Below are 45,796 nucleotides of genomic sequence, written 5' to 3'. Positions count from 1 at the left end.
CCTGCATCGGCCTCGCGCTCCGCGCGCCGCGCCTTGGAAACCTGCACCAAGACGCGGACCGGCCGATCTCCGCTGACGAGCTGGGCAATATCAGGCGCCAACCGGCAGGCGTCAACAGCCTCCCCCGAAAAAAAGTCGTGCGCCTATAGCTAATCCTTCGAGGGGATCAGAGACTTTTTTTCGCTCCGACTATTGACCCCTGCCGGCGCCTGATGGACGTGACACGTCGCCCCCAGGTGGGCGAGCAGCAGCCAGCCCGCCAGCGGAGGCATGCGCGAGCAGGGGAGAGGAGCAGAGATGCGGCTCCTGGTACGCGGCTCACGGACCTGGACAGCCACCGATCGGCTCCGCAGCGTCATCGACCAGGTTGCCGGGCACGCCGAGGACTTTGCCCTCATCGAGGGAGGTGCCTACTTCTCCTTGCGAGGCCCATACGGGGACTGGTTCGTCGGCTTCAGGGACACGCCTGTCTCAGAGGCGTGAGAGCGGACTGCATCCTCACTGCGCCCCAACTCATGGGCAATCAGCCCCGCTGGCGTGTTGTGCTCTGCGAGGTCACGCAGCTTCTTCTCGTCGGCCGGGGTCCACGGCTTTCCGGCGTTTTCCTTAGGCTTGGGGGCCATCCTGTTGCCTTCCGGGCTAGTTACAGCATTGTAATTACCCTGATCATCTCACACGCGACGACTGTCGCGCAAACCAAGGCCAATTCGCAGCAAACAGAGGCTACCGCATGCAATCAGCGTGGTAGTTGAGGTCTGCTATCCTCGCCCGCGCTCGGTCCGCAGCCGGCTCCGTTCGTTCCGCCCCCGTGATCGACAGCAGGCCAGATCATGCGGCCTGAGCTGGCCAATCGGCCTGCTCCCTGTTCCGGCTGTGTTCCGTCATCCTTCGGCGGCCAGGCCCTCACGGCACGAGGGAGCGCAGCATTCGCCCTGTTCAGGGCAGTCTTCACCCTTGTCCGAACGCGCGTTCGCTCTCTCTTAAGGCAACGGTCCTGGTCCGCAGTTGGTCCGCGCCAGCCTAGAACCCAGCGGTCACGAGCGGGCAATCTCGGTCAACCCACAACCGCCTTCACCTGCACGATCACGCTGCTATCGGGTAGTTCCTGTTGGCAGGACGTGACCCCAGACCGCCCACGTCGAGGCGGTCACCGCCCTGCACCGGCGCGAGCCAACCCGCAGGTCGGAGCATTGACCGGCCGGTACCGACGCTCGCAAACCGGTCCCCACCCACTCCCGCTCCGCGCCGCAGCGTGCAGGCGCCCTGACCAGCAGGTCTTCCACGGCGTGCCTGATGGACTTCGCTGGCAACGCAGCAACCCGCTAGACCGCGTCGGCCACAGGCGGGGGCTCCTGCAGGAGCCACTCGGCCGCCACCTCGATCTCGTGCCGGAGCTGCCCGCCGAGCAGCTTCGCCGAGTCGAAGCGGATGCGGGCGACGCTCTCGCCGGCGGACACCACGGTCGCGCGCACGCCCTGGAGCCGGGCCAGGTCGCCGGATGCGCCGTCGAGGATCACCCGGTCGCCAGCCTTCCAGCGGCGCGGTGTCGTCATGCCGGCTCCCTTCTGGACGCCCGGACGTCCAGACGCGAACGGCCGCCGGGACCGGGGATCCTCGACGGCCATCGATGGCAAAGTCACAGGCTGGCGAGGCGGAGCATGCGCCTTGTCCAGTACGGCGTCAACAGGCCCCAGGGAAACGCTCCCGGGCCCGCGAGGCGGCCACCCCGCCCGGCCGCTGGAACCGGGTCCGGCCGGGTGGCGGCGGCTCAGCCCGGCCCGCGCCGGTCGCGCTGCACCGGGGCGCCACGGGCGGCCCGGAAGGCGGCCGCCACCCGGCCGGCCGCGGCCTCGTCGCCGAGCGGCATGACGTGCAGGGCGTCGACTCCGGCCACCCCGGCCAGTTCCACGGCCGTCTCGATGGCGAGGTCGACCCCGCCTCCGCCCGAGATCCGCCGGTACGCGTGCTCAGGCAGGGAGAAGCCAGGGAGCGTCTGGTTGACGTAGTCGGCCATGCGCCTGCTGCGCAGCACGGCGACGCTTGCGTACACCCGGCGGTCCTCGAGCTTGCCACTCTCCCGTGCCTGCCGGAGGAACACGGCCAGCCGGTTGGCGTCGAAGACCATCTGGGTCTGGACGAAGTCGGCCCCGGCCGCCACCTTCCGGCCGAGCAGGGCCAGCTCGCCCTCGGTGTCGGCCCCGAACGGGTCGGTCACGCAGCCGACGGCCAGGTCGTGGGGGGCGGCCCACGCCTTGGCGTCGGTGAGCAGCCTGGTGGTGGTGTAGTCCTTGACCCGGGGCACGCCGGCCACCGGGTCACCGTACAGGCACAGCACGCCCTCGGAGCCGAGGGCGGCGGCGCCGACGACCTGCGACTGCAGGGCGAGGCGGTTGCGGTCCCGGCAGGACACGTGCACGACGGTGGCCACGCCCTGCTCGCGGGCGAGCGCGACCGCGGCCAGCGGCGACATCCGGGGCTGTCCGGCGTGGTTGTCGGTGAGCCCGACCAGGTCGACGTTGGCGGCCAGGACGGCGATGCGGTCACGCACGCGGGCCGCGTCGGGCCGGGTCGGGAGCGAGATCTCGGCTGAGGTGAGGGCGTCGATGGACATGGCGCAACGCTACCACCCGAGAACCCGGCGGCGGGCCTCGCGCACTTCAGCCGACGTGGCCTCGTGTGGCGCCGTGGCCTCGTGAGCCGCCGGGGCCTCGCGAGCCGCCGGGGCCTCGCGCACGTCAGCCACCACGGCCTGGCGCACTTCAGGCAGGCCGGACCAGCCGGTCAGCGCCGCTGGGCGAGGGCGACCACGGCCCGGGCGACCTCCGCGATGGGGCGGCGCTCGTCCCTGGCCTGCCCGCGGAGGCGCTCGAAGGCCTGCCTCGGGGCGATCCCGTGCCGGCCGACCAGCACCCCCTTGGCCTGCTCGATGACCACGCGGGAGTCGAGGGCGCCTTGCAGCTCGCCGGCCAGGCGGCCCCGCTCCCGGGCCTGCATGGCGTTCAGGACCAGCAGGGCGGCGAGGTCGGTGAAGGCGGCGATCGCCTCGAGGTCGGACCGCTCCCAGGGGTGGCGCGCCGAGGACAGCGCGGCCAGCACCCCGACCGCCTGCTCCGAGTACGGGATGGGGCTGGCGAGCACGGCGACCAGCCCGCGCCGGACGGCGGCGGGGGCGAACGACGGCCAGCGGCGCTCGGCGGCCAGGTCGTCGGCCGGGACGACCTGCTGGTCCTCGAACGCCTCCACCCCGGGGCCCTCGCCGTGCTCGATCTGCAGCTCCTCGAGTGTGCGGGCCAGGTGGTCGGACACGGCCACGTTGCGCAGCAGCTGGTCACGGTCGGCCAGCATGAGCGCGGTCGCGTCGACCCCGAACAGCACCGCGGTCGAGTCGACGATGCGCTGCATCGCCTCCTCCAGGGTGGCCTCGGACTCGTGCAGCTCGGCGAGCTGGTCGAGTGCCTGCCTGAGACCGGAGGATGAGATCGTCATGATGGGCGGTAGCATGCGCTCCTCGGGCACCGAGGACCAGTCACTCGTCGACCGGCACGCCCTCGTCGGACCTGCGCCGGATGACCCCCGGGTCGTGGGGGTTGCGGGCGGCCGGGTCCTCCAGGCGCTCCTCCGACTCCTCCAGCAGGGCCCGGGCCTGCGCCCCGGTGTCGTCGGCCCCGTTGCCCGGCTCGGCCGCGAGCGAGCCGGCTCGCGACTCGACCTGCTCCTCGGTGGGCTGTGGCTCCGCGTCACGCATCGCGCTTCGGCCTTTCGTCGCGTCGGTCGGCAGCTCGGACGCTGGCAAGCCTACCGGCCCCGGACCGGGCGTGTCGGGGGGCGGGCGCCGCCACGGCCAGCGGAAGCCCGCCCGGCCCGCCGTCCGGTCTTTGACCTCGGCCCGCTCGGCCGGGGTGCCGAAGCGGAGCAGCGAGCCCCCGAAGGCGACCGAGCAGACCGCGAACCAGCCAAGCCCGAGGCTGACCCCGGCGACGACGTCGGAGAGCCAGTGCACCCCGAGCAGCACCCGGGAGGCGGCCACGGCGGCAGTCACCGCGGCGGCCGCCGTGCCCAGCCACACCTTCACCGACCAGCGTCGGCCGCTGCCGAGCAGGAGTGCGAGGGCGGCGTAGGTGGCCGCGGCAGCGGCCGAGTGGCCGGACGGGAACGAGTACCCGGAGGCGCCGGTCAGGTGGGGCACGGGCGGGCGCTCGCGCTGCACCAGCAGCTTGACCCCGTTGGCGATGAGGTTCTGGCCGACGACCACGGTCGCCAGGAAGGCAACGCCCGACCAGCGCTGGCGGCGCATCACGTCGAAGGCGCCGAACAGCACCACGATGGCGAGCACCACAGGGGTGCTGCCGAGCAGGGTGAGCTGGTGGAAGAGGCGAACGGTCTCGGGCGTGGCGTGGCGGACACCCCAGGCGGCCGCCGACGCGTCGGCCTGGGCCGGCCCGCTGCGGGACGCGAACGCGTCGGCGACCAGCCCGAAGACGAGCGCCGCCACGAAGATGACCGCGAGCGCGATGGTCAGGGCGAGGCCGGTGGCCTGGGCCGGGTCGAGCCTCCGGTGCAAGAGGCGGCGCAGCTGCAGCCAGCGGGTGACTTTCTCGGCCACCTGCTCGCCGCGCCCGGTGGCCGGGGGCAGGTGCGGGGCGCGGACCAGGGCGGCACCGGCCGCCGCCAGCACCGCGGCGATCACGAAGCCGAGCAGCACGATGCTGGTGGCCGGGCCGAGGTCCACGAGGTCGCCGGGCACTACAGCTCCCGGCGGACGAGCGCGCTGCCCAGCTCCTTGGCCCTGGCCGACAGGGGCCGGGCCCGCCAGCGGGCGAGGTCGAAGCCGGGGATGTCGGGCAGGTGCTCGCGGCCGGTGAGGATGCACTGGGTCGCCTCGGCCCAGTTGTCGAGGAAGCCACCGAGCAGGTCGCGCGTTGCCGGGCCCTCGACCCGGACGTGGGTGTCGCGCCAGTGGTCGGCGTCCTCGGCGTTGCCGGTCCACTCCTCGGCGATCCCCACACCGCCGGTGAAGCCGAGCTGGCCGTCCACGACCAGGATCTTGCGGTGGGTGCGGTTGTTCAGCTTGTGCAGCGTCCACCAGCGCACCGGGCGGAACCAGGCGACCCTGGCGCCGGCCGTCTCGAGCTGCTCGACCAGCTCGCGCTCCATCTTGGCCGCGCCGACCGCGTCGAGCAGCACGTTGACCTCCACCCCCGCCCTGGCCCGCTCGGCCAGGGCGTTGGCGAACTTCGGGGCGATGCTGCCCGTCCAGTAGACGTAGGTGGCGAAGTCGACCGTCTGCTTGGCCGCCTTGATGGCGTCGAGCATGGCCGGGAAGATCTCGTCGCCGTTGCGGAGCACGGTCACGCGGTTGCCCTGGCGCAGGGGCGCGGCCGTGAGCGCCGCCACCAGCCGGGCGAAGTCAGGGCTGCCGGGCGCGGGCGGGTCCTCCAGCTCGAACCCCTTGGCGCCGCCGCGGTGGTGCTGGGCCGCTTCGAAGGCGTAGACGCCGGCCAGGCCGAGCCCTCCCACGACGGCGGTGTTGCGTACGCTGCGTGCTGACGGCACTGCGACTCCTTCGTCATCCGGCCTGAGTCGGTTCACTGTACGTCCACCCGGCCGCAGGCCTATGAATGGCCTGAATGGCCACTGCATGGCCACCCGGCCACGGACCCAGGACGGTCACCGGGCCGCAGGCCCGGGAACGTGTCCACCGAGCCGCAGACCCGGGAACGCAGCCACCGGGCCGCGGGCCCGGGATCTCGCACCCACCGAAGGGTCCGAGCATGGCAATGCTCGCACCCTCAAGTGGTTTGCTCGCCTTCTTGGGTACATAGGCGAGTGGTACCCGGACCGACTTGGCCGGCCCATCCCGAGAGGCAACCGACCCGAGAGAGGCAACCGAGATGAAGGCAGCACGAGGGCACGGACCGCTCGACCCGTCGTGGCGGGACCCGGAGGCGACCCTGGCCGAGCGCTGGCGACACCTTCGCGACGGCGTCCCCTCGGCCCTGTTCCTGGTCGGCGGTGCGGTCGTCCTGCTCGGCGTGCTGGTGTTGCTCGGCTTCCTGCTCACCAACGTGGCCAACGACGACGCCCTGGGCAACGCCGACTCGAGCCTGTCCCGCTGGTTCGCGGCCCACCGGTCCGAGGACATGAACGAGGTCACCCGCTGGACCACCACCCTGGGCGGGACGCTGCCGGTCGCGACCATGGCCGTGCTGGTCGTGGCGGGCGCGGCGCTGGCCTGGCGCCGCTGGCGCGAGCCGATGCTGGTGGCGGTCGCGGTCGCCGGCGAGGTGGTCATCTTCCTCGGCGTCACCATGCTGGTGGACCGCGCCCGCCCGCCGGTCAAGCACCTCGACGAGGCGCCGCCCACCTCGAGCTTCCCGTCCGGGCACACCGCGGCGGCGATCGCCCTGTACGGGGCGGTCGCCATCCTCGCCTCGGAGCGAGCCCGCTCGGCCGCCCTGCGCTGGCTGTTCGTGGCTCTGGCGCTGGCGATCCCGCTGGTGGTCGCCGTGAGCCGCGTCTACCGTGGCATGCACTACCTGTCCGACGTCGTCGGCGGCATCCTGCTCGGCGCCATCTGGCTGTTCCTGACGGTCAAGGCCGTCCGCCTCGGCGTCCTGCACCACCAGCTCCGGAAACGGTCCCCGGACAGGCCTCAGGGCGCCCCGGCCCGCGGCGGGAGCGCGCGATGACCGTCGAGAAGGTGGAGCGCGAGGCCGGCGAGAAGCTCCGGCGCGAGGCCCGCGAGAAGCTCCAGCGTGAGGCCCGCCGGGGCGGGACGGCCCCGCGGCGCGTCGCGGTGATCTTCAACCCCGCCACCGGCGGGGAGGACGCCCCCAGCCGCGCCGACGAGACCCGAGCCGCCCTGGCCGCCGCGGGCCTCGACGTGCTCTGGCTCGAGACGACCAGAGAGGACCCGGGCCAGGGGCTGACCCGCCGGGCCGTCGAGGAGGGCGTGGACCTGGTCATGGCCTCTGGCGGCGACGGGACCGTGATGGCCTGCGTCACGGGCCTGGCCGGGACCGAGGTGCCGTTCGCGGTGCTGCCCGGTGGCACAGGCAACCTGCTCGCCAACAACTTCGACATCCCCAGCGACGTCGAGGGCGCGCTCGAGGTCGCCCTGCGGGGCGACCGGCGCCGGATCGACGTGGGCGCCATCGGCGACGACCGGTTCGTGGTCATGAGCGGGATCGGGTTCGACGCGGCCATGCTCAGGGACGCCGACCCCGGGCTGAAGAAGCGCATCGGCGCACTCGCCTATGTGATCAGCGGGCTCAAGCACCTGCGGCGCCGCCCGACCACGTTCCACATCCGCGCCGACGACCAGCAGCCGATCGTCCGCACCGGTCAGTGCGTGCTCGTCGCCAACCTCGGCCGGCTCCAGGGCCGCCTGCCGGTCCTGCCCGACGCCCAGCCCGACGACGGCCTGCTCGACGTGGCCGTGCTGCTCACGCGGACGGTCGGCGACTGGCTCAAGGTGGCGGCCCGGGTCCTGGCCCGGCGGCGGCGCGACGACCGCCAGATGGAGACCTTCCGGGTCCGGCGGGTGGAGGTGCGCTGCGACCGCCCCCAGCCGATGGAGCGCGACGGCGACCCGGCCGGCCCGACCGACCGGCTCGTGGTCGAGGTCGTCCCGTCCGCCCTGACGCTGTGCGTGCCCGCCACCAAGGCCGAGGCGGGCCCAGAGAGGAGCATGCGATGAGCACGGCAACATCGGTCCCCGAAACCTACGACCTGGAGGGTGACGACGCCCTGGAGACGCTGCGCCGGACCGGCATCGGGCGGCTCGTGAAGGACTCGTTCCAGCGCTTCCGGGCCGCCGACGGCTTCAGCCACGCCCGGGCCCTGGCCTTCCAGGTGACCCTGACCCTGCTCCCCGCCCTGATCGCCACGGTGGGGCTCGCCAGCGTCCTGAACGCCAAGAAGTTCTCCACGCTCATCCTGCAGACCGCCGACCGCTTCGCGCCCGGGCCGGCCGGCGACATCGTCAGGGACGCCTTCCGGCAGGGCCAGCGGGCCAGCGGCGGCGGGGCCAGGGCGGCGCTGGTGTTCGGGCTGCTCACCGCGGTGGTCTCGGCCGCCTTGGCCTTCGCCCAGATCGAGCGGGGCGCCAACCGCATCTACGGCGTCGAGCAGGACCGCCCCACCCAGCAGAAGTACCTGACCGGCCTGGTGCTGGCCTGCACGGCCGGCCTGCTCGCGGTGCTCGCCTTCGTGCTCATCGTGATCGGCTCCGACATCGGCCGGGCGACCGGGCTGTCCGGCGCGATAAGCGAGATCTGGGCCTTCCTGCGCTGGCCGGTCGCGATCGGCCTGATCGTGGGCGCGATGGCGCTGCTGTTCCGGGAGTCGCCCCGCCGCAGGCAGCCGGCCGCCTCCTGGCTCGCGTTCGGGTCGGGGGTGTCGGTGCTGCTCTGGTTCCTGTTCACCGGGCTGCTCTCGCTGTACCTGACGCAGAGCACCTCGTTCGGCGAGACCTACGGGCCGCTGGCCGGCATGATCGGCCTGCTGCTGTGGACGTTCCTGACCTCGCTCGCGATCTACCTCGGAATCGCCTTCGCGGCCCAGCTCGAGGCCGTCCGGGCTGGCACCCCCGGGCCGGTCACCGGCGAGCGGGAGAACCCGAGGGGCGGGACGGGCACCATGCGCCCTGGAAGCCGTCCCGCGCTGCGCTGACCGCCCGGCCTGCCTCGCTGCTCCCCGCCTCGGCCGAGGCGGGGAGCAGCGTCAGGTCCGGGGGCGAGAGGGAGCGGTATCAGGTCCGGGCGCGCCAGGGGGAGCGGCGTCAGGTCCGGGCGCCAGGGGGAGCGGCGTCAGGTCCGGGCGCAGGCGCACCGGTCGTGCCCGCCGGGAGGGAAGTGCTGTAGCCGTGGCCCCCGGCAGCCGATGAGAGCAGCGAGCGCGCTCTGCACAAACCCCTCGCCCACCGGGCACCTTGCCACGCCGGCTTCCGCCGACCGCCGCGATCCGGATGCGCAGGGGTTGAACGCCTACCGTGTGGTGTTTAACACTGGCTTGACCCAGCGCACACTTGCAAGGGGAGCACCGCTTCAGGGAGCTTCACCTGTCCACGCGGGCGTACGCTGCCGGAGTCGAGGAGCTGCAACGGATGCGAGAAGATCCCCTCTGGTACAAGACTGCCGTCTTCTACGAGCTGCACGTCCGTGGCTTCCAGGACGGCAACGGCGACGGCAACGGTGACTTCCGCGGGCTGACCGAGCGGCTGGACTACCTCCAGTGGCTCGGCGTCGACTGCGTCTGGCTCCTCCCGATGTACCCGTCGCCGCTCCGCGACGGCGGCTACGACGTCTCCGACCACTTCTCGATCCTCCCCGACTACGGGACGCTGGGCGACTTCTACGACTTCCTCGAGGCCGCCCACGCCCGGGGCATCCGGGTGATCGCCGACATGGTGATGAACCACACGAGTGACCAGCACCCGTGGTTCCAGGAGGCGCGCAAGCCGGGCTCGCCCAAGCGCGACTGGTACGTGTGGAGCAACACCGACAAGCGGTACCAGGACGCCCGCATCATCTTCGTGGACACCGAGGCGTCCAACTGGACCTGGGACCACGAGGCCCAGGCGTTCTACTGGCACCGGTTCTTCTCCCACCAGCCCGACCTCAACTACGACAACCCCGAGGTCCAGGACGCGATGCTCGAGGCCATCCGCTTCTGGCTCGACATGGGGCTGGACGGGTTCCGGCTCGACGCCGTGCCCTACCTGTTCGAGCGGGAGGGCAGCAACTGCGAGAACCTTCCCGAGACCCACGAGTTCCTCAAGCGGGTGCGCAAGGAGGTCGACGACAAGTACCCCGACCGGCTCCTGCTCGCCGAGGCCAACCAGTGGCCGCCCGACGTCGTCCCCTACTTCGGCGACGGCGACGAGTGCCACATGGCGTTCAACTTCCCGGTCATGCCGCGGATGTTCATGGCCCTGCGGCGCGAGGACCGCACCCCGATCGTGGAGATCATGAACCGCACGCCGAAGATCCCCGACACCGCGCAATGGGGGCTGTTCCTGCGCAACCACGACGAGCTGACCCTCGAGATGGTCACCGACGAGGAACGCGACTACATGTACGCGGAGTACGCCAAGGACCCGCGCATGCGGCGCAACATCGGCATCGCCCGCCGCCTGTCCCCGCTGCTCGACAACGGCAGGCGCCAGATCGAGCTGCTCTACAGCCTGCTGCTCAGCCTGCCCGGCAGCCCGGTCATCTACTACGGCGACGAGATCGGCATGGGCGACAACATCTACCTCGGCGACCGCGACGGCGTCCGCACGCCCATGCAGTGGACCGGGGACCGCAACGCCGGCTTCTCCCGGGCCGACCCGGCAGCGCTGTACCTGCCCTTCCTGATGGACCCGGTCTACGGCTACCAGGCCCAGAACGTCGAGGCGCAGGAGCGGGTGTCGACCTCGCTGCTGCAGTGGGTGCGGCGCATGCTGCAGGTCCGCAAGCAGCACCCGGTCTTCGGGACGGGCGACTACGAGCCCCTCTACCCCGACAACCGCCGGGTGCTCGCCTTCGTCCGCCAGCTCGGCGCCGACGTGGTCATCGTGATCGCCAACCTGTCGCGCTTCGCCCAGCCGGTCGAGCTCGACCTGTCACGCTTCATCGGCCTGGTCCCCGAGGAGATGTTCGGACGGACCCCGTTCCCGGTCATCGACGGCGAGCCCTACCGCCTCGCCGTCGGGCCGCACGGCTTCTACTGGTTCCACCTGGTGGAGCCGCCCGCCGAGCCCAAGGACACCGCCATGTTCCGCGCCGTCCAGGGACCGCTGACCGGCCGCCACTGACCGGCCGCCATGACCCGGCCGCCACTGACCACTGACTGACCACTGAAGGAGGAGCCGTTCAGCATTCCGAGGCTACGGCTCTGGTCAGCCGCCACCGTCGGACCCGGTGAACACGCACAGGACCTGCAGGGTTGGCATGCGTGCTCCCTCCTGGCCGCGCGCTGGGCTCATGCGTCCCAGAACGCGACCTCGTGGTCCAGGCTCTCGGTGAAGCACCGCTCGAGCTGTGCGAGCCGCCACGCGGGCAGCCCCTCGGCGGCCCGGTCGAGCATGCGCGCGCACCAGGCGGCCAGCTCGGCGAACCCGGGGTCGGCATAGGCCTCGACCCACCGCCGGTAGCGGGGCTCGGCCGGCATCCCGGCCGCCGCCATCGCCCGGCCCAGCTCCGAGTAACCCCACATGCAGGGCAGCAGCGCTGCCAGGACGTCGGCGAAGTCGCCGGTGGCCGCGGTCCGCAAGAGGAAGTCGGTGTAGGCGGCACAGGTCCGTGACTTGGGCTGGCCGTCCAGGTCGGCGTCGGTCAGGCCGAACTCGGCGGCGTAGGCACGGTGCAGCGACAGCTCGTCGTGCCAGGTGGCGTGGGCGAGGTCGACCAGGCGGCCGAGGGTTGCCGCGTCGGGTGCCCGGGCGGCGGCGAGGGCGAACAGGCGGACGTAGTCGTGCAGGAACAACCAGTCCTGCACGAGCCAGCGCCGGAACACCGCCTCGTCGAGGGTGCCGGCGGCGATGCCGCGCACGGTGGGGTGCGCGAGCTGGGCGTCGAGGCCGGCGCGGCCGAGCGCGAACACGCGCTCGCTGAGGCGGGCCGGGGTGGTCATCAGCCGATCGTAGCCGAGGCGCGGCCGGCGGCGCAGGCAACCCCATGGGGGACCCGGGCCAGCCCCCGAAAGCCCGCCAGCGGGCGCAGGCAACCCCACGGGGGATCTGGGCCAGCCCCAGGCCCGCCGGCGGCGCGGGTCTCCACCAGACTCGCGCCGGTGGCAAGATGGCCGACCGTACGCTCGTGGCACCCGGGAGGTGCCCTGCCCGTGGAGGAGGCGCCCGTGCCCGACCCGTACCTGGCCGACCTGGTGGAGGCGGCCGACCCTGCGGCGCTGCTGCGCGCCGTCGACGGCCTGTGCGCGACCCGCGACTGGCAGGGCATGGTCGAGCTGCGCGAGCGGCTGGTCGAGGCGGTCGAGCGGGGCAAGCCGCTCTGGCCGGTCACCACCTACGTCGAGTACCGCACGGCGCTGGAGGCGCCGGGCCCGGAGGCGGCCGGGGTGCTCCGCCCCGGCGTCGGGCGCTTCGCGCTCGGCCCGCTCACCGAGGTGGCCGGGGCCACTCACGCCTGGGAGGAGCTGGCCCCCCACCTCGGCGAGCCCGGCGTCGCTGGCGCGGTCGCCCAGGAGCGCGTGCTGCGCGGCGAGGACCTGCGGGGCGACCAGCGCGCCCACCCCGAGGTGCTCGAGCTGCCGCTCGCCCTGGCCTCCTGGGAGCCGGCCTACGCGCTGGCCGCCTACTCGGCCGACAAGCTGGAGGTGCCCGACCCGGGTGCCGAGCCGGTCGCGATGGAACCCGGGAGCGACCTGCCCAGCCGGGTGCTCGACCGGCCCGAGGTCGCGCGTGCCTTGACCGACCTGGTCGAGGTGTGGACGAGCGAGTCGGGCGGGACCGCGCGGGCGGTGGTGGTCGAGGGAGGGCCGTCGAGCGCGGTGTCCGCGCTGGGCGTGCCCCGGCACCGGCTGGGCAGGATCGCCGGGGCGGAAGCGATGGCGCGGATGGCGTGGGCGGCTGCGAGCGGCGGGGCGCACGGGGTGCGCCGGGGGGCGGCGCTCGGGCGCTTCGACGCCTGGTGGGCGGCTGCGGCCTTGGCCGGCCTGGACTGGCCCCCGGACCCGGCCGAGCTCGGGGCGGCGGTCGGGCGGCTGTCGTGGTGGTGCTGGGACGTCGGGATGCCCGGGACCGGCTGGACCCTCCGGCTGGCGGTCGCCGACCCCGAGGCCGGCTGGTCGACGGCACTCGACGCCACCGACGCCGCGTAGCGGCCGGGGCGGCCGCCGTCCTGGTCGCCTCGCCGGTGGCAGACTGGCACCGACCCGCACCGCAAGACAGGCACCGACCCGCACCGCAAGACAGGCACCGACCCGCACCTCAGGAGAGACCTTCAGGAGAGACCTTCAGGAGAGACCTTCAGGAGAGACCTTCAGTGCCGAGCCGATCCCGAATCTTCACGGCCGCGCTCGTGATCTTGTTCACGATATTGGCCGCCGCCTGCCAGCCCAACCACCCCGAGAACCGCGCCGCCCAGGCCGAGCCCGTCGTCGGCGCTCAGCGCGTGGTCGCCAAGGACACGGTGTTCACCCCGCTCGCCGTCCAGGTGCCGGCCGGGACCACGGTCACCTGGTCCTTCGAGGACGGCAACGTCCCCCACAACGTCAAGGGGGACGGCTTCGAGTCCAAGACCGTGCGCAACGGGACCTTCCAGCACCGGTTCGACCGGCCGGGCACCTTCGAGTACCGCTGCACGCTGCACGCCGGCATGGCCGGGCGCGTGGTGGTCGTCCCCAAGTGACCCAGGCCCGCGTAGGATGGGGCCATGTCCCAGACGCTCAGCTCAGCCGTTCAGGAGTACCTGGAGGCGCTCTACTGGCTGCACGAGGCCGGGATCGAGCGCAGCCCGACCAACCTCGCCCGCGCCCTGGGATACGCGCCCCCGAGCGTGACCGAGATGGTGCGCAAGCTCGAGGCCGAGGAGCTCGTGACCCGCGGTCCCGGCAAGCGCATCTCGCTCACCGAGTCGGGCGAGACGGTGGCCAAGCACGTGGTCAGCCGCCACCGGCTGGTCGAGGCGTTCCTCGTCAAGGTCATGGGCGTCCCCTGGGACGAGGTGCACGAGGAGGCGGAGACCTTCGAGATGGGGGTCACCGAGGGCCTCGAGAAGCGCATGCTCGAGATGATCGGCAGGATCAGGACCTGCCCGCACGGCCACCCCATCGGCGACTACCCGCGCGAGCCGGGCGTGCCCCTGACCAGCGTCCCGACCGGCAGCGTGGTGCGGGTGCTCCGCTTCGAGAACGAAGACCACGACCTGCTCCGGGCCTTCAAGCGGGCGGGGGTGGAGCCCAGGTCGACGTGGACGGTGGTCGACTTCGTGGACGGCCGCACGCTGCTCGACCGCGACGGCGAGCGCACCACCCTGGAGCTGCACCAGGCCCGCACCATCTCGGTCGCCGTCGAGCATGCAGGGACGGGTGAGCCGGCCGAGCGCGACCCGGAGAGCCTCGCCACCGCCTACCTGCTCGGCGAGAGCCACTGGAGCCGTTGAGCGAATGACCCCAGGTCTCGCTCGGACCGGCCGGTTGCCGTAGCCTCGAAGACCGCACCCCAGGCCGGAGTGCTGGAATCGGCAGACAGCCACGCCTTAAAAGCGTTGGGCCCATCAGGGCATGAGGGTTCGAGCCCCTCCTCCGGCACGAGGGCGAGAGGACTGCTGAGCGTCGCCGAGGTCGCCGACTACCTCGGCGTCCCCGCCAAGACGGTCTACCGGTGCCGGCTCGCCGGCGGCGGTCCCCCGGCGTCGGCGACGAAGCGTTGGAGGCCGTGGTCAGCGCCCGACCCGCCAGCGGCAACGTCATCGTGTTCGAGACCTACCAGGGCGCGGCCGGCGAGGATGAGGACGACGAGCTTGCCGGCCAGCCCGGCGCCGGCTCAGCGGCCGACACATAAGAGGGAGCCGCCATGACCGCCGAGTCCGTGTTCGACGACACCGCCTCTCACGGTGGTCGCCGGCTCACCCGTCGAGGCACTGAACCGGCCAGAGCGGGTTCGGTGAAGTCCGCGTACTCCTGGTTCCGCTTCCGGCCGCTGCGAAGGACCGTGATGCTGAGGACGTACAGCACCGGCATGCCCCCGTAGATCACCAGGCTCACCGCAGGCGCGACCGATGCGACCAGCATGGCGAGCAGGTAGACCAGCCCCGGGAACACGGCCAAGCCCAGCCCGGCGCGGCGCTGGCGATCATCAAGCCGCTGCCACAGTAGGTGCGGGCGGCTGGTGGCGTACAACCAGATGGCCACCCGCATGCCCGCGATCGCGACCAGCACCAGGCCGTAGATCCGCACTGCCACCGGCTCCCGGTCGAAGCGGCCCAGCAGCGAGGCGCCGAACGGCAGCAGGCACACCGGCAGCAGGTACAGGATGTTCAGCCAGACCAAGCCGCGATCGGTCCGGCGGATCAGCCCGAACAGGTCACGATGGCCCACCCAGTACATCCCGGCCACGATGAAGCTGATCACAAACGCGGCAAACGACGGCCGGATCTCCCGCAGCGCCGCAGCCAGCGACTGGCCCTCGGTGAGCTCCGGAACATGAACATCCAGCACCAGCAGCGTGATGATGATCGCGAAGACACCGTCGGACAGGGCCAGGACGCGCGAGGGGTCGTGCTTGCGCTCCAACAAGGCCGTGGCCGGTGCATCGCCCTCCTGCGCCCGCCCGACGGCGACCTCCCTCTCGTCAGCCACCTCAACCTCCCCCTCCCCACCCAAAGCCCTCAGCGCGTTTGCCGTGACCGCTCATCGCTTGGGCGCCGCACCGCGCCGTCTCGACGCTCCATCGTGGAGCGCAACGAGTCAGGTGTCACCACCCTGGCTGCCGCGGGCCGGCAGCCCTTGCCAACGAGGCAGGTGGTCACCGACGACGGGCTCTGCCTGCGCCCAAGCCGGTGCCATCGCCGCCAGGCTCCGAGCGGCGTCGTCATCGCCGGCCTGCTCCCCCGACGGGTCCTAAGCATCGGTCCGCACGCGCCTGCAGGCAGCTCAACCCGGACCCGAAAGGCGGGATCCGTGGCAGCTGAGGCGTCTTCCTCCCGCCGGCGGGTCCGCGCCGGGATGCTGGCCGCCACCTGGTCGAGCAGCTCGCCAGGAGTTCGGCCAGCCGCTGGCACTCGTCGTCGGTGAGCGATGGCCGCACCCGTGGTCCTCCCTGGCGCTGGGGCGTGCGCGCCGGTGCTCAGCAGCATGCGGCGTGGCATGCTGCGCTCGTCGGACGAGGCCATCCCGAGCAGGGACGGGTGCCTCTCAAATGGCCGACGGGCTCTACCATGTCTATCCGGTTTTTCTAGACATTCTGTTTGATTGGTCCATGCGGATCCGAGCACGCGGGAGGGATGCCGGTGACCGGCGGGCGCGCGGGACCCGAGGGGCCGCCCACGGAGGTGCTGGCACGGTTCGTGGCCGGCCGGGTGGCCCGGCTGGCCACCGCCCCGCCTGGCGGCCCCCGGCTCGTCCCGGTGACGTTCGCCTGGCACGAGGGCGTGGCGGTGTGGGCGGTGGACGCCGTGAAGCCCAAGCGGGGCCGGCGGCTCCGCCGCCTGGCCGACCTGGAGGCCGAGCCGCGGGTCGCCCTGCTGGTGGACCACTACAGCGACGACTGGGCCGAGCTGTGGTGGGTGGAGCTGCAGGGCACGGCCTCGGTGGTCCAGGGCCGGGCGGCCGACGCCGCCCTGGACGCGCTGGCCGGCCGCTACCCCGCCTACCGGTCCCAGCGCCCGCCCGGCCCGGTCGTCGCGGTCACCCCGCGCGCCTGGGCCTGGTGGTCGGCCCGGTGAGTGAACCCCGAGCAGCAGGATACAACCCTGGTGGCAGGCCGGATTTGGTAGGAAAGTTCTGTGTCGGCGCAGGTTTACCCGCGTGGGTCCAGGACAATGAGAAGCCAGACCGAAGAGCTCGAGTCCCGCCTTGTCCCTGCGGGCCGGCAGCACCTCACGGAGGTTCTGATGGCGTCCGCAGTCCTCGAAACTGAGCTTGAGCGACTCCCTGCTCCGGTTCCCCACGACGAGCCCCCCCTGGAGGTCCGCCCCGACGACGAGGCCGCGGTGCAGCGGGTCGAGGGCTGGTTCCAGGTGTACGCGCAGACCAGGGACCCCGCGCTGCGAGAGCGGATCATCCTGGCCTACCTCGGCCTGGCTGACCGGCTGGCCGACCGCTACAGGGGCAACCGCTCCATCCCGCTCGACGACCTCCGCCAGGTCGCCCGGCTCGGCCTGGTGAAGGCGGTCGACCGCTACGAGCCGGACCGGGCCAACCCGTTCATCCCCTACGCCGTCGCCACCGTGATCGGCGAGATCAAGCGCCACCTGCGGGACGCCAGCTGGCGCATCCGCGTGCCGCGGGGCGCCAAGGACCTGGCCCTGCGCCTGTGCCGGGCCATCGACGAGCTGCCCCAGCAGCTGGGGCACTCCCCCACCGTGGCCGAGCTGGCCGAGCACCTGAAGGCGACCGAGGACGAAGTGCTCGAGGCGATCGAGGTGGCCCAGACCCGTTCGGCGCCCTCGCTCGACCAGCCGGCCGGCGAGGACGGCGACGCCGTGCTCGGCGACTTCGTCGTCGAGACCGGCTTCCGCGAGGAGAGGGAGGACCTGCTCGTCCTGCCCCACCTGGTCAGCCGGCTGCCCGAGCGGGAGCGCGAGATCGTGCTCCTCCGCTACGTCGAGGAGCTGACCCAGGACGAGATCGCAGTCCGCATGCGGATCTCCCAGATGCATGTGTCGCGCCTGCTCAGGCGCGCGATCGAGCGCATGCGGGCGCAGCTGGTGGATGCCTGACCGGCGGTTCCGCCACGCCGGGTCAACCGCCGCCCGTTTGGAACACCGGCGCGGCGGCAAGGCCCGGTGCGAGGGCCGAGACCCCGCCCTCGCCGCCTCGACGTGCTCGAGGCCGCGTCGGGCCCCCAGCAAGTGGGGGCCCGACGCGCGCCGGGTTTCCCTCAACCGGTTCCGCCCGTCGCTGACCAGGTTCCGCAACCTGCGAGCGGGGCCTGATGCGCGCCAGCTTCCCCGGTACGCGCCAGGTTCCCCGGCGGCGGACTCGAGCACCCCAGCGCGGCTCAGTCGCGGTCTGGGCCGGGGCGGCTGCGGGTGCCGGGCCGGGTCGAGCGCACCCAGCGGCGCTGCCTGCCGATGGCGGCGTCGGGATGGATCAGGTGGGAGACGGCCGGCGGCCCGTCGCCGACGTGGAACGACTGGACGCGCTCGCGCACGAGCATGTCCTCGACGGTGAACCGCTCGTGCTGGCGCAGGTGCTCCGCCCAGGAGCGGACCACGAACGTCTCGACGTAGCGGGCTGGGTCGACCACGTCGCTCCACAGCCCCCAGCGGTAGGCGCCGTCGCGCCGACGCACCTGGCGCAGGGCCCGCATGGCGACCACGAAGTCCTCGGCCCGGGACGGCTCGATGCGGTACTCGACCAGGACCAGCACGGGACCGTCGTCGGGCTCGGGCTCGTCCACCACCTCCGGCTCGGGGCGGACCGAGGGTGTCAGGTCGATCGACGCGATGCCGTGCAGGCGCCAGCGGAGCGCGCCGGCCAGGCCGGCCACGAGCAGGAGCGCCGCGGCCAGGATCGCGCGGGTGACCCCGAGCCTGGCCGCGACCACCCCCCAGGCGAGGCTGCCGAGCGCGAGGCTGCCCTGGAACACCAGCAGGTAGACGGCAAGGGCCCTGGCCTGCACCCACCTGGGCACCACGCTGCGGGTGGCGACGTTGAAGCTGGTGAGCACCGACACCCAGGCGACGCCGGCGGCCAGCATGGCGACGAGCACCACCGGCAACGACCGGACCAGCGCGAGCACCAGCAGCGAGGCGGCCATCAGGAGCGTGCCCGCGACGAGCCGCGGGTCGATCGGCAGGCGGCTGCGGATCCTGGGCAGCAAGGTCGCGCCGACGATGGAGCCGGCGCCGAGGCCGCCGAGGAGCAGGCCGTAGCCGGTCGCGCTGAGGTGGAGCTCGCGCGTGGCCACCAGCGGCAGCAGCGCCCACAGAGCGCTCGCGGGCAGCACGAACAGGCTGGTGCGGTAGAGCACGGCCCGTAGCGCGGGCGCGTGGCGCACGTAGCGCAGGCCGGCGCCGATCGCCCCGACCACCCGCTCGCCGGCGCCCAGGACGTCCCGCTCGGGGCGGCGCCAGCGCCACAGCACCACGATCACGCCGAGGAACGACAGTGCGTTGAGGCCGAACACGGCGGCTGGGCCGGCCGTGGCCACGACCAGGCCCCCGAGGGCCGGCCCGAGCGCCCGGCCGATGTTGAACTGCACGCTGTTCAGGGCCACCGCAGCCGGCGTCTGGTCGGCCCCCACCAGCTCCGGGATGACCGCCTGCCAGGCCGGGCCGTTGACCGCGTTGCCGAGCCCGAGCGCGAACGTCAGCGCCAGCACCAGCCAGGGCGTGGCCACCCCGGCGGACGTGAGCAGCGCCAGCGCCGCGGCCGAGGCGAGCATCCACGACTGGGTGGCGAGCAGCAGCCGGCGCCGGTCGAACACGTCGGCCATGGCCCCGGCGGGCAGCCCGACCAGCATGACGGGCAGGCTGGTGGCGGTCTGCACCAAGGCGATGAGCACCGCGGAGCGCGACAGCTCGGTCATGAGCCACACCGCGCCGACGTTCTGCATCCACAAGCCGATGTTGGAGGCGAGCGCGGCGATCCACAGGGCGCGGAACGCGGGCTCGGCGAGCGGGGCCCAGGCCGACGCCTGGGGGGTCGGGGTCGGGCGGTCTGCGGCCACGGCTCGTCCTTGCGGGCAGGGGAGGCTCCGCCAGTGTACCCACGGGTAGCGGGCCGCCCCGCTCGGGCGGCACCCACAGGTCGCGGGGAGCCCCACTCGGGCGGCACGACGTTTGCCATACTGCGAACCAGATCAGCCAATGCCGGGACGTGGCCGCACGCACGAGGGACGAGCGATGCCAGCGCCGATCGAGGACTACGCGATCATCGGGGACACCCACACCGCGGCCCTGGTGAGCCGCGGCGGCTCGGTCGACTGGCTCTGCCTGCCCCGGTTCGACTCCCGGGCCTGCTTCGCGGCCCTGCTCGGCGACGAGCGCCACGGGCGCTGGCTCATCGCCCCAGCCGCGGAGGTCACCGGGGTCCGGCGCCGCTACCGGGGCGACACCCTGGTGCTCGAGACCGAGTTCCACACCCGGGACGGGGTCGTCCGGGTGGTCGACTGCATGCCGCCCCGCCAGCACGACCCCGACGTCGCCCGCGTGGTGGAGGGGGTGCGCGGCCGGGTGCCCATGCGGATGGAGCTGATCGTCCGCTTCGACTATGGCTCGATCATCCCCTGGGTGCGCCACGTCGACGGCGGGCTGCACGCCATCGGCGGGCCCGACTCGGTATGGCTGCGCACCCCGGTCAAGGTGCGGGGGCACAACCTCACCAGCGTGGCCGAGTTCACCGTGGCCGAGGGTGAGCAGGTGCCGTTCATGCTCACCTGGCACTGGTCGCACAAGTCCGCGCCCCGCGCCATCGACCCGGTGCAGGCGGTGCAGCAGACCGAGTCCTGGTGGCGGCAGTGGGCCGGCCAGCTCGTCTGGGACGGCCCCTGGCGGGACGCCGTGTACCGCTCCCTGCTCACCCTCAAGGCGCTCACCTACATACCGACCGGCGGCATCGTGGCCGCCCCGACCACCTCGCTGCCCGAGGCGCTCGGCGGGGTGCGCAACTGGGACTACCGCTACTGCTGGCTCCGGGACGCAACCTTCACCCTGTACGCGCTCATGATGGCCGGGGCCAAGAAGGAAGCCAGGGCCTGGCGCGAGTGGCTGCTGCGGGCCGTGGCCGGTGCGCCCGAGCAGATACAGATCCTCTACGGGGTCGCCGGCGAGCGGCGCATCGACGAGCTGACGCTGGACTGGCTGCCCGGCTACGAGGGGTCGGCGCCGGTCCGGACCGGCAACGCGGCCGTCAAGCAGTTCCAGCTCGACGTGTACGGCGAGGTCATGGACTCGCTCTACCTGGCTCGCGCCCTCGGCGTCCCGGCGGCCATTTCGTCGTGGGACCTCGAGCGGGCCCTGATGGACTTCCTCGAGTCCAACTGGCGCCAGCCCGACGAGGGGATCTGGGAGGTCCGAGGCCCGCGCCGGCACTTCACCTACTCCAAGGTGATGGCCTGGGTGGCGGTGGACCGGGCGGTCAAGGCGGTCGAGTTCTACGGCGAGCACGGCCCGCTCGGCCGCTGGCGCGCGCTCCGCCGCGAGATCCACGAGGAGGTCCTGCGCGAGGGCTACGACGCCGAGCTAGGGTCGTTCGTGCAGTACTACGGGTCGAAGCAGCTCGACGCCAGCCTGCTCATGATCCCGCTGGTCGGCTTCTTGCCCGCGACCGACCCGCGGATGCGGGGCACGATCGCCGCCATCGAGCGGGAGCTGATGCTGGACGGCTTCGTGCTCCGCTACCCCCCGGACGCGGCCGAGGCCGTCGACGGCCTGCCCGCCGGCGAGGGCGCCTTCCTCGCGTGCAGCTTCTGGCTGGCCGACAACCTCGCCCTGACCGGCAGGCACGACGAGGCCCTCGAGCTGTTCGAGCGCCTGCTCGACCTCCGCAACGACGTCGGCCTGCTCGCCGAGGAGTACGACCCCAAGTCCGGCCGGCTGCTGGGCAACTTCCCCCAGGCGTTCTCCCACGTCCCCCTGGTCAACACCGCCCGCCACCTGGTGGCGGGCCGGTCGGTCCGGGCTCCGGACGGCGGCCGTGGCTGAGACGGTCCGGGTCACCGACCGGGTGGCGATCCCGGTCGAGGAGCTCGAGTTCAGGGCGAGCCGCTCCTCCGGGCCGGGCGGCCAGGGGGTCAACACCACCGACTCGCGGGTCGAGCTCCGGTTCGACCTGGCCGGTTCCCAGTCGCTGACCGCCGAGGAGAAGGAGCGGGCCGCGCGCCGGCTGCGCGGACGGCTCAGCCAGGACGGGACCTTGCGGGTGGTGGCCCAGACCCAGCGCAGCCAGCTGGCCAACCGCCGCGCGGCCGTGGAGCGGTTCGCCGAGCTGCTCGCCACCGCTCTGGCCGTGCCCCGCACCCGCCGCCCCACCCAACCCAGCCGCGCGGCCGCTGCTCGCCGGCTCGCGGCCAAGCAGCGCCGAGCCGCCACCAAGCGGCTGCGCCAGCCACCTCACCCCGAGGAGTGAGCCGACTCGACGTCCTCTCCGCTCCTTCGCATCGGGTCCCCACCGGTCCCACGTAGCCCGCGGGCGTTGCAGGCAAACCAGGTGGGCGGCTGGGCGGCCCGGGTCAGCGGGCCTCGGGGGAGCCGGGCTCGGGAAGCAGCAGACCCATGACCACGGCGTCCCACAGCTCGCCGCTGCGCCGGCGGTAGTGCCGCCGCAGGTAGCCCTCGCGCTCGAAGCCGAACTTCTCGTACAGGGCGATGCCGGCCTGGTTGTGCGGCCACACCTGCAGGGCGATCTTGTGGGCGCCGGCGTCGCGGGCCCAGCCGATGGCGGCCTCCATGAGGGCGCTGCCCACGCCGCGGCCACGCCAGCCCTCGGCCACCAGCATCCCCAGGTCGGCCACGCCGTAACGGGCCAGTTCGATGCCGAGCTGGCCGACCGCCCGGCCGCCGGCCTCGGCCACGAACATGGCCACGTCGGCCCGCTCCAGCATCGCCGCCATGCGCGCCCGGCGCTGGTCGCGGTCCACGGGCGCCTCCCCGGCGATCCAGCGCCCCTCGGCGGCGACGGCGGCGTACAGCTCGACCAGGGTGTCGACGTCGGCCTGGGTGGCGGTCCGGACCACCAGACCGGGGTCCCCGCGGGCCAGGCCGGGGTCCCCGTGCGCCATAGGGTCCAAGGCGTCGCCGGGGTCAGCCGGCGGCGTCCGCGGCGGCGACGGCCTGCCGGAGGTCGGCGACCAGGTCGTCGGGGTGCTCGATGCCGACTGAGAGGCGGACCAGGTCGGCGGGCACCTCCGCGTCGGTGCCGGCCACGCTCGCGTGGGTCATCTCGCCGGGCAGCTCGATCAGGCTCTCGACCCCCCCGAGGCTCTCGGCCAGGGTGAACACGCGGGTGGCGGCCACCAGCCGCTTGGCCGCGGCCACGCCGCCGGCCGGCCGGAACGACACCATCCCCCCGAACCCGGTCATCTGGCGGGCGGCCAGCTCGTGCCCGGGGTCGCCGGGCAGGCCCGGGTAGCGGACCTCGACCACCTCGGGCCGCGACGCCAGGAACGCGGCCACCCGCATCGCGTTGTGGCAGTGGGCCCGCATGCGCAGCGGGAGCGTCTTGACCCCCCGCTGCACCAGCCAGCAGTCCATCGGCCCGGGCACCGCCCCGGCCGCGTTCTGCAGGAACTTGCAGCGGTCATACAGCTCGGGCAGGTTGGTCACGAGCGCGCCGGAGACCGTGTCGGAGTGGCCCCCGAGGTACTTGGTGGCCGAGTGGACCACCACGTCGGCGCCGAGCTCGAGGGGCTGCTGCAGGTAGGGGGTGGCGAAGGTGTTGTCGACCGCGCAGAGGGCGCCGGCCCCGTGGGCGAGCTGGGCCGTTGCCGCGACGTCGACCACGCCGAGCAGCGGGTTGGTCGGCGTCTCGACCCAGACCAGCCGGGTCTCGGAGCGGACCGCCTGCTTGACCGCGTCCAGGCTGGTCATGTCGACGGCGGTGACGGCAAGGCCCCACTCGGCGAACAGCCGGGCCGCGACCCGGTAGGTCCCCCCGTACACGTCGCTGGACAGCACGAGGTGGTCGCCGGGGCGCAGGGTCTGCAGCACGGTGGTGGTGGCGGCCATGCCCGAGGCGAAGCAGAGGCCGCCACCCGGCCCGCCCGCCGGCACGCCCTCCAGGGAGGCGAGCAGCGCCTCCAGGTTGGCCCGGGTCGGGTTGCCGGTGCGGGCGTACTCGTAGCCCTTGTGGCCACCGACCCCCTCCTGGGCGAAGGTCGAGGTCTGGTAGATGGGCGGGATGACCGCCCCGGTCTGCGGGTCGGGCGCCGAGCCGACGTGCACGGCCCTGGTCTCGAACTCGAGGTGGCGGTTGGCGGACATGTCGCTCTGCTCCGTTCTGGTCGCGAGCCTCTCTCGCGAGGCGACCGCCATTGAACACCACCCGGTGGCGACCCCGGCGAGGTTTCCCCGGTCGGCGCCGGGCTCAGCGGGAGCGGCTGCTGGCGGCCAGGTAGTCGAGGATGTCGGAGCGGGTCATGACCCCCACCGCCCGGCCGTGCTCGGTGACCAGCACGGCGGTCGAGCGGCCCTTGGAGAGCAGCTCGAAGGCGTCCTCGACGGCCTCGTGCTGCTCCACGGTGGGCAGGGGCGCGTCCATCACGTCGACGACCTGCGCGTCGAGCACCTCGGGCTTGCGGAACAGGCGCTCGAGCAGCGACCCCTCCTGGACCGAGCCGACCACGCTGGACACGTCGGACGGGTCGTCGCCCGACACCACCGGGAGCTGGCTCACCGACCAGGTGTGGAGCAGGTCGATCGCCTCCTTGACCTGCTGGTGGGAGGCCACGGTGAGCAGCGGCGGGGTGTTGTGGTGGAGCTTGCCGGCGAGCACGTCGGACAGGGAGCCTCTCCGCTGCCGGGGCAGGAAGCCATGCTCGCGCATGTAGTCGTCGTTGTAGATCTTGGAGAGGTAGCCGCGGCCGGAGTCGGGCAGGAGCACCACGATCGTGGCGTCCGGACCGTGCTCGCGGGCCACCTCCAGCGCCGCGTGCACGGCCAGCCCTCCCGAGCCGCCGACCAGCAGCCCCTCCTCGCGGGCCAGGCGGCGGGTCGTCTGGAAGGAGTCCCGGTCCGACACGGTGACGTAGCGGTCGACCACCGACTTGTCGAAGGTCGCCGGCCAGAAGTCCTCGCCGACGCCCTCGACCAGGTAGGTGTGCACGTCGTCGGGCTGGGAGTAGACCGAGCCCTCCGGGTCGGCGCCCACCACCAGCGTGCCCGGCTTGCGCTCCTTGAGGTAGCGGCCCACCCCGGTGATCGTGCCGCCGGTGCCGACGCCGGCGACGAACACGTCCACCGCCCCGCCGGTCTGCTCCCAGATCTCCGGCCCGGTGGTCTGGTAGTGGGCCTCCGGGTTGGCCTGGTTGGCGTACTGGTTGGGCTGGAACGCCCCTGGGATCTCGGCGGCGAGCCGGTCGGCCACCGCGTAGTAGGACTCGGGCGACTCCGGGGCCACCGCCGTCGGGGTGACCACGACCTCGGCCCCGTAGCCGCGCAGGAGGGCGATCTTCTCCTGGCTGACCTTGTCGGGCATGGTGAAGATGCAGCGGTAGCCCTTGAGGGCGGCCACGATGGCCAGCCCCGCGCCGGTGTTGCCGCTGGTCGGCTCGACGATCGTGCCGCCCGGCCCGAGCAGCCCGGCCTGCTCGGCCCGCTCCACCATGGCAAGCCCGATGCGGTCCTTCACCGACCCGCCCGGGTTGAGGTACTCGACCTTGGCCAGGACCGTCGGGGCCAGCCCGCGGCCGACCCGCGACAGGCGTACGAGCGGCGTCCCTCCCATGGTGTCCAGGATCGAGTCGTGCACCTGCATGGGAGCGGTCCTCCTTCGTCGGGGCCCGGCCGCGACCGGCTGCCGCCGCAGACCCTGGCACCGGTCGGTCCCGGAATTGTAGTCCCCGCGGACGCCGTCCCCGCCCTACCCCACCAGGGGCTCGCCGTCGGGGCCGATGCCCGCGAACAGGTCGGTCTCAGGGTCGCCGGTGGGGACCAGCGAGCGGACCAGGGTGTAGTCCTCCCACGGGTAGACCTCGGCCACCACCTCGTCGGGGATGGCGAACCCGCGGCTGTTCGGGTCGATCTGGGTGGCGTGGGCGATCAGGGCGTCCCGGCGTTGCGCCAGCCACCGGGACACGTCGATCTGGCTGGTGACGACCGGCTCGGGCCACGCGTCGTCGCTCCAGTGCTCGAGCCACTCCCCGTACGGGCTCTCGACCCCCCGGGCGATGGCGCCGGTGTGGATGGTCTCCAGCCGCCGCTTGGTGGAGGTCGCGTGGTAGTACAGCTTCAGCGGCTGGAAGGGCGGCCCGGCGTCCGGGTAGCGGGCCGGGTCGGCGGCTGCCTCGAAGGCCGGGACGGAGATCTCGTGGGTGCGGACGTGGTCGGGGTGGGGGTATCCGCCGCGCTCGTCGTAGGTGACGATCACCTGAGGCCGCTCGGCGCGGATGATCCGTACCAGGCGCCCGACCGCGTCGCCCAGGTCGGCGTTGGCGAAGGCGTCCGAGTGGGCGTTGGGCTCGGTGTCGGCCATGCCGGAGTCCCGGTAGCCGAGCCAGTAGTGGGCGTCCACGCGCAGGATCTCGAGCGCCTTGGCCAGCTCCTGCCTGCGCAGCTCGGGCATGCGCTCGAGGTTGCCCGGCTGGTCCATGGCCGGGTTGAGGATCTCCCCAGCCTCCCCGCCGGTGCAGGTCACCACCACGGTGTGCACGCCCTCGTCGGCGTAACGGGCGAAGGTGCCCGCGCCCTTGGACGACTCGTCGTCGGGGTGGGCGTGCACGGCGAGCAGGGTACGAGGCACCGTTGGACAGCTCCTTCAGCCAGGACAGCTCCTTCAGCCAGGACAGGGTCGCCCGCAAGGGTAGCGAAGCCCGCCCCGGTGCGCCGCCCGCAACCAGGCCCGTTCAGGGGCTGGGCGAAGCCCCCCGGCGCATCCCCAACCCAGGCCCGCTCAGGGACCGTCGGGCGCCGACGGCGGCCGGGGCCGGCGGAACCGGGGCGGGGAGGCCAGGCGGGAGCCGCAGACCCGGTGCACTCCCCAGACGGCACCCAGCCCGAGGAGCACGTCGCCGACGCTGAACACGTTGGAGAACGGCCAGGAGGCCGGGATGGCGAACACGTCGCCGAGGAAGGCGAGCCGCGGGTCGGCGACCGCGGCGGAGTTCCGGTAGCCGGAGGCGTCCACGGGCAGCCCGGCCGTTGCCAGCGCCGACAGCGAGGCCGGCATGACCCCGCCGTTGGCGAGGATCGCAAGCAGGTTCAGCGCGGCCCCGAGCGCGGCCAGCGGCACGCCGGGCAGGTGCCGGTTGGCCGCCACGAACACGCCCGCGACCGGGTAGGAGACGACCCCGAGAGCGACCCGCGCCCCCCTCGGCAGCCCGGGCAGGTAGAGGCTCACCACCTGGAGCGCGAGCGCCGCGAACAGCACCCAGCCAAGCCGCACCTCCACGTCGGCCAGGGCGGAGAGCCGGCCCCCGAGCAGCGGCACCGCGAGGGCACCTGTCAGGACCAGCACGACCAGGAACATCTCGCTCCGATCCGGAGTTTCGATAGATAGGTGAGGCTTATTTGGAATAGACGTTTGATCCTATTTAGGTATACTGAGCTACGAACCGACTCGGGGGGGTGAAGGGTCTGAACTGGTTCGCCGACGATGTGCGCACAGCGGGACGTTCCGGTCAAGCCGACCTGCTCGCCATCGTCTCCCACGAGCTGCGCACGCCCCTCACCGCCATCCTGGGCACTCTCACCGCCCTCGCCGGTCGCGACCGACACCTGACCCCGGCCGAGCGGGACGAGCTCCTCAGCATCGCCAACCGGCAGGGCGAACGCCTCAAGCGCCTGATCGACCAGCTCCTGCTCGCCTCCCGGCTGGAGGAGGAGGCCGCGGACCCGGTCGAGGCCCGCCCCCTGGTCGAGGCAGGCGAGCTGGTCCGCCAGACCGGGCGGGCCGTCCAGCTCTGCCACCCCGACCGCGACATCGTCATCGCCGTGCGGGCGAGCCCCCTGCCCGTCCGCGCCGCGCCCGAGGCGGTCTCTCAGGTGGTCACCAACCTGCTCGACAACGCCGCCAAGTACTCGCCCGAGGGCACCCCGATCCGGCTCGAGGCGGCCAGTACCGGCGGCCTGGTGGTGATCTCTGTCACCGACGCCGGCGCGGGCGTGCCGCCAGGCGACCGGGACCGGATCTTCGAGCGCTTCGCCCAGCTGGACGCCGGCGCGACCAGGCGCGCCGGCGGGATCGGGCTGGGGCTGTGGATCGCCCGCCAGCTCGCCCGCGCCCACGAGGGCGAGCTGCTCGTGGCCGAGGAAGCGGCCGGGGGCGGCGCCCGGTTCGAGCTCCGCCTCCCCCGGGCCGAGGGAGTCCAGGCGCCTGCCGAGGCCCACGCGCGCGGGTATCCTCGTACCGGCTCAAGCCCGGTCGCCGCGAGCCGATGACAAGACCCTGGCACCGGGCACCTTTCTCAAGGTAGCGTTTGCGTTCGCGGGCGTCATGCCCGCCTCTGCGCTTTCCGGGCCTTCGGCCACTTGTGTGGAGGTGGGGTGGGGGGCGGTGCCCGGCCGCCGGCTCGCGGGAACGCGACCCTGCAGCCGACGGAGGAGCCCAGGCAGTCCCGTAGCACGTCATCGACGGCCGGCATGGGGCACGTGCGAGCGCCCCTGCACCCGAGGTCCGGCCGGCCAAGGAGGTTCATTACCGTGTCCCAGCCAACCAGCGAACGCGCCACCTACCTGACCCAGGAGGCGTACGACCGCCTTGCGGCCGAGCTCGAGACGCTGAAGACCGAGGGGCGGGAGCGCATCGCCCAGGTCATCGGCGTGGCGCGGGAACACGGTGACATCCGGGAGAACGCCGACTACGACGCCGCAAAGAACGAGCAGGGGATGATGGAGGCGCGCATCCGCCAGCTCGAGGCAATCCTGCGCTCGGCGGTGGTCGGCGAGGCCCCCGAGTCCGACACGGTGGCGCCGGGCATGGTCGTCCACCTCGAGATCGCCGGTGACGAGGAGACCTACTTCCTCGGCAGCCGCGAGGAGGCGATCGAGGGCATGGACGTGCTCAGCCTGCAGTCGCCGCTCGGCCAGGCAGTCGTCGGCCGCCGCCCCGGCGAGGAGTTCAGCTACCTGACCCCGACCGGCCGCGAGCTCCCGGTGAAGCTCCTGGAGGCCGAGCCCCGCCGCTGACCCGCTTCGTGATCTCCAAACACCCTCGGGTCGGCGGTCGCGGTCGGGCCCTGGAGGCCGAGCCCGCCGCTGACCGCTTCGTGAGCCAGCTCCCCGGCACGGCGAGGCAGACTCAGCGGCGCCGGGTGGTGGACACGGCGTTGGAGATCGTGGCGGCACCGTCGATGGCCGGCTCGACCAGGACGTCGTCGGGCAGGCGGCTGGCGAGGTCGGGCGCCTGGGTGACGGCTGGGCCGCCCCACCAGTAGCGGGGGCCGCCGCCCGCGGGCCGGCCCCCGCCGGCCCGCGTCCAGGCCACCGCCTGCTCGAGCGACTCGGGCATGGTGATGCTGATCGCGACGCCGCAGGGCTCGAGGGCGGCCACGGCGCGCTGGACTGCCGAACCGGGCAGGCGGGCGCCCAGGTAGACCACCCGGTGCCCGCGGATGCGCAGGAGCAGTGTCAGCAGCAGCGCGCCCAGCTCGTGCTGCTCGTCGGGACCGCAGCCGACCAGCAGGGGGCAGCCGCGGGCTGCCGGGAGCCCGTCGAGCAGGCGGAGCGCCTGCCTGCGCAGGAAGTTGGAGGCGAAGTGCTCGGCGGCGATCGGCGGGCCGGCGCCGCTGGCGGTGGTCGCGATCGCCCGGGGGACGAGCTCCCGGACGGCGCCCTCCAGGCCGAGCAGGCGCTCACCGGCGAAGAACGCCGTCTCCGCGGCGGCCTCCTCGAAGGCGCGCAAGGCGTCGACCAGGTCGGCGAGGATGCGGTCGGGGTCGCGCTCCTCGACCGCGGAGGTCGTGCCGAGCAGGCCAGTGGCCTGGGCGATGGACATGCCCTCGGTCCTCCGCTGGACCAGGAAGTGGATGACGGCCACGTCGTGGTCGGAGTAGAGCCGCTGGTCGGACCGGGTGCGGGCCGGGCGGGGCCAGCCGTAGCGCCGCTCCCAGGAGCGCAGGGTGCTCGCGGGGATGCCTGTCATGGCCTCCACGGCCGTCACGCGGTAGCGAGGCTGGAGCTCCGTCTCCGCCCGTTCCCGGACTGGCTCCGTCGCCGAGCGCTCGGTGCGCACGTCCACCTCCTGGTCCAGGTCAGCATCCTGCTAACCCGAGGAGCACGCCGTCCAGGATATCCGTTTCGCTCGGCATGATTTGCATGAATCCGAACAATTTACAGGCCTCGGCGAGCAGCAGCGCACCGGCGGCGATGACGTCCTCGCGCCCGGCGGCCATGACCGGCAGCGCCGCCCGCTCGGCTACCGTCATCGCGCAGAGCATGTCGGCGGTGGCGGCGACCTGGGCTGTGTCCACGGTGGCCAGGTGGATCCGAGCCGGGTCGTAGCGGTCCAGGCCGAGCGCGATGGCGGCGACCGTGGTGACCGTGCCGGCGACCCCGACCACCCGGTCGGCGGACGCCGGGTCGAGCACGGCAGGCACCCGGTCGAGGTGGACGCGCGCGTCAGCGCGCAGGCAGGCCAGCTCCTCGGGGGTGGGCGGGTCGGTGTGGAGGTGGCGCTCGGTGAGGCGGACGCAGCCGATGTCGAGCGAGATCATCGCGTCGGGGACTCCGGGCGCCCCGGACGAGGCCGGGACCGCAGGTGGCGGGGAGAGCACCAGGCCGGGTGACGCTGGGGTCGTGGTGACCGGGCCCGGCGCCGGCCGGCCCCCGATGATGAACTCGGTCGAGCCGCCGCCGATGTCGACCACGAGGGTACGGCCGGCGCCGGGCCCGGCCAGTGCTCCGGTGACGCCGGCGAACGTGGCCACCGCCTCCTGGTCGCCGGTGAGGACCTCGGGCGCCACGCCGAGGCGCTGGCGCACCCCGGCGGCGAGCTCCTCCCGGTTGCGGGCGTCGCGGGTGGCGCTGGTGGCGACCACGCGGACCGCCTCGACGCCGAGCCGGTCGCAGGTGGCGGCGTAGCCGCCGAGCACCTCCAGGGTCCTGGCCAGCGCGCCCGGGTCGAAGCGGCGGGTACGGTCGACGCCCCGGCCGAGCCGGGTGATGACCATCTCGCGGGCGGGCTCGGCCACGATGCGGCCACCGGCGACGTCGGCGACGAGCAGGCGGGTGGAGTTGGTCCCGACGTCGACGGCGGCCAGACGCACGGCGACCTCAGCCCGCCCGGGGGCCAGGCGGCCGGCGCCGGCGTGGCGGCGCGGCAGGGTCCGCGAGCTCGGCGGCCGGCATGGCGGCGCGGGAAGGATACGACGGCTCGGCGGCCGGGGTGGCGGCGCGGGACGGGTCCACGCACGGGCCGGGGCAGTCGACGGGGTCGACGGCCCGCCGCACGATGCGGCCGACCGGGTCGGACCCGGTGGCCACCTCGTGGGCGTACAGGACGTGAAGGCACTTGACCCGGCCGGGAAGGCCGCCGACCCCCGGGTCGCCGGGCAGCCGGCCGAGGGCGTCGCGCTGGGCGAGGTAGCCCGCGTGCGCGTCGGCATGGGCCCGGGCCAGGTCGGGCTCGTCCGCGACCCGCTCGGAGAGAAGGGCGTTCCAGCCCGCCGCCTCCAGCCGGCCCACCGCGACCCTGGCGGCCGGGCAGGTCAGCCAGTACAGGGTGGGGAACGGCGTGCCGTCGGGGAGGCGAGGGGCGGTGCGCACGACCGCTGGGAGCCCGTAGCGGCAGCGGGCCGCGACCGCCAGCGAGCCGCGCGCCTCGCGGCCGAGCTGGGCTTCGACCAGCCCGCGCTCGGCAGGCGAGGCCTCAGGGAGCGACGCCGCCCAGCCCGGCTCGGCGCGGGTGTCCGCACCCGGCTGGGCGGCCCGGGACGGTATCCAGGTGGCGTGCAGGGGGTCGGGCGGCGCCGCCGGATCGGGCCGGCGCGGCGACCGGTTCGGCGTGCGGGGCAACGGCCGGCTAGCCGCGCCGGCCCTCGCGCTGCCGCTTGACGTCGACCAGCCGCTCCTCGCTCGAGCGCATGAACCGCTTGAGCTTCTGCTCGAACTCGGGGTCCTTGGCCGCCCGCCGGGGCCGGGAGACCTCGGGCTGCCAGTCGGGGGCGGCCTGCTTGATCGACAGGTCGATCTTGCCGTCGTCCTTCATCCCGACGACCTTGACGACCACCGGGTCGTCGATGCGCAGGTGCTCTTCGACCGAGCGGACGTAGTTGCGGTCGATCTCGGAGATGTGGACGAGACCCGTCTCGCCCGTCTCGAGCTTGATGAATGCACCGTAGGGGGCGAGGCGAACGACCGTGCCCGGGACGATGGCCCCGATCTCGGCAGGCATGCTGGCGACCGACACTCCTTCTGCTGTGGGGAACTCCACGGAGCCAAGCGGTGCTGGGCTCGGGTCCATCGTAGGGACGGCAATTCAGGCCGTCAACAAACGCACTTGCGGAATCAGGGCCCGCCCAGGGTCACTTCACCCAGCCGGTGAGGCGTTCCCAGACGCGCTGGGCCCACGACCGGTGGCGCTCCGTCGTCTGCCTGGCCACCGGCCGGTCCGGCGGCGGGGTGCCGTTCAGCTGCCAGGTCTCCTCGCCCGGACGGGCCATGTGGAAGTCGCGCTTGGCGAGCTGCTCGATGTGGGCGGGGTCGTTGAGGCGGGCCTGCTCACGGGCCAGACGGTCGTTCTCGGCTTGCAGCGCCTGGTGCTTGGCCTCGAGCGTGAGGATGCGGTTGCGCTGGGCCACGTAGGCGCGCAACGGGTAGACGGCGGTGGCGGCGAGCGCGAACAGGACGAGGAACAGGAGCACGCCCCGCGGGGTGAGGCGGAGCGGGGCTCGGGCCCCGGACCGCGGCCACCCCTGGGCCTCGGCGCCCGGGTCCGCCGCCGAGCCGGCGGACCCGGGCGCCGAGCCGGCGGACCCGGAGTGGCTCATCGGTCGCCGGCCGGGTAGGAGCGGGGGAAGGCGAGCCGCCCCGGGTAGCGGCCGTTCTCCCCAAGCAGCTCCTCGATGCGGAGGAGCTGGTTGTACTTGGCGACGCGGTCGGTGCGGCACGGCGCGCCGGTCTTGATCTGCCCCGAGCCGGCCGCTACGGCCAGGTCGGCGATGGTGGTGTCCTCGGTCTCGCCTGAGCGGTGGCTCATCACTGTGGTATAGCTGCCGCGGTGGGCCAGCTCGACGGCGTCGAAGGTCTCGGTCAGGGTGCCGATCTGGTTGACCTTGATGAGCACGGAGTTGGCCGCCCCGTCGTCGAGGCCCCGCTGGATGCGCTCGACGTTGGTGACGAACAGGTCGTCTCCCACGAGCTGCACCCGGTCACCGAGCGCCTCGGTGAGCGCGACCCAGCCCTCCCAGTCCTCCTCGGCCAGCCCGTCCTCGATCGAGACGATCGGGTAGCGGTCGCAGAGCGTCCGCCACAGCTCGACCATGCCGTCGGAGGCCAGGCTGCGGCCCTCCCCGGCCAGCTCGTAGCGGCCGTCCCGGTAGAACTCGCTGGCGGCCGGGTCCATGGCCAGGGCGACCTCCTCCCCGGGCTCGAAGCCGGCCTTGCCGATCGCCCGGACGAGCAGCTCCAGGGCGGCCTCGTTGCCGGGCAGGTTGGGCGCGAAGCCGCCCTCGTCACCGACGGCGGTGGACAGGCCCTGCTCCTTCAGCACGCCCTTGAGGGCGTGGTAGACCTCAGTGCCCATGCGCAGGCCCTCCGCGAACGAGGGCGCGCCCACCGGCACCACCATGAACTCCTGGAAGTCGACGTCGTTGTCGGCATGGGCGCCGCCGTTGACCACGTTCATGAGCGGCACGGGCAGCAGGTAGGTCGAGACCCCGCCGAGGTAGCGGAAGAGCGGCACGCCGAGGTAGTCGGCGGCGGCCCGAGCCACCGCCATCGACACCCCGAGGATGGCGTTGGCCCCGAGCTTCTGCTTGTTGTCGGTGCCGTCGAGGTCGAGCATCAGCCGGTCGACCGCCCGCTGGTCGAGCGCGTCCTCCTCTTCGAGCAGCTTCGGCGCGATGACCTCGTTGACGTTGCGGACGGCGTTGCGCACGCCCTTGCCACCGTAGCGGGAGCCGCCGTCGCGCAGCTCGACGGCCTCGAACCGGCCCGTGCTGGCCCCTGACGGGACGATGGCGCGCCCGGTCGCGCCGTCCTCGAGTTGGACCTCGCACTCGAGGGTGGGGTTGCCGCGGGAGTCCAGGACCTCGCGGGCGACGATGAGCTCGATGGCAGCGATGGAAGCCATAGTGGGAAAGCCCTCCCTGCGTTCGCGGCGGTCCGGGCGCGCGCGAGCATACCATCGCCGGTCGGCGGGATCGGGGATCTTTTCCACAGTGGCCACCACCCTCTCGCCGGCGCCGAATTCGACGCGGGCGCACGCGGTATCCTCGGCTCCTACTGGATTCTCGCCAAGGAGCCGTCCGATGTCGATGAGGGAGCGGGGTTGGCCGCGGGCCGGACGGTGGCTCTGCCTGGTGGCCGTGGTCACGGTCCTGGTGGCCGGCTGCAGCTTTGCCAGCGGCATGATCAGGACCCTGAGCGCCCTGAGCGACGCCGGTATCCACAACCCTGACATCAGCGGCGGCAGCAACCGGGTGACCCTGACCTATGACAGCAACGCGGGTGCGTCGGGGGTGCGCCACGAGCAGGACAGGGCGGCCGAGGTCATCTGGGACAACTTCCCGCTGCGGTTCTCCGAGCTGACCGTGATCGCGCGGACTCCGACAACGGGATCCGCGGACGAGCAGACCTACAGCCGCTCCGACCTCGAGGAGGAGTTCGGCCCCCGCCCGCCCGGGCTGGACAACACCACCGGGGACGTCGAAGAGGCCGCCCGGAGCACGGTCAGGAACGTGGTGATCGGGCTGATCATCGGCGGGACCGTGCTGCTCGCCCTGGTCGTGCTGGTCATCGTCCTCGTGGTCCGGGCCGCCCGCCGCCGCCCGGCCGCGCCGGCACCACCCCTGGCCCCCGGCTGGGGCCAGGCCAGGCCCGGCGCCCAGCAGGGCTGGGGACAGTCGCAGCAGGGCTGGGGCCAGCAGTGGTCCCAGCAGCCAGGCTACGGCCAGCCCGGCGGCCAGCCCGGCGGCCAGCCGGGCTACGGGCAGCCAGGCGGCCAGCCGGGCTACGGGCAGCCGGCGGAGGCGCCGCCGGCGGCGCCGCGTGAGGCGTCCGACGAGACGGTGCCCCTCGACGGGGGCGCCGGGGAGCCCCCGGCCTGGGAGCGGCCGGCGGACCAGGGACCCACGCCGCCGCGCTGACCGGCGCCCGGGCTCACGCCTCCGGTTGGGTGGCGAGGGAGCGCTTGGCCGCCTTCCAGTACCGTAGCCACGTGTCGAGGTCGAGGGTGGCCGGGTCCTTGCCTTCGGCCTCGGCCGCGGCCCGGGCGGCGGCGTAGCGGGCCCGGAACCGGCGGGCCGTGCGGCGCAGGGCCGCCTCCGGGTCCACGTCCACGGACCGGGCCAGGGCCACCACCGCGAACAGCAGGTCGCCCACCTCCCACTCGAGGTCGGCTGGCGTGGACGCCCCGCGTACCTCCTCGAGCTCCTCGGCCACCTTGTCGGCCGGGCCGTGCCGGCTGGGCCAGGCGAAGCCGCCCTCGGCCGCGCGCCGCTGCAGCTTGGCCGCGAGCTGCAGGGACGGCAGGGCCGACGGGATGCCGGCCAGCGGGTCGGTCCGGCCCTCCTCTTCCCGCTTGATCGCCTCCCAGTTGCGGACGACCTCCCCGGCCGACCCGACCCGCACGTCGCCGAAGACGTGCGGGTGGCGGCGGACCAGCTTCTCGGTGATGGTCCTGGCCACCCCGTCGACGTCGAACGTGCCGGCGTCCTCGGCCATCTGGGCGTGGAACACGACCTGCAGGAGCAGGTCGCCGAGCTCCTCGCGGAGGTGGTCGGGGTCGCCCTCGTCGATCGCGTCGAGCAGCTCGTAGGACTCCTCGACCAGGTGCCTGGCCAGGGAGGCGTGGGTCTGCTCGCGGTCCCACGGGCAGCCGCCCGGGCCGCGCAGCCGGGTCTCGGTCTCGACCAGGTCGAGCAGGGCGGAGCCTTTCGGCTCGCCCAGCGGGTACACCGCCTCCACCTCGACGTGCTGGCGCGCGGCCCGGTCGGAGACCATCTGGACCAGCGGCCCGTCGTTCACCGGCGGGAGCAGCAGCGTGGCCGTGCCGCGCTCGCTGGCCAGGTCGAGCAGGGCGTCGGCCCGCCGCCTGGCCGCGGCCACGCCCTCGAGGTCGAGGCCCTGGCCGACCAGCAGCAGGTCCCGGCCGGCCGGGCCGGTGTCCTCGGCCTCGGGCAGCACCTCCCAGGGGATCTCGGCGACGTCCAGGGCCGGGAGCGACGGGTGGCCGGCGTCGAGCACGTAGACCGGGTGCCCGGCGTCCAGCGCCCGCCAGGTCTGGGGCGGGAACAGCAGCGGGAAGCGCGGGCTGGACGCGACGAGGACGACTCTGGCCATGGCCGTGCGGCCCTACGGCCGGGACGTGGTGGTGGCCGGGCCCTCGGAGGGCTGCCTGGTGGGGGGCGCCGTGCTCTGCGGGGCCGTCTCCCGGTCGACCACCTTGCCCGCGGCAGCGTCCCAGCGGCCGAAGCGCGGGTTGACGGTCACGCTGGCCGCCTTGAGCCGCTTGGAGAACCAGTCCTGGACCGCGGTCTGCCTGCGCTGCTGCAGGCCGGGGTCGAGCTGGCCGCGGAGCTGGTCGTCGAGCTTCGGGAGCTGCACCCCGGTGACCTGGATCACGTGCCACCCGAACTGGGTCTTGACCGGCTCGGAGATCGGCGAGGCGCACGGCCCTTCGGTCTTGCCCTTGCAGTCGCCCTTGCCGGCGAGCTCGAAGCTCTTGTTGTCGAACTCGGCCACGGTCTGGCCCTTGCTCTGGAAGCCGAGGTCGCCACCCTTGTCCTTGCTTCCGGGGTCGGTCGAGTACTGCCTGGCCACCCCGGCCCAGTCGCCCTTGCCCTCGAGCAGCTGGCGGACCTTGTCCGCGGTGGCCTCGTCCTTGACCAGCACGTGGCGGATGTGGAGCTGCATGAACTCGGCCTTGCGCTTGCCGAGGGTCTCGGTCAGCGCCGCGTCGCTCGGGCCGGGCACCAGCTTGGCCGCGACCCGCTCGGCGGCGAGCTGGACGCGGAGCTGGTTGCGCAGGATCGGCACGGTCAGGTTGCGCTGGCGCAGCAGCTCTTCGAAGGCGCCGCCCTGAGCCTCCACCTGCTCCCTGAGCTGGGAGAGGCGGGCGTCGACGTCGGCGTCGGCGACCGTCACGCCCTCGCCCTTGGCCCCGCCGAGCACGATCTGGGACTGGATCAGTCCTTCGAGGGCCTGGCGGGTGGTGTCGTTGGCCGGCCGCGACTGCTGCTGGCTGCTGCCCACCTCGACCAGCGCGGTGAGCTCCTTGACCGGGATGGCGGTGCCGTCGACCGTGGCGGCTTGGTCGCTCGCGACCGTGTTCGTACCGGAACCGCAGCCGGCGGCCACCAGGGCGACCAGGATGACGAGGGCAGGCAGGAGACGGCGCACGACGAACCTCACGTTCTTGGATCCAGCGGTTGGCGACGGTCAAGGATAGCCGTCCCTGTCACTCGGCGTGGCCCGCCTGCCGGCTCGGGCGCCTCCGCCCGGCCGCGCCGGGACGGCGAGGACGACGGCGCCACGGACCCGGGAGCGACCGCGCCGGGACGGCGAGGACGACCGCTCAGGAGGCGGCCCGGTGGGGCTCGTGGCGGTGGTCGGCCGCGGGGAGCTCGGGGGCCTTCTCGGCGTCGAGGACGCCCTCCAGCAGCTCGGACAGCCAGGCGGGCAGGTCGACGGCTCCCGCTCCCCCGGCAGTTCCCAGCTTGGGCGTGCCCGGGTCGGCGGGCAGGGGCACGACCAGGGTCTGCTCGGCCGCCTTCCAGACCGCGCCCCGGTAGAGCCGGTCGAGGCGGACCTGCTTGGACTCGGGGAGCGCCGGCACCGGCGCGAGCCGGACCCGGCCGCCGAAGCAGACCACCTCGGTGAGCCCCAGGGCGGTCGCCTGGGCGCGGACGCCCGCGAGGGCCAGGAGGTTGCGGACCGGGGGCGGCGGGGGTCCGTAGCGGTCGGCCAGCTCGGCCCCGAGGGCCGCCACCTCGTCGACCGCCCTGGCCCCGCCCAGGCGCCGGTAGGCCTCCAGGCGGAGCCGCTCGCGCTGGATGTAGGTGGCGGGCAGGTGCGCGTCGACCGGGACCTCGAGCTTGAGGTCCTTGGGCTGCTCCACGGGCCGGCCGCGCATCTCGGCCACGGCCTCGGCCAGCATCTGCATGTACAGGTCGTAGCCGACCAGGGCCACATGGCCGGACTGGTCAGCGCCGAGGAGGTTGCCGGCGCCGCGGATCTCCAGGTCCTTCATGGCGATCGCCCGGCCGGAGCCCAGGTCCTGGTGGGTGGCGACGGTCGCCAGCCGCTGGTGGGAGGTCTCGGTGATCGACCGCTCCGCCGGGTAGAACAGGTAGGCGTAGGCGCGGTCGCGGGAGCGTCCGACCCGTCCCCTGAGCTGGTAGAGCTGGGCGAGGCCGAGGGCGTCGGCGCGGTCGACGATCAGCGTGTTGGCGGTCGGGATGTCGATCCCGGACTCGATGATGGTGGTGCAGACCAGCACGTCGTAGGCCTTGTCCCAGAAGTCGAGCATGACCCGCTCGAGATGCTCCTCGGTCATCTGCCCGTGGGCGATGCCGACCCGTGCTTCCGGCACCAGCTGGCGCACCCGCAGGGCCACCCGGTCGATCGAGTCGACCCGGTTGTGGACCAGGAACGTCTGCCCCTCGCGGAGCATCTCCCGCCGGATGGCGTTGGCCACGGTCGCCTCGTCGTAGGCGCCGACGAAGGTGAGCACCGGGTGGCGCTCCTCCGGCGGGGTCTCCATCACCGACATGTCGCGGATGCCGGAGATCGCCATCTCCATGGTCCGCGGGATCGGGGTGGCGGTCAGGGTGAGCACGTCGACCTCGGTGCGCAGCTGCTTCAGGTGCTCCTTGTGCCCGACCCCGAAGCGGTGCTCCTCGTCGACCACCACCAGGCCGAGGTCGGCCCACTTGGCGTCGGCCGACAGCAGCCGGTGGGTGCCGATGACCACGTCGACGGTGCCGGCGGCCATGGCGGCGACCACCTCGTCCTGCTCCCGCCTGGACTGGAAGCGGCTGAGCGTGGCGACCTTGACCGGGAAGGGGGCGAACCGCTCGGAGAAGGTGGCGAAATGCTGCTGGGCCAGCAGGGTGGTGGGGACCAGCACGCCGACCTGCTTGCCGTCGAGCACGGCCTTGAAGGCGGCCCGCACGGCGACCTCGGTCTTGCCGTAGCCGACGTCGCCGCACAGCAGCCGGTCCATCGGCACCGGCTGCTCCATGTCGGCCTTGATCTCCTCGATGGCGGTGAGCTGGTCGGGCGTCTCGGTGTAGGGGAAGGCGTCCTCCAGCTCGCGCTGCCATGGGGCGTCCGGCCCGAAGGCGTGTCCGGGCGAGGCCATCCTGGCGGAGTAGAGCCGGACCAGCTCGGCGGCCATCTCGCGGACCTTGCGCCGCACCCTTGCCTTCTGCCGGTCCCACTCGCGGCTGCCGAGGCGCGACAGCTTGGGCGCCTCCCCGCCGACGTAGCGGTTGATCAGCTCGACCTGCTCGCTCGGCAGGTACAGCCGGTCGCCCTGGTCGTAGGCGAGCACCAGGTAGTCGCGCTCGGCCCCGCCGATGGTGCGCTGCTCCATGCCGATGTAGCGGCCGATGCCGTGCACGGCGTGGACCACGACGTCGCCCGGCTGCAGCTCCTCGAGGGCGAGCTGGCCGCCCGCGTGCCGTGCGCGGTGGCGGCTGGAGGGCATGCGGGCCTGCTCGCGCGTCTGGCGCCTGGTCCCGTACAGGTCGCCCTCGGCCAGCAGCGCCAGCCTGCACGCCGGCAGGCGGAAGCCGGTCAGCAGCGGCGCGGTCCCCACCAGCACGCCGGGCCCGAGGTCGGCGGGCAGCTCGGCGGCCGGCGGCGGGACCACCAGGCCCTCCTCGCGCAGGACGTCGGCCAGCCGCTGGGCCGGCCCGGCCCCCTCGGTGCAGCACAGCACGGTGTAGCCGTCGGCGGCCAGCTCGCGGGCGTCGGCGGCCACCCTGGTGATGTTGGCCCGGTAGGGCTCGATGGCGTGGGCGTCCACGCGCACGGCGGTCGGGTCCCCGGAGTCGAACGGGCCGAGCCGCAGCACCGGCCGGCCGGCGTCGGCCAGCACCTGCTCCAGCGGCCGGTAGGCGATCCCCTCCATGGGTGCTTGCGAGCCTTCCGCGGCGGTCGCCCACGACGCCTGCATCGCCTCGTCGGCCTGGTGGCGGACCTCCTCGGCCCGGTCGAGGGTGCGCTTGGGGTCGACCAGCGCCAGCACGGCGTCGCCGGGCAGGTAGGCGGGAAGCGGCTGCAGGTGATCGAACAGCAGCGGCAGCAGCGACTCGACCCCCTCGACGTCCAGGCCCTCGGCGACCTGGGCGAGCAGGTCGCCGGCGACCGGCACCTCGGCGGCGAGCTGGCGGGCGCGGCCGCGCTCGGCCTGGGTGAGGCGGACCTCGCGGCAGGGGAAGGCCACCACCTGCGGCAGCTCGGTCAGCGAGCGCTGGCTGGCCACCGCGAACGCCCGGATGCTCTCGACCTCGTCGCCCCACAGCTCCACCCGGACCGGGTGGTCCTCGCCCGGCGGGAAGAAGTCGACCAGGCCGCCGCGGACGGCCACCTCGCCGCGGCGCTCGACCATGTCGGTGCGCTGGTAGCCGGAGGCGACCAGCCGCTCGAGCAGGTCCTCCAGCTCGACCCGGTCGCCGCGGGCCACCCGTACCGGCTCGACCGCGTCAAGGCCGGGGGCCAGCGGCTGCATCATCGCCCGCGCCGGCACCGTCAGCACGGCAAGCCCGTCCCCCCCTCCCTCCGCGGAGAGCCGCCGGATCAGGGCGAGGCGTCTGGCGACCGTCTCCGATCGGGGCGAGAGCCGCTCGTGGGGCAGGGTCTCCCACGCCGGGAACCAGGCCGCCCGGTCGGGGCCGAGGAAGGCGGCGACGTCAGTGGCGATCGCCTCGGCGTCGGCGGTGGTGGCGGTGACCACCACCAGCAGCCGGCCGCTGGCGGCGGCCAGCCCGGCGAGCAGGAAGGCTCTGGCCACGTCCGGGACGACCGCCTCGACCCGCTGCGCGTCCGCACCCTCCAGGGCGGCGCGCAGCTGTTGGAAGGCGGGGTCGGCGGGCAGCCGGTCGAGCAGGGGCTCAAGGCGCAACTTCGGGGTCCTCCGGAACGCGGCGGTGTGGGCGCACACAGGTAGCCCCCGACGGCCGAGGCCGGGGGGCTACCTGCTACAACGTCCAGACTACCGCAGCATTCCGACGAAGCCGGCTCGGCCGGCAAGGCTCGGGCGGGGCTGTCAAGACGCGGAGGCTGGCGCCGACATAGGTAGGGCCGGCGGCGGGGTCGAGCGGCTAGGCTCCCCTGCCGCCGGCCTGCGCGTCAGTCGGCCGGAGGGAGCTGCGGGACGACCACGCCGAGGTCGACGTTGCCGCCGGACAGGATCGTCCCGACCCGCGCCCCGGCGACGTCGCCGACCTTGCCGGCGAGCAGGGCGGCGACCCCGGCCGCGCCGGCCGCCTCGACCACCACCTTCATCCGCTCCATCACGAAGCGGACGCCGGCCAGCAGCTCGGTCTCGGAGACCAGCACCACCTGGTCGACCAGGTCGCGGAAGAGCGGGAAGGTGAGGGGTCCGGCGAAGGGCGCGCACAGCCCGTCGGCCACCGAGCGGGGCACGATCGGCACCGGCCTGCCGGCCGCCAGGGCGGCGGTCAGGGCGGCGGCCCCTTCCGGTTCGACCGCCACCACCCGGCAGCCGGGGTTGGCGTCGCGGATGGCCAGGGAGCTGCCGCAGGTCAGGCCGCCGCCACCGACGCAGACCACCCAGACGTCGACCGGCCCGGCGTCCTCGACCAGCTCCAGGCCGACGGTGCCCTGGCCGGCGACGATCTCGGGGTCGTCGAACGGGTGGACGAAGGTCAGGCCGCGCTCCCGCTGCAGCCGCTCGCTCTCGGCGAACGCCTCCCCGGTGGTGTCGCCGTGCAGGACCACCTCGGCGCCGTAGCCCCAGCAGGCGGCCACCTTGGCGGCCGGCGCGTAGGTGGGCATGACCACGGTGGCCTTCGCGCCCACCTGAGCTGCCGCCCACGCCAGGGCGGCGGCGTGGTTGCCGGCCGACACCGCCACCAGGCCACGGTCGCGAGCCTCCTCTGGCAGGGTGAGCAGCCGGTTCAACGCCCCGCGGACCTTGAACGAGCCGGTCTTCTGGACCGCCTCGTCCTTGACCAGGACGGCCGCGCCGGTCCGGCCGTCAAGGGTGGCCGAGGTCCGCACCGGCGTGTGGTGCACCCGGCCAGCGATCCGCGCCGCTGCGGACCGCACCGCTTCTGGGTTCACGCTGACCTCCTCGTGGTGATCACAGCTCCTGCCGGATCCTATGCTTGAACGCCGCGATCGCGGTCTCGTCGCGCCTGTAGAAGGTCCACTGGCCGATGCGCTTGGCGGTGACGAGCCCCGCGCGCGCGAGCGCCTGCAGGTGCGCGCTGGCGGTCGGCTGGGCGACGCCGAGCTTCTCGGCGATGAACAGCACGCAGACGCCGTCCTCGACCAGGTCGCCGTCGCGCTGTGGCGGGAAGTGCGCCCGCGGGTCCTTCAGCCAGGCAAGCACCTGCAGCCGCCGCGGGCTGGCGAGCGCGCCGAAGACCTCGACGTCAGACAAGGAGCTCGCCGCGGGCGACGACCACCGCGGAGCCCGCGACCTCGACCCGGTCGATCCGGTCGCCGTCCCCCTCGACCCTGGCGTAGAGGGTGGAGGGGCGGCCGATCTCGGCGCCCTGGCGGATCTCGATCTCCTGGCCGAAGGCGATCCGGCCGTGGCGTGCCAGGTGCACCGCCAGCGGCCCGGCGGCCGAGCCGGTGGCGGGATCCTCGGGGACGCCGTCGCCAGGGGCGAACATGCGGGTCTTCCAGCGGGTGCCCGAGCCGGCGAAGCAGTTGGCCTCGACCCCGGGCATCCTGGTGAGCGCGCCCAGGTCCGGCTCCAGCGCCGCCACCGCCTGCTCGCTCTCCAGGGCGACGTAGACGTGCTGCGGCCCGTTGCGGTAGACCTCGATCGGCAGCCGCGAGGACTCGACCCGCAGCGCCGCCAGCAGCTCGTCGGCGCGCCGGTAGGGCTCCCAGGTCGGGATCGGCTGCTGCATCCGCCCCGCGGCGATGCGCCCGTCCTGCCGCTGGAACGCGACCGGGACCAGGCCGGCGCCGGTCTCCAGCCGGATCGCGTCCTGCCCTGCCTGCTCGGCGAGCACCCAGGCGGTCCCCAGCGTCGGGTGACCGGCGAAGGGCAGCTCGGTGAGCGGGGTGAAGATGCGGACCCGCGCGTCGCCGCCCGCCTCGGCGGGGAGCACGAAGACGGTCTCCGAGAGGTTCATCTCCCTGGCGATCTGCTGCATCCGCTCGGCGGGGACGCCGCGGCCGTCGGTGAAGACGGCCAGCGCGTTGCCCTGCAGCGGCGTGTCGGTGAAGACGTCCACGATCACGTAGTCCATAGACGTAAAGCTATATCGCTATACGCCAATGTGGCAACGGCGCTAGCGGTTGTGGCGGTCCTGGGCCAGTTCCAGCGGAAGGTGCACCAGGTCCATGGCGGCGTCGGCGGCCCGCTCCAGCAGTACGTCGAAGTCCTCCGCCTCCCGCCTGGGGATCCGGTCGAGCACGTAGTCGGCAGGGTCCTGGCGCCCGGGCGGGCGACCGATGCCGATCCGCACGCGGAGGAAGTCGGGCGTGCCGAGCGCCTTGACGATGTCCTTGAGGCCGTTGTGGCCTGCCGTGCCCCCGTCTCGGCGGACCTGCAGCTTGCCGGCGGCCAGGTCGATCTCGTCGTGGACCACGATGATCCGTTCGGGCGGCGTCTTGTACCAGCGGGCCAGCAGGGAGGCAGGGCCGCCGGACTCGTTGACGTAGCTGGTCGGCCGGGCGAGCACGACGCGGGCGTCGCCGTCCCGGATCTCGGCCACCTGGGCGCGGTTGCGGGACCGTTTCAAGGTGACGCCGGCGCGTGCGGCCAGCCGGGCGACCACCATCGCCCCGGCGTTGTGCCGGGTCCCGCCGTACTCGTCGTCGGGGTTGCCGAGCCCGAGCACGATCCAGGGAGCGCCGTCGTCGCCCATGGCCGGCCGCCGTCGCCTGAACGGGAACCGCAACCGGGCGCTAGCCTTCCGTCCGGCCCTCGCCCTCGGCGGCCTGGCCCTCGCCCGCCGCCTCGGCGGCCAGCGCCTCGCCCTCGGCGACCTCCGCCTCGGCCGCCTCGGCCTCCTCCGGCTCGGGCTCGACCGCCGGCGCCACCACCGAGACCACCGACGCCTCCTGCTCCTCCAGGATGGTGGCGCCCTCGGGGGCCTTCAGGTCGGCGACCCGCAGCACATCGCCGATGCCGAGCCCGGAGACGTCGGCCTCCACCGCCTCTGGCACGTTGGTCACCTCGGCCTCGACGTGGACCTGGTAGAGGTCCTGGTCGATGATGCCGCCCTCGCGCACCCCGACGGCGTCGCCCACCAGGTGGACGGGGACGGACACCCGGACCTTCTCGCCCCGGCGGACCAGCAGGAAGTCGACGTGGACGAGGGTGCCCTTGACGGCGTGGCGCTGGATCTCCTTGGCAAGGGCCAGATGCCTGGTCCGGCCGACCTGCAGGTCCAGCAGCACGTTGCTGCCGGCGTCGGTGCGCAGCGCCTGGGTGAACTCGCGGGCGTTGATGCTCAGGTGCTTCGGTTTGGTGCCGTGCCCGTAGAGGACGGCCGGGACCCGCCCGGCGGCCCGCAGGCGGCGGGCGGCTCCCTTCCCGGCGTCCGCGCGGCTCTCGGCTGCCAGCTTGTACTCGGACATCGGGAACGGGCCTCCTCTGGCGGGTTCGGAAACGCAACGCTGCAAGGCCCGGCAAGGCCCGGCGCGCGCCGAGGGTAGCAGCGCCCGTCCCGCCAGCTCAACCGCCGCCCACGCCGGCAGGTCGCTGCTATGGTTCCGGCGTGCCCGGCCTGGAGCTTCGCGACCTGCTCAGCCTTGACGTCCTCGACTGGCGCCTCAGTGGAGACCCGGCGCGCTGGCGGCGGGCCAGGGAGGCGACCGAGGGGATCGGTCGGGACGTCGACTGGCGTGGCGTGCTCGCCGCGCTCGGCTACCAGCTGGAGCGACGGGGGCGGCGCGGCTGGCTCGCCCGCCACGCCGGCCGGCCGGTCGCGGTGGTCCACCGGCTGGGGGACCCGGCGGAGTTCGACCGCCTCGACCAGGACGGCCGCTCGCCCGTCGGCGTGCTGCTGCATCACTGCGCCGCCGCCGGTGTCCCCTTCGGCCTGCTGGTCTGCCGGCGGCGCCTGCAGCTGTTCCACGACGACCCGGCGACCGGTGCCGCCTCGGCCCGCCTCCTCGACCTGGACGCCGGCGCCCTGCCGGACGGCCAGCGGCCGTACCTGGCCCTGCTGGGCCCCGACTACCTGGCCGACGGCCAGCTCGCCGCCCTCCAGCGGGAGGCCCGCGAGGCCGCCTCCGCCCTGCACCGGCGCCTGGACGGGACCATCCGGCAGACCGTGCTCCCGGCCCTCGGCCGGGCGCTCGGCCGCTTGGCGCGGTCGCGGGGCCTCGACCCGGCCGGCGGGCAGTTCCGCCAGGAGCTGGAGCATGCGGCCCTCACGCTGCTGTTCCGGGCCCTGTTCCAGCGCTGCGCGGAGCGTTCCGGCGCCGCGCTCGGCGGCCTGGACGAGACGGCCGGCGACGGCGCCCCCGGCGCGGGCAGCCTCCAGCAGGCGCTGCTGGCCGACCCCGAGGTCGCCGCCGTCCTGCTCGGCCTCGGGCGCGACCCGGCGGCCCTCGAGGCCGTCGATCTCGGCCACCTCTACGAGGGCCTGCGCTCCCTGCGGCTGGCCGCCGGCGACGCCGGCGAGCTGCGCTGGCAGGCCCACGAGGGGGACCGCAAGGGCGGCGGCGTCTACTACACCCGCCCCGAGCTGGTCCGCCACCTGGTCGGGCAGACGGTCGTGCCGGCCTTCCGGGCGCACCTGGAGCGGATCGGGGAGCTGGCCGCCACCGACCAGCAGGCGGCCGCCGCCGGGCTGCTCGACTTCGCCGTGCTCGACCCCGCCTGCGGCGGCGCCGGCTTCCTGGTCGCGGCGGTCGACCAGCTGACCGACGAGCTGGTCCGCTTCCTCGGCCGGACCCCGCTGCCCCCGCTGCGCGCCGCCCTCGACCGGCTGCGCGCCACGGCAGGGGGGGACGTGGAGGCCGGCGACCTCGCCCTGCTGCGCCTGCTGGTGCTGGAGCGCTGCGTGTTCGGGGTCGACGTGAGCCCGATGGGCGCAGCGGTCGCCGCGCTGTCGCTGCGGCTGGCGACCCTGGTGCCCGGCCTGCCCCCCGCCGACCTCGGCCGCAACCTGGTGGTCGGCGACGCCCTGGTCGGCGTGCTG

The 45,796-nt window shown here is 73.5% G+C and carries 44 protein-coding genes and 1 tRNA gene; 18 read left to right on the top strand and 27 right to left on the bottom strand.

The window, feature by feature from the left end:
* Window positions 1-297: 297 nt before the first annotated feature.
* Entirely contained in the window at window positions 298-483 is a 186-nt protein-coding gene (locus tag VG276_08935; protein HEV8649518.1) for a hypothetical protein, read from the top strand.
* Between the two features lie 839 nt (window positions 484-1,322).
* Here VG276_08935 and VG276_08930 read toward each other — a convergent pair.
* The 5 genes from VG276_08930 to VG276_08910 all read right to left on the bottom strand — a co-directional run bounded on the left by VG276_08930 (window position 1,323) and on the right by VG276_08910 (window position 5,553).
* Complete coding sequence (locus VG276_08930; protein HEV8649517.1) at window positions 1,323-1,553, bottom strand: hypothetical protein; 231 nt, start codon at window positions 1,551-1,553, stop codon at window positions 1,323-1,325.
* A gap of 215 nt (window positions 1,554-1,768) precedes the next feature.
* Window positions 1,769-2,611, bottom strand: coding sequence for a methylenetetrahydrofolate reductase (locus VG276_08925; protein ID HEV8649516.1), 843 nt, complete (start codon window positions 2,609-2,611; stop codon window positions 1,769-1,771).
* A 170-nt stretch (window positions 2,612-2,781) separates the two neighbouring features.
* Window positions 2,782-3,501, bottom strand: coding sequence for a GAF and ANTAR domain-containing protein (locus VG276_08920; protein HEV8649515.1), 720 nt, complete (start codon window positions 3,499-3,501; stop codon window positions 2,782-2,784).
* Between the two features lie 25 nt (window positions 3,502-3,526).
* On the bottom strand, window positions 3,527-4,744 hold the full coding sequence (locus VG276_08915) for a phosphatase PAP2 family protein (GenBank protein HEV8649514.1): 1,218 nt from the start codon (window positions 4,742-4,744) through the stop codon (window positions 3,527-3,529).
* Window positions 4,744-5,553, bottom strand: a complete 810-nt coding sequence (locus VG276_08910) for a phospholipase D-like domain-containing protein (protein ID HEV8649513.1) — start codon at window positions 5,551-5,553, stop codon at window positions 4,744-4,746. Before VG276_08910 ends, VG276_08915 begins: the two co-directional genes overlap by 1 nt.
* A gap of 338 nt (window positions 5,554-5,891) precedes the next feature.
* Here VG276_08910 and VG276_08905 point away from each other — a divergent pair, with 338 nt between their 5' ends.
* The 4 genes from VG276_08905 to treS all read left to right on the top strand — a co-directional run bounded on the left by VG276_08905 (window position 5,892) and on the right by treS (window position 10,801).
* Window positions 5,892-6,689 carry a phosphatase PAP2 family protein gene (locus tag VG276_08905; protein ID HEV8649512.1) on the top strand — a complete coding sequence of 266 codons (798 nt, stop codon included), beginning with the start codon at window positions 5,892-5,894 and terminating at the stop codon, window positions 6,687-6,689.
* Window positions 6,686-7,699: a diacylglycerol kinase family protein gene (locus VG276_08900; protein HEV8649511.1), complete on the top strand. Its 1,014-nt coding sequence runs from the start codon at window positions 6,686-6,688 to the stop codon at window positions 7,697-7,699. Before VG276_08905 ends, VG276_08900 begins: the two co-directional genes overlap by 4 nt.
* The gene (locus VG276_08895) at window positions 7,696-8,673 is read left to right on the top strand and encodes a YihY/virulence factor BrkB family protein (GenBank protein HEV8649510.1); all 978 of its coding nucleotides are present in this window, start codon (window positions 7,696-7,698) and stop codon (window positions 8,671-8,673) included. Before VG276_08900 ends, VG276_08895 begins: the two co-directional genes overlap by 4 nt.
* A 433-nt stretch (window positions 8,674-9,106) precedes the next feature.
* Window positions 9,107-10,801 carry a maltose alpha-D-glucosyltransferase gene (gene treS / locus VG276_08890; GenBank protein HEV8649509.1) on the top strand — a complete coding sequence of 565 codons (1,695 nt, stop codon included), beginning with the start codon at window positions 9,107-9,109 and terminating at the stop codon, window positions 10,799-10,801.
* 167 nt (window positions 10,802-10,968) lie between these two features.
* On the opposite strand, the gene tenA is transcribed toward treS, so the two are convergent.
* Window positions 10,969-11,619 (bottom strand): thiaminase II, encoded by a 651-nt coding sequence (gene tenA, locus VG276_08885; GenBank protein ID HEV8649508.1) that lies wholly within the window; start codon window positions 11,617-11,619, stop codon window positions 10,969-10,971.
* A gap of 210 nt (window positions 11,620-11,829) precedes the next feature.
* Here tenA and VG276_08880 point away from each other — a divergent pair, with 210 nt between their 5' ends.
* The 5 genes from VG276_08880 to VG276_08860 all read left to right on the top strand — a co-directional run bounded on the left by VG276_08880 (window position 11,830) and on the right by VG276_08860 (window position 14,509).
* Window positions 11,830-12,825: a hypothetical protein gene (locus tag VG276_08880; protein HEV8649507.1), complete on the top strand. Its 996-nt coding sequence runs from the start codon at window positions 11,830-11,832 to the stop codon at window positions 12,823-12,825.
* Window positions 12,826-12,989: 164 nt separating this feature from the next.
* Window positions 12,990-13,355, top strand: a complete 366-nt coding sequence (locus tag VG276_08875; GenBank protein ID HEV8649506.1) for a plastocyanin/azurin family copper-binding protein — start codon at window positions 12,990-12,992, stop codon at window positions 13,353-13,355.
* A gap of 24 nt (window positions 13,356-13,379) precedes the next feature.
* Window positions 13,380-14,108, top strand: a complete 729-nt coding sequence (locus VG276_08870) for a metal-dependent transcriptional regulator (protein ID HEV8649505.1) — start codon at window positions 13,380-13,382, stop codon at window positions 14,106-14,108.
* 63 nt (window positions 14,109-14,171) lie between these two features.
* Window positions 14,172-14,256 (top strand) — tRNA-Leu (locus VG276_08865).
* Window positions 14,257-14,329: 73 nt separating this feature from the next.
* A complete protein-coding gene (locus tag VG276_08860; GenBank protein HEV8649504.1) occupies window positions 14,330-14,509 on the top strand; it encodes a hypothetical protein in 180 nt (59 codons plus the stop codon).
* Window positions 14,510-14,556: 47 nt separating this feature from the next.
* Here the strand turns inward: VG276_08860 and VG276_08855 are convergent, their stop codons facing one another.
* A complete protein-coding gene (locus tag VG276_08855) occupies window positions 14,557-15,306 on the bottom strand; it encodes a TMEM175 family protein (protein HEV8649503.1) in 750 nt (249 codons plus the stop codon).
* A gap of 650 nt (window positions 15,307-15,956) precedes the next feature.
* On the opposite strand from VG276_08855, the gene VG276_08850 reads away from it, so the two are divergent.
* Together VG276_08850 and VG276_08845 are read left to right on the top strand one after the other, a co-directional pair.
* Window positions 15,957-16,391, top strand: a complete 435-nt coding sequence (locus VG276_08850; protein HEV8649502.1) for a TIGR03668 family PPOX class F420-dependent oxidoreductase — start codon at window positions 15,957-15,959, stop codon at window positions 16,389-16,391.
* A gap of 168 nt (window positions 16,392-16,559) precedes the next feature.
* Entirely contained in the window at window positions 16,560-17,387 is an 828-nt protein-coding gene (locus VG276_08845) for a sigma-70 family RNA polymerase sigma factor (protein HEV8649501.1), read from the top strand.
* A 281-nt stretch (window positions 17,388-17,668) separates the two neighbouring features.
* On the opposite strand, the gene VG276_08840 is transcribed toward VG276_08845, so the two are convergent.
* A complete protein-coding gene (locus VG276_08840; protein ID HEV8649500.1) occupies window positions 17,669-19,342 on the bottom strand; it encodes an MFS transporter in 1,674 nt (557 codons plus the stop codon).
* A 175-nt stretch (window positions 19,343-19,517) separates the two neighbouring features.
* Here VG276_08840 and VG276_08835 point away from each other — a divergent pair, with 175 nt between their 5' ends.
* Both VG276_08835 and arfB read left to right on the top strand, forming a co-directional pair.
* Window positions 19,518-21,317, top strand: a complete 1,800-nt coding sequence (locus VG276_08835) for a glycoside hydrolase family 15 protein (protein HEV8649499.1) — start codon at window positions 19,518-19,520, stop codon at window positions 21,315-21,317.
* Window positions 21,310-21,741, top strand: coding sequence for an alternative ribosome rescue aminoacyl-tRNA hydrolase ArfB (arfB, locus tag VG276_08830; GenBank protein HEV8649498.1), 432 nt, complete (start codon window positions 21,310-21,312; stop codon window positions 21,739-21,741). The genes VG276_08835 and arfB overlap by 8 nt, the downstream gene beginning before the upstream one ends.
* A gap of 103 nt (window positions 21,742-21,844) precedes the next feature.
* Here the strand turns inward: arfB and VG276_08825 are convergent, their stop codons facing one another.
* The 5 genes from VG276_08825 to VG276_08805 all read right to left on the bottom strand — a co-directional run bounded on the left by VG276_08825 (window position 21,845) and on the right by VG276_08805 (window position 26,796).
* Window positions 21,845-22,393 (bottom strand): GNAT family N-acetyltransferase, encoded by a 549-nt coding sequence (locus tag VG276_08825; protein HEV8649497.1) that lies wholly within the window; start codon window positions 22,391-22,393, stop codon window positions 21,845-21,847.
* A 22-nt stretch (window positions 22,394-22,415) separates the two neighbouring features.
* Window positions 22,416-23,594 carry a cystathionine gamma-synthase gene (locus VG276_08820; GenBank protein HEV8649496.1) on the bottom strand — a complete coding sequence of 393 codons (1,179 nt, stop codon included), beginning with the start codon at window positions 23,592-23,594 and terminating at the stop codon, window positions 22,416-22,418.
* Window positions 23,595-23,697: 103 nt separating this feature from the next.
* Window positions 23,698-25,086, bottom strand: a complete 1,389-nt coding sequence (locus VG276_08815) for a cystathionine beta-synthase (GenBank protein HEV8649495.1) — start codon at window positions 25,084-25,086, stop codon at window positions 23,698-23,700.
* A 105-nt stretch (window positions 25,087-25,191) separates the two neighbouring features.
* The gene (gene mca, locus VG276_08810; protein HEV8649494.1) at window positions 25,192-26,070 is read right to left on the bottom strand and encodes a mycothiol conjugate amidase Mca; all 879 of its coding nucleotides are present in this window, start codon (window positions 26,068-26,070) and stop codon (window positions 25,192-25,194) included.
* 150 nt (window positions 26,071-26,220) lie between these two features.
* Window positions 26,221-26,796 carry a DUF5317 family protein gene (locus VG276_08805; protein ID HEV8649493.1) on the bottom strand — a complete coding sequence of 192 codons (576 nt, stop codon included), beginning with the start codon at window positions 26,794-26,796 and terminating at the stop codon, window positions 26,221-26,223.
* Window positions 26,797-26,894: 98 nt separating this feature from the next.
* On the opposite strand from VG276_08805, the gene VG276_08800 reads away from it, so the two are divergent.
* Together VG276_08800 and greA are read left to right on the top strand one after the other, a co-directional pair.
* Window positions 26,895-27,707, top strand: coding sequence for a HAMP domain-containing sensor histidine kinase (locus VG276_08800; GenBank protein ID HEV8649492.1), 813 nt, complete (start codon window positions 26,895-26,897; stop codon window positions 27,705-27,707).
* A gap of 261 nt (window positions 27,708-27,968) precedes the next feature.
* A complete protein-coding gene (gene greA, locus VG276_08795) occupies window positions 27,969-28,454 on the top strand; it encodes a transcription elongation factor GreA (GenBank protein ID HEV8649491.1) in 486 nt (161 codons plus the stop codon).
* Between the two features lie 112 nt (window positions 28,455-28,566).
* On the opposite strand, the gene VG276_08790 is transcribed toward greA, so the two are convergent.
* From VG276_08790 to eno, 6 genes are all read right to left on the bottom strand, one after another.
* Window positions 28,567-29,499, bottom strand: a complete 933-nt coding sequence (locus tag VG276_08790; GenBank protein HEV8649490.1) for a MerR family transcriptional regulator — start codon at window positions 29,497-29,499, stop codon at window positions 28,567-28,569.
* Window positions 29,500-29,518: 19 nt separating this feature from the next.
* Window positions 29,519-30,532, bottom strand: coding sequence for a Ppx/GppA phosphatase family protein (locus VG276_08785; GenBank protein ID HEV8649489.1), 1,014 nt, complete (start codon window positions 30,530-30,532; stop codon window positions 29,519-29,521).
* Window positions 30,533-30,539: 7 nt separating this feature from the next.
* Window positions 30,540-31,280, bottom strand: a complete 741-nt coding sequence (locus VG276_08780) for a DUF501 domain-containing protein (protein ID HEV8649488.1) — start codon at window positions 31,278-31,280, stop codon at window positions 30,540-30,542.
* A 7-nt stretch (window positions 31,281-31,287) separates the two neighbouring features.
* Window positions 31,288-31,659: a S1 RNA-binding domain-containing protein gene (locus VG276_08775; protein HEV8649487.1), complete on the bottom strand. Its 372-nt coding sequence runs from the start codon at window positions 31,657-31,659 to the stop codon at window positions 31,288-31,290.
* Window positions 31,660-31,789: 130 nt separating this feature from the next.
* Entirely contained in the window at window positions 31,790-32,254 is a 465-nt protein-coding gene (locus VG276_08770; protein ID HEV8649486.1) for a septum formation initiator family protein, read from the bottom strand.
* Window positions 32,251-33,549 (bottom strand): phosphopyruvate hydratase, encoded by a 1,299-nt coding sequence (gene eno / locus VG276_08765; GenBank protein HEV8649485.1) that lies wholly within the window; start codon window positions 33,547-33,549, stop codon window positions 32,251-32,253. The genes VG276_08770 and eno overlap by 4 nt, the downstream gene beginning before the upstream one ends.
* 187 nt (window positions 33,550-33,736) lie before the next feature.
* On the opposite strand from eno, the gene VG276_08760 reads away from it, so the two are divergent.
* Window positions 33,737-34,573, top strand: coding sequence for a hypothetical protein (locus tag VG276_08760; protein ID HEV8649484.1), 837 nt, complete (start codon window positions 33,737-33,739; stop codon window positions 34,571-34,573).
* Window positions 34,574-34,586: 13 nt separating this feature from the next.
* Here VG276_08760 and mazG read toward each other — a convergent pair whose 3' ends face one another.
* From mazG to VG276_08720, 8 genes are all read right to left on the bottom strand, one after another.
* Entirely contained in the window at window positions 34,587-35,768 is a 1,182-nt protein-coding gene (gene mazG, locus VG276_08755; GenBank protein HEV8649483.1) for a nucleoside triphosphate pyrophosphohydrolase, read from the bottom strand.
* 12 nt (window positions 35,769-35,780) lie between these two features.
* Complete coding sequence (locus tag VG276_08750) at window positions 35,781-36,839, bottom strand: peptidylprolyl isomerase (protein HEV8649482.1); 1,059 nt, start codon at window positions 36,837-36,839, stop codon at window positions 35,781-35,783.
* Window positions 36,840-37,002: 163 nt separating this feature from the next.
* Window positions 37,003-40,557: a transcription-repair coupling factor gene (gene mfd / locus VG276_08745; GenBank protein HEV8649481.1), complete on the bottom strand. Its 3,555-nt coding sequence runs from the start codon at window positions 40,555-40,557 to the stop codon at window positions 37,003-37,005.
* 227 nt (window positions 40,558-40,784) lie between these two features.
* Window positions 40,785-41,741 carry a threonine/serine dehydratase gene (locus VG276_08740; GenBank protein HEV8649480.1) on the bottom strand — a complete coding sequence of 319 codons (957 nt, stop codon included), beginning with the start codon at window positions 41,739-41,741 and terminating at the stop codon, window positions 40,785-40,787.
* A 19-nt stretch (window positions 41,742-41,760) separates the two neighbouring features.
* On the bottom strand, window positions 41,761-42,063 hold the full coding sequence (locus tag VG276_08735; GenBank protein HEV8649479.1) for a metalloregulator ArsR/SmtB family transcription factor: 303 nt from the start codon (window positions 42,061-42,063) through the stop codon (window positions 41,761-41,763).
* Window positions 42,056-42,889 (bottom strand): PhzF family phenazine biosynthesis protein, encoded by an 834-nt coding sequence (locus tag VG276_08730; protein ID HEV8649478.1) that lies wholly within the window; start codon window positions 42,887-42,889, stop codon window positions 42,056-42,058. Before VG276_08730 ends, VG276_08735 begins: the two co-directional genes overlap by 8 nt.
* Window positions 42,890-42,931: 42 nt before the next feature.
* On the bottom strand, window positions 42,932-43,510 hold the full coding sequence (gene pth, locus VG276_08725; GenBank protein ID HEV8649477.1) for an aminoacyl-tRNA hydrolase: 579 nt from the start codon (window positions 43,508-43,510) through the stop codon (window positions 42,932-42,934).
* A gap of 40 nt (window positions 43,511-43,550) precedes the next feature.
* Window positions 43,551-44,225 (bottom strand): 50S ribosomal protein L25/general stress protein Ctc, encoded by a 675-nt coding sequence (locus tag VG276_08720; GenBank protein ID HEV8649476.1) that lies wholly within the window; start codon window positions 44,223-44,225, stop codon window positions 43,551-43,553.
* Window positions 44,226-44,365: 140 nt separating this feature from the next.
* On the opposite strand from VG276_08720, the gene VG276_08715 reads away from it, so the two are divergent.
* On the top strand, window positions 44,366-45,796 hold a 1,431-nt coding region (locus tag VG276_08715), incomplete at its 3' end, for a hypothetical protein (protein HEV8649475.1).

This window comes from Actinomycetes bacterium (assembly GCA_036000965.1).
Taxonomy (GTDB): domain Bacteria; phylum Actinomycetota; class CALGFH01; order CALGFH01; family CALGFH01; genus DASYUT01.
Note: the sequence above shows the minus strand (reverse complement) of the source record. Positions and strands in the feature narration are given on the sequence as shown.

Coding starts and splice junctions, on each gene's coding strand:
- VG276_08925 (HEV8649516.1), bottom strand. CDS start 2,611: ATGTCCATCGACGCCCTCACCTCAGCCGAGATCTCGCTCCCGACCCGG.
- VG276_08870 (HEV8649505.1), top strand. CDS start 13,380: ATGTCCCAGACGCTCAGCTCAGCCGTTCAGGAGTACCTGGAGGCGCTC.
- tenA (HEV8649508.1), bottom strand. CDS start 11,619: ATGACCACCCCGGCCCGCCTCAGCGAGCGCGTGTTCGCGCTCGGCCGC.
- VG276_08895 (HEV8649510.1), top strand. CDS start 7,696: ATGAGCACGGCAACATCGGTCCCCGAAACCTACGACCTGGAGGGTGAC.
- VG276_08825 (HEV8649497.1), bottom strand. CDS start 22,393: ATGGCGCACGGGGACCCCGGCCTGGCCCGCGGGGACCCCGGTCTGGTG.
- VG276_08760 (HEV8649484.1), top strand. CDS start 33,737: ATGTCGATGAGGGAGCGGGGTTGGCCGCGGGCCGGACGGTGGCTCTGC.
- VG276_08930 (HEV8649517.1), bottom strand. CDS start 1,553: ATGACGACACCGCGCCGCTGGAAGGCTGGCGACCGGGTGATCCTCGAC.
- VG276_08805 (HEV8649493.1), bottom strand. CDS start 26,796: ATGTTCCTGGTCGTGCTGGTCCTGACAGGTGCCCTCGCGGTGCCGCTG.
- VG276_08720 (HEV8649476.1), bottom strand. CDS start 44,225: ATGTCCGAGTACAAGCTGGCAGCCGAGAGCCGCGCGGACGCCGGGAAG.
- VG276_08920 (HEV8649515.1), bottom strand. CDS start 3,501: ATGCTACCGCCCATCATGACGATCTCATCCTCCGGTCTCAGGCAGGCA.
- VG276_08900 (HEV8649511.1), top strand. CDS start 6,686: ATGACCGTCGAGAAGGTGGAGCGCGAGGCCGGCGAGAAGCTCCGGCGC.
- VG276_08835 (HEV8649499.1), top strand. CDS start 19,518: ATGCCAGCGCCGATCGAGGACTACGCGATCATCGGGGACACCCACACC.
- VG276_08845 (HEV8649501.1), top strand. CDS start 16,560: ATGGCGTCCGCAGTCCTCGAAACTGAGCTTGAGCGACTCCCTGCTCCG.
- pth (HEV8649477.1), bottom strand. CDS start 43,510: ATGGGCGACGACGGCGCTCCCTGGATCGTGCTCGGGCTCGGCAACCCC.
- VG276_08820 (HEV8649496.1), bottom strand. CDS start 23,594: ATGTCCGCCAACCGCCACCTCGAGTTCGAGACCAGGGCCGTGCACGTC.
- VG276_08770 (HEV8649486.1), bottom strand. CDS start 32,254: ATGAGCCACTCCGGGTCCGCCGGCTCGGCGCCCGGGTCCGCCGGCTCG.
- VG276_08905 (HEV8649512.1), top strand. CDS start 5,892: ATGAAGGCAGCACGAGGGCACGGACCGCTCGACCCGTCGTGGCGGGAC.
- treS (HEV8649509.1), top strand. CDS start 9,107: ATGCGAGAAGATCCCCTCTGGTACAAGACTGCCGTCTTCTACGAGCTG.
- VG276_08775 (HEV8649487.1), bottom strand. CDS start 31,659: ATGCCTGCCGAGATCGGGGCCATCGTCCCGGGCACGGTCGTTCGCCTC.
- mazG (HEV8649483.1), bottom strand. CDS start 35,768: ATGGCCAGAGTCGTCCTCGTCGCGTCCAGCCCGCGCTTCCCGCTGCTG.
- VG276_08730 (HEV8649478.1), bottom strand. CDS start 42,889: ATGGACTACGTGATCGTGGACGTCTTCACCGACACGCCGCTGCAGGGC.
- VG276_08815 (HEV8649495.1), bottom strand. CDS start 25,086: ATGCAGGTGCACGACTCGATCCTGGACACCATGGGAGGGACGCCGCTC.
- VG276_08935 (HEV8649518.1), top strand. CDS start 298: ATGCGGCTCCTGGTACGCGGCTCACGGACCTGGACAGCCACCGATCGG.